Origin of the sequence: Pseudoalteromonas sp. GABNS16E (genome assembly GCF_028598715.1) — a bacterium.
GTDB classification, from domain to species: domain Bacteria; phylum Pseudomonadota; class Gammaproteobacteria; order Enterobacterales; family Alteromonadaceae; genus Pseudoalteromonas; species Pseudoalteromonas atlantica.
Genome location: NZ_JAQREZ010000005.1, coordinates 57,672 through 115,342, shown reverse-complemented (window position 1 = coordinate 115,342; position 57,671 = coordinate 57,672). Strand labels below are relative to the sequence as shown.

The window sequence follows — 57,671 nt, the reverse complement described above, 5'->3', positions numbered from 1 at the left end:
CGATACATAGCGGTCACGATCAAGCGGCTTATACGCTTGCTTACCACGCGCTAATTGCTTTTGTTTACGTGCTTCTAGCTCTTCATCATTTAATGCGAGGGTGATTTCACGTGTTGCGATATCAATGATAATTTTGTCGCCATTTTCAACATACGCAATAGCACCGCCACTTGCCGCCTCTGGCGATACGTGGCCGATTGATAAACCAGAGGTGCCGCCCGAGAAACGACCATCGGTGATCAAGGCACATTTTTCAGCAAGGCCTTTTGATTTTAAGTAGCTCGTTGGATAAAGCATTTCTTGCATACCTGGGCCGCCTTTAGGACCTTCGTAGCGAATAACCACAACATCACCGGCTTTTACTTCGTCGTTTAAAATGCCTTCTACTGAATCATCTTGTGACTCGTACACCACTGCAGTGCCTTCAAAATGCAGCATTTCGTCAACTACACCTGCACTTTTAACAATACAGCCATCAACCGCTAAGTTACCTGAAAGCACAGCTAAGCCACCATCTTGTCTAAAGGCATGCTCAACACTACGGATACAACCATGCTCTCGGTCGTTATCGCCTTCATCCCAACGGCACTCTTGGCTCATTGCTTTTGTAGTACGAATACCGGCAGGGCCTGCACGGTAAAACTTTTGTGCGGCTTCGTTTGTAGGGTCAGTCGCGTCCCACTTTTTAACAAGCTCACCCATCGTCATACCCGCTACGTGGTTTACCGATAAATCAACTAAACCTGCTTTACCTAGCTCACGTACAATTGCCATCATGCCACCAGCGCGATGCACATCTTCAATGTGGTACTCAGGTGTAGCTGGGGCTACTTTACATAAAAATGGGGTTTTACGAGAAAGCTCGTCAATGTGCGACATATCAAAATCTACACCAGCTTCTTGTGCTGCTGCTAATAAATGCAATACGGTATTAGATGAACCACCCATGGCAATATCAACCACCATAGAGTTCATAAAGGCTGTTTTGTTTGCAATTGCACGCGGTAACACGTCGTGGTTGTCTTTTTGGTAGTACTCGCGACACAAGTCAACAATGCGAGCGCCGGCTTCTACATACAGTTGCTTACGATCTTTATGAGTTGCAAGCGTTGTTCCGTTACCCGGTAGTGCAAGGCCAATAGCCTCCAATAAACAGTTCATTGAGTTGGCAGTAAACATACCCGAACACGAGCCACAGGTAGGACACGCCGAGCGCTCTACTTGCTCGGAATCTGCATCACTTACTGTTTCATCAGCGCCTTTTACCATGGCATCAACTAAATCTAGTTTAATATCGATGTTAGCAAGTTTGGTTTTACCCGCTTCCATTGGCCCGCCCGATACAAAAATAACCGGTATATTTAAACGTAGCGCTGCAAGCATCATCCCTGGGGTGATTTTGTCACAGTTAGAAATACAGATCATCGCATCGGCGCAGTGGCCGTTAACCATGTACTCAACAGAGTCTGCAATTAAGTCGCGAGAAGGCAGTGAGTAAAGCATACCACCGTGGCCCATTGCGATGCCGTCATCAATTGCGATGGTGTTAAATTCTTTTGGTACGCCGCCCGCTTGCGTGATTGTTTCCGCCATTAGCTCACTAAGCTGATTAAGGTGTACATGCCCTGGTACAAATTGCGTAAACGAGTTAACTACAGCAATAATAGGTTTACCAAAGTCGGTGTCGGTCATGCCTGTTGCGCGCCATAATGCACGTGCGCCTGCGCGTTTACGTCCTTCAGTTGTTGTTGCACTTCTTAATTTAGCCATAGTTACCTCTGTTTTGCCGCTGTGTAAGCGGGCATTCCTCATTCTAAAAATTGTTGAGTTACTGAAGGTTATATTCAGTAACGCGTAAATGTGTTTCGTTAGCAGTTACACTGCTTGTTGCTGTAAATTTTCTAAGCTGATTTCTTTCACGTCCACCAACTTATTTAGCTGGCTGGTTAATAGATGAATAGGCTTATCGCTATCGACCGTCATTGCTATCGTATATTGGGCTTCATCGGTATTAAGCTGAAAATGCGTAAGGTCAAAACCACGGTGACGCACAACACGTAAAAAGCGCTCCACCGCAATACTTTGGTTTTTCAATGCAATAGTTAAGCTGTGTTTCATTGTGCTTTCTCCGTAATCATTTCGTCATTTGCAGCCCCTGGTGGTACAAGCGGCCATACGTTTTCTTTATCATCTATACAGGCATGTAAAATATAAGGCCCTTCGCTGTTTACCAGTGCAGTGATTGCATCGTCTACTTCGTTGGCTTTAGTAATAGTTTGCCCAGGAATACCAAATACCGCCGCTAACTGAACAAAGTCAGGGTTATCTGAAAGATTGGTTTCAGAGTAACGCCCTTCAAAAAACAGTTCCTGCCATTGACGAACCATACCTAAGCGTTGGTTATCTAATATTAGTATTTTTACTGGTAAATTGTTACGACGTATAGTGGCAAGCTCTTGAATGTTCATCATGATTGAGCCATCACCCGACACCGTTATTACAAAATCGTCTGGGCGTGCTACTTGCGCGCCAATAGCCGCTGGTAAACCAAAGCCCATAGTGCCTGCGCCACCACTACTTAAGTGATTACTTGGGTGGTTAAATTTCATATGTTGCGCCACCCACATTTGGTGCTGGCCTACATCGCAGCACACTACGCCTGTTTTTGGCATACGCTGGCTTAACTGGTTCAATAAATACGGGGCAAATACTTTTTCGCCTGGGTAGTCGTAACGCCATGCGTGTTTTTCGCTCATGAGCTTATTTGTATCGCACCATGCTTTAGGTGTTACAACACACTCAAGTGCGGGTAATGAGGTTTTTAGATCAGCAATTAAGGACGCTTTAGCGGGTTTGCGTTTACCTACTTCGGCCGCATCAATGTCTAAGTGAATGACTTTTGCTTTAGCTGCAAATTTGGCTAAGTTGCCCGTTACGCGGTCATCAAAGCGCGCGCCTATACATACAAGTACATCACACTCTTGTACTGCTATGTTAGCCGCTTGTGTGCCGTGCATACCTAACATTCCTAAGTAGTGCTCGTAATCAGGTAATACACTGCCTAGCGCTTTTAATGTTGATACCGCTGGCATTTGTGTTTTGTTTAAAAACTGCATTAACTCATTTTGCGCATCGGCGGCTTGCACGCCACCACCTACATACGCTACAGGCTGCTTTGCTTCAGTTAATAACTGGTTTGCAATGGCCACTTGGTTTAAATCAAGCTGTGGTAAATATTCATCAGCAGCTAACCAAGGTTTAAAAGGCACTTGCGCCATTTGAATATCTTTTGGAATATCTACAAGCACTGGGCCTGGGCGACCACTTTGAGCTAAATGCATGGCTTCTTGTAATATTTCAGCTAAGTCTTCTGGGCGCTCTACCATGTAGCTATGTTTAGTACACGACAGTGACATACCTAGTACATCGACTTCTTGAAATGCATCTGAGCCAATAGCGGCAGTAGGTACTTGGCCTGTAATTGCTAATAATGGCACTGAGTCCATCATTGCATCGGCAAGAGCTGTTATTAAGTTAGTAGCGCCAGGGCCTGAGGTAGCAAAACAAACGCCTAATTTGCCTGTGCTGCGAGCATAACCCACTGCGGCAAAGCCAGCACCTTGCTCGTGGCGAGTAAGGTAATGCTTTACAGGCGCGCCATACAGCGCATCGTAAATGGGCATAATAGCTCCGCCAGGGTAGCCAAATACTTCATTTACGCCGTGCTTGGCTAATAAATCGATTGTTAGTTCTGCGCCAGTCATTAATTAATCCTCATTCCTCAGTGACAACCCAATTACATACTTACTTAAAAAACTTATAGCTAATACCAATCCGCAATAATACTTAATTATTTTTAGGGGGCTAAAAGTGTCGCTATCTGCGTTAAAAAATTCTCATTTAGAACAACTAAATAGCGAATTTTTTGCCTAGCTATCAACACGTTTATCTATCCTCAAAATAGATCACTTAATTAAGCGAATTGGTATAAAATTTTTAAAACTTTGTGCTTAAAACTAAAAAGCCCTCCGAACGGTTAGGTGCGGAGGGCTTTTTAATGCTTAAGTTTATAGCACTACGAAGCCCTCGCGGGAATAATCACCACGATAATAATCAGGACTAGGTTAAGTGCATTTGTAAGCATGTAATTAATACCAAAATGTGTTCATTTGTTACGAAGTAATACTCTTCGCTCTGTATATGTATTTGTACCGCGCTGAGGCGAGTAAGTCAACACCAAACTTAATTCAACAAAAGAGCAAAAAGCGACTTCAAACGGATTTTAAATTTACAAAAAAAGGCTTAAATGAAAAATCTATACCTTAATTTGCATCAAGTAAATTCACTAGCCACATAATAGCCATATAGGGCTTGATTAATTTTTGATACATTGTAGTACAAATAACAGCGCAGCACGGTAAATAACTTAAAACTTTGCTAATTAGGCAGGTTTACTCCGCAAGCCCTATTACGCACCACTCAATTACATTCACCCTATTTAAATAAGGTGCCCTAGTGCAACTAAACTCATAAGCGCATTTAAAAGTGTTTAATATAACCAAATAGGTTTATTAAAGCGCTTTAATTTAAGCTAGTATTTAGGCAACTCAATTAGATTTAAGGACAAACCATGCAAGCCCTCACTCGAATTAGTCAGCTTTTTACATTGGCACTTTTTATAGCAACTAGTTTTAATAGTGTCGCAGCACCGGCATTATTTAAAGTAGAAAAAAACGGTACTAGCTCTTACTTGTTTGGCACAGTTCACGTAGGCGACGCCAGCATGAAAGGCTTACCAGAAAAAGTAACTAAGGCTATAGATCAAAGCGAGCAAGTTGTTGTTGAAGTAGATATTAGTAAACTCACGCCTTTGCAAATGCAGCAGCGTTCAATGCCCTTTATGATGCTTAAAGATGGCAAAACATTACAAACAGAACTCTCAAAACAAAACTACAATAAGCTTAAAGACTACTTTGCTAAAAAATCGATTGATATAGCTATGTTTAATGGCCTCAAACCTTGGGCTGTAATGGTAACCATGATGCAGATTGAATTTCAAAATGCAGGGTTTTCTGACCAAACAGGCATAGACAAGCAAGTACTTGCTTACGCTAAAAAGCAAAATATCACGATTGGAGAGTTAGAAACGCTAGAGCAGCAACTACAAATGTTTGATGGCATGGCTTTGCTCAGTAATGAAATGATTGAAGAAACGTTTGAACAGCTTGCCGATATTAATACTTATTTTATTAAGTTAGTAAACGCCTGGAAAAATGGTGATATGGATACGCTGACTGAATACTACAACATGAGTTTTGACGAGAGTAACTACGGTGAAATAAGCGAGCAAGTTATGCTAGTTAATCGTAATAATAAATGGGTGGAGCAATTAGTGCCTCGCTTAACTAACGAAAAGCTATTTATTGCTGTAGGCGCGCTGCACTTACCAGAGCAGCATGGTTTAATTAAACAGTTAACTGATGCAGGCTTTACCATTACTCGCCTATAACGTGGCGTTAAAGGTTGGGCATATTCAGCCCAGCCTTTAATTAAAATCTTCCATTTTTAAATAATGCTCAATCCCTTTAATTTTGTCTGCCGCATGGTGATTTACATAAATAACGGTGCTGGTATTTGCGGCACAAATTTTCTCTATTAATATTAGTACTCGCTGTCTATTTGCTTCATCAAGCCCCAAACAAGGTTCATCTAAAATAAGTAACGTGGGGTGTTTTACCATAGCACGTACTATTAATAGCATGCGCTGATCGCCGTATGAAAGTTGCGTAAATGAGCTATTTTGTTTATCGCTTAACCCAATCAGCGCTAACCATTGCTTAGCTGTATTTACCTGTGACTCTGTTGGCTTTTGATATAAGCCAATGCTGTCGTAAAACCCTGAAATAACTGTATTCAATGCCGATATACTTACTCGATAATCCATATGCAGTGCATTTGATATATAGCCAATATGCTGTTTTATATCCCAAATACTTTCACCACTTCCGCGCTTAAAACCAAATACCTGAATATCATTGCTGTAGCATTGAGGGTTATCGCCAGTTATTAAATTTAATAAGCAGGTTTTACCTGAGCCATTTTTACCACTCAATTGCCAGTGTTGATGTTTATTAATTTGCCAATTGAGATTTTTAAATACATTAACCCCAGCGTAGCTAACCTTCGTATTACTAAGCTTAACCAATGTATCGGCGGTATACTCTGCACGGTCTTGGGAGTCATCCGGTTGAGGTATTTCTAAAGCGGTATGGGTTAAATGCAGTAGTTTAAGCAAGTCAGCACGCTGCTCTGCGTTTGGATTATTAAGTACATGCTGCAATTGCCCCTGATTTACATAAGCGTAATGAGTAATAAACGGCGGGATTTCATCAAGCCTATTTAACACAAACACAAAGTTAATTGTTGAGCTAAGTGTTTCTAATAAAGTGTTTAGCACCTCACTCGAATGTTTATCTAAGCCATCATATGGCTCATCTAGTACCACTAAATCAGCATGACTACTTAGCGCATTTATAAGTAGGAGTTTACGGGTTTCGCCGGTAGAGAGATCTCTAAAATGCCTATCTAAAAGGGCGCTGTAATTAAAGACATCTATTAGTTTTGTACGTAACTCATGGTTGTAGCTACTATTTTGAGGGAAGATAAAATCTTTTACTAAGCTGTGATGTTCATGCTCAATTTCATTTTTGATTAACTGCTTTTGCACATCAGATGACACAAGCTGCGTGCTATTAAAGGTACTTTTAAAAGTACCACTTTGCTGCTTAGCTTCACCCGTTAATGCGGCGCTCAATGCCGATTTACCTGCGCCATTAGCGCCTAATAATAGCCAGTGCTCACCAGCATTCACTTGCCAACTTAAGTCATTAATTGTGAAACGGCTTTTACCTTGCCCTTTTAAATAACCACTAAATTGTTCAAATACAATACTTTGCACAATACTGCCTTCACCATAAGCTAAATAAACAACTTAACTTATAGTAAATTGCTTTAGCAAGCGTATTTAATTGCGTATTAATTTATTTCATTAGCTATGCACACATTTACTAATGCATCAGCCACTGCCTGCTTACTTATGGGTTTATGAATATGCTCACTCGCGCCATATTCATAAATTAAGTCCATGTCTTCGGCTGAGGTATTTGCTGTAACAACGATTATGGGCATGGTTTTATTTAGCTCTTTGCGTATTTTTTTAGTCGCTTCAAAGCCATCCATGACCGGCATGTTTAAATCCATAAACACCACATCATAGTCAGCCTTACCTACCTTTTCGCAGGCTTCTAGGCCATTTACAACGTATTCATAGTCCACACCTAACGTTGCCAAAATACGTGTGAGTAACAAGGTGTTTAATTCATTGTCTTCAACCACAAGGCAAAAAAGCTTTTTTTCGACTTCTCTTTCTGTTTGCTGGTTAGTAATTTCAATCGGCAAGTTAAGCGTAACATGAGCGCCACTCGCTGCGTTGTTTTTAAATGAAAGCGAACCATGCAGCGCTTTAACAACATACTGCGCCCGTGTTAATCCCGTTCTTAGGCCTTGAAAGTGGTTAGTTTGTTTAAATGAGTCAAACTCTAGTTCTATTATTTCGCTAGAAAAACCACACCCACTATCATTAACGGTTAATTGTAATTGCGAGTTTTGCATGTTTGCAGCAACTTCAACCTCGCCCTTGTCTGTAAACTTTATTGCATTGCTAATTAGCTCGGTTAATACATGCTGTAAGCGCTGATGATCTAACTTACAAAAACAATTAAGGGACTCATCAAAATGAGTGATTAATGTTAGCCCTTTTTGCTGCGCTGCATACTCATACGCCAACACCACTTTGTTTATGGATTCTAAAAGGTTTTCGTTTTTAAGAGTTGGCGCCCACTTTCCTGTGCTTAGTGCTTGTAGGTCTTGTAGCTCATCAAGCATAGATAGAAGTCTAAGGGCGCAGTAGCTTGCTTGCGTTTTAATATTTTGCTGCTCAGAATCGATGGTTAGCTCATCAATCGACGTAATTAATCCCTGTAACGGTGTTCTAAATTCGTGGCTTGCTCTGGCAATGAAGTGCTCTTTGTTTTGACTCATTTGCGCTACAAAGTCCTTTTGTTTTTGAAGTGCTGTTAAGGTGCGTTCCACCTCTTTTTCCATCGGCATAAACACAAATTTTAGCTCAACGAGCAATAACACCATGGCGACTAACCAGCACAGCAATTCTAAATTAGACACGCGGTTAACTTTTTTCACTGCATGTTGCTCAAATAAAGTAACCGCGCGGTCAAGCTTAGCTAGCAGGTTTTCTACATGTGCTACGTTGAGCACCTGTGTGTCTACCTCGCCTTTTTGGTACAGCAGCCAACTAGCTTGGGCAATAAATTCATTCACTTCGCTATCTAGATTAGCTGGCTCAGCAAAGTATAACTTTACTAATTCTGGCGTTAAATAACGGTAACTACTACCTTGCTTAGTAAGTAATAAATACCTCATGAGCTGTTTTAAATTGTGCGAGAGAGTGTTCGAGGGAATTGGTATGGGTAGCAACATCGATTCGTGATGAAAGAAGTGCATTGCTATGCCAAGCAATTTTTTGCGAGAGCATGCGCTGCTTACCTGCCATATTAATAATTTTAGCATCGTACTTTTGTACAGAAAAGCCATACTGCAGCAACAATGCTGAGCCACTTATTAACAGAGCAATAGCAATAAGCGCCCATCGGTAACGCTGTCTTACATTGGCAATAATTTTAAACATACAAGGCCGCTTTTTTATTTTAAGTGTAGCCTATATATAGAAAACTCAACATCAGCTTTAGTAATTATATAAATAAAAAGCCCAGTAACATGACTGGGCTAAATGTATTAAGTGTGAGGCAAAAAGGGCAATACTTGCGACACTTTTGTAATTACCAGTTAGCGATTTTCTAATCGGTTGTAGTCAAACATACCAAATTCAACGCCACGATACTCTTTAGCTACTTGGTGCATTATGTCGCTGTATTTCCAAAACTCTGGATGTGAGCGACGAATACCAAATTTTACTTTTAATGCAGCATAATCTGCTTCAATTTGCATCATAGGTAATAGCTGTGCAAACTCACCCACTTCATTTTGATCATTTAAGTACCAAATAGCCGCAGGGTAATCACCAATAAAGCCTGGCACTAGGGTGGCGGTATCTTCATCATAAGCGCGCTGCCCATCTTCATTTAATAAGCTGGAAATATTGTAATGCGCGTTGTGATGAATAAGCGTATAAGCTTTATGTGAAGCATCGTCTTGCTTAACCAAAATATACGATAACTGCGGTAATAAATTTATAGCTTTAGCTGGCATATTGTTTAGTGCATTTAATGGCGTGGGTACTTTTGTGTAGTCGTAGTGCTCACTCAGTACTGGCGCTAAAGTTTGCTTAATTAGCCCGTACAGCTCGTGTTGTGGATCATTCGTTTTATATTCAATACCGCTAGGTTGGCTAAACTCTCGGTTGTTTTTAAAAAACTTAGATAAGCTTGGCGGAGACTTTCTATACCAGCTTTTTTTAATTTGATGGCGCTTCGTTTCAGGTAATAACGCCAAAAAGTTTTGCTCACCCTCTAAACGTAAAAAGTCCATGTATAGGCGGGTCACTAATTGGTGGCCGATATTTCCGTATACATCAAAGCCTGCAACAAGTAAGTAATGAATACGCTCAAATAGCGCGTAATCTAATACCCACATAGTTTTGGGCTCTTGACCAATAAAGCCTTTCACTACCGTGGCACTATCAAAATGGCGAAATATTGTAAGCGCTGCATTTTTGTTATGGCCTTCACCTTTCCACAATAGGTCGGTGGTTAAATGCTCTCCGTTTTTAAACATCTCGTTAGCCAGCTCAACTTTGGCTTGTAAGTATTTTTTCTCACGCACTGAGTATTTAACCCAGCTAGAGATAGGCAATGCATTGCTTTCTTCTGCTGCAGGTAATTCAAGGGCTTCTTCGTGCTGAAGCAACATATCTTCCACTGCTGGAGTCGCGACTTTTTCAGGGTCTGCAAAGGCAACCCAAAAATGATCGTTAATCACATTAAGTGCAATTTGGCCGCGGCATACAGGGCCCTTAATAAAGCCCATAATAATTAGCTCAGCTTCATCAAGCATAAATTGATACTTAGAATTAATAGGAATTACTTCAAACGTTTTAAAAGGATTAGATGCCGCCTCGCTCTTATAACTTGGCATTTTATTAACCGTATAATCGGGAGCTATAAATTGCTCATAAATACGTGCAAGCTTTGCATCATCAAGCTTTAGCGGTAAATGTGTTTTTGATAAAACAGTTGAGCGGTCCTGTAGTAAACGGTAATACACACGGCTTACTTTAGGGTCATCGTATGGTCGGCGCGTATTAATTAACTTAATTTCTTCGCCTGGCGGCGTACTTGAACGAACCAGTTTAAAAAAGCTCTGTGGTTTATCAGAACCAAAATAAATATGGGCTAAAAACCAATGCTCGTAAATATAACGTGCGGCTAATTGGTATTTTAAGCTGTCTTGATTTAAAAACGCTTCCCAGTTTTTAACGTTTGTTAGCTCGGCTTTGGTGGGCGGTTTAATATGCGCCATTTTTCCACCGTCTTTAAGCCACTTTTGTAAATGATAAAATTCCTGGCTAGACACGCCCGGTAAACCGTAAGGCATACCGCCATGAGGCTGCTCTGCAGCTAAACGATCGAATTCTCCCATAGTGGCGCATGTTTGAGAGCGGCTAAGTGAAAAGTCAAATTCGTCATCAAGAATTTCATTCTCTGGTAAGGGTGCACTTTGCTTAAGCACTAATGAATTAAATAACACCCCACCGGCAAGGTTTGCTTCTGGGTTTTGGTCACGTTCGTTAAGTACCGGAGTAAAGCCCTTTTTACGCCATTGCTCAGTGCTGGTTGCATCAAATAATAACCGGCTTGGTGTAGTGGCTAATAGCCGTGTACCATCATAAACAAGCTCTTTGCTTAGCCCTCTATCTATCCCTTCAGGGGAAGAAAGCTTTAGCTGACAAGGCGCATCATAACAGCCATGGCATACTACACAGCGTGTATCTAGCACAGGTTTTACTTCTTGCAAAAACTCGGCACCAGCACCTGTATCATGCGGCACTATACGCTGCTGCGTTTGTTCATCACCAAATAAGTCGTTGTAGTGAGCATTGCCTAAATAAGCACACCCGCTGAGGATAATAAGGACGAATGTACTGATCAGAATTTTTTTCATTCTTCATCCTCATCACCCAGGTCGAAGGTTGGCATCATATCCATTTGTGGAGAGACAAAAGTCTGGTTGTCGTGGGTATTTAACACCACACTTAACAGTGGGCCGTGGGTCAGCGTTATTTGTGCATCGTGCTCTTGGTTTAACAACGCATTAAATTCGCTGCTATGCGGCGCAAGCTCATACTCTTTTAAACTAATAGCGATACTGCTATCGGGTGCTGGGTTTTGGCATATCTGCGTCAGTAGCTCATCATCAAGAGCAAATGAAATGTCTAAATCGGGCTTTTCTACATCTCGCTCACTAAGCGACTCATTTAAAATAAATAACGGTAAGGTTAATTTACTATCTTGTTCAAATTCCATTGTGCTCTCTTGCTGACTGACGGTGTAATTACCCGCCATTATAGCAAAAAAGCACATAATTACTGCGCCTAAATAACCACACTAAAGTCTAAAATTTAGCCCTAAGCCCTGTTAAAAACTAAGCTTTAATATCATCCATTGCCGATTCAATAATAGAAAATACAGCCCCTTGAGGGTCGCAAATAACACTAAAACGCCCTACATCAGGAATATCTGTGGCAGGTACACATACTTGCCCTCCAAGAGTCGCCGCTTTTTTTACATAGCTATCGCAGTTATCCACGGCGAAGTAAATCATCCAATGGGGAGGTACGTCTTGTGGCCACTCATCAGTCATTTGTAGCATGCCTGCTACCGGCTTACCTGCAACTAAAAACAAGATGTAATCCATACCTTCCATAGGCTTTGTTTCACTTTTCCACCCCAGTAGTTCACAGTAAAAATGACGGCTTGTTTCACTATCGCGCGTTGCCATTTCATGCCAATAAGGCGTGTTGAGCTCACAAGGACGCTTACATCCTATATGCTCTTTACCTTGCCACAACGCCACCGTAGCACCCGCTGGGTCTTTAAGCATTAACATACGCCCTGCATCCATAACATTATGAGGGCCTGCTATAATTTGCGCACCGAGTTCTTGCGCCTTAATTGCACATGCATCAACATCATCTACGGCAATATAGGTAAGCCAGTAGCTAGGCGTAGAGGCCACTTGCTCTTTAGGCATTTGATACATGGCAGCAATATCGTCACCTTGCTTTTGTAGCATAGTGTAATACTCATCATCGCCAATGGGCTGATCGTCATCTCCCCATTCAAACAACGAGGTATAAAAAGCTTTCCCGTCTTGCCAATAATGAGTACACAGTTCAGCCCAGCAAAATATACCTTGCGGATAATTATTTTTATTATTCATCGCCCATTTCCTGTTGTAAATTTAAGCCATTTTTAGCTTAGGCTAATACCCTGTAAGTGTCGATAGTTATTCACTCAATAAACCCCTTACACACCAGTGACCACTTCTACTCGGGCTTTGTAAAGCCAACCCAAACAACATGATTTACATTAACGCCAAGCAGCTAAAAGCTGATAGCTAAAAACTAATCACTTTTCTTCAGGCAATAAAAAAGGCCACCGAAGTGACCTCTTTTTAGTATTAATTAGCTAGGCTAATTATTACTCATTGAACGTTGCTACATAGCACCTACGCCTAAAGGTAATAGCGCCACCTTCACATGACGTAAATTTCAGGCATTAAAAAACCCGAGGCTAAGCTCGGGTTTTTATAGTATTAATTAACTTAAACGTTAACTATTACTCTACGATAGTTGCTACAACACCAGCACCTACAGTACGGCCACCTTCACGGATAGCGAAACGAAGACCTTCGTCCATCGCGATTGGCGCGATTAGAGTTACTGTCATCTTAACGTTATCACCAGGCATTACCATTTCTACGCCTTCTGGTAACTGTACGTCACCTGTTACGTCAGTTGTACGGAAGTAGAACTGTGGACGGTAACCTTTGAAGAAAGGTGTATGACGACCACCTTCATCTTTAGAAAGTACGTATACTTCTGAAGTGAATGTAGTGTGTGGGTTGATTGAACCAGGCTTAGCTAGTACTTGACCACGTTCAACGTCTTCACGCTTAGTACCACGTAAAAGTGCACCAATGTTCTCACCAGCACGACCTTCGTCAAGAAGCTTACGGAACATTTCAACACCAGTACAAGTAGACTTAGTAGTCTCTTTAATACCAACGATTTCAACTTCGTCGTTCACGTTGATGATACCAGCTTCAACACGACCAGTTACTACTGTACCACGGCCTTGGATTGAGAAAACGTCTTCGATAGGCATGATGAATGGCTTATCGATGTCACGCTCTGGCTCTGGGATGTAAGAATCTAGTGCTTCTGCAAGCTCAACGATCTTGTCTTCCCACTGCTTTTCGCCTTCAAGTGCTTTAAGAGCAGAACCTTGAATTAGTGGTAAGTCATCACCTGGGAAGTCGTACTCAGAAAGAAGTTCACGAACTTCCATTTCTACTAGCTCAAGTAGCTCTTCGTCGTCAACCATGTCACATTTGTTCATGAATACAACGATGTAAGGTACGCCAACCTGACGAGAAAGTAGGATGTGCTCACGCGTTTGTGGCATGGGGCCGTCAGTCGCAGCTACTACTAAGATAGCGCCGTCCATTTGAGCAGCACCAGTGATCATGTTTTTAACATAATCGGCGTGTCCAGGACAATCTACGTGTGCGTAGTGACGAGTTGGTGTATCGTACTCAACGTGAGAAGTTGAGATTGTGATACCACGCTCGCGCTCTTCTGGAGCGTTATCGATTGATGCGAAATCTTTAGCAACACCGCCGTATACTTTTGCAAGTACGTTAGTGATTGCTGCAGTTAGTGTAGTTTTACCGTGGTCAACGTGGCCGATTGTACCAACGTTTACGTGCGGTTTTACGCGTTCAAACTTTTCTTTTGCCATCTTAAAAAATTCCTAATTAAGAAATTAAAGCCTGACTCACTATTGAGCCAGACAAGCTAAAATCATATAACAGCGCGAGCTGAAATTATTGTATCTGCAACATTTTTAGAGGCTTCAGCGTACTTCAAAAACTCCATAGAGTAAGAAGCACGGCCCTGTGTTGCAGATCGTAAAGCAGTTGCATAACCAAACATTTCAGAAAGAGGAACCTGAGCATTAACTTGCTTAAGTCCACCTATTGCATCTTCCATGCCTTCGATTATGCCGCGACGACGGTTTAAGTCGCCAACTACATCACCCATGTTTGAGTCAGGAGTGATTACTTCAACCTTCATCATTGGCTCTAAAAGTACAGGGTCAGCTTTAAGCGCCCCAGCTTTCATTGCCATTGAACCTGCAATTTTAAATGCCATCTCATTCGAGTCTACATCATGGAATGAACCATCATATAAAGTCGCTTTAACGCCAAGTAATGGGTAGCCTGCCAGTACACCTTGAGACATTTGCTCTTGGATACCTTTATCTACCGCAGGGATAAATTCTTTAGGAACCGAACCACCTACAGTTTCGTTAACGAACTCATAAATTGGTGCTTCATCATCCGAAATATCCATCGGTTCAAGTTTAACCCAGACGTGACCATATTGACCACGACCACCTGATTGACGTACAAACTTCCCTTCAACTTCAACAGTTGAACGAATAGCTTCTCGGTATGCAACCTGCGGCTTACCAACGTTACATTCAACACTGAATTCACGTTTCATACGGTCGACAATGATATCAAGGTGAAGTTCACCCATACCAGAGATTATAGTCTGGCCTGATTCTTCGTCAGTTTGTACACGAAAAGAAGGGTCTTCAGCAGCTAGTTTACCTAGTGCAATACCCATCTTATCTTGGTCAGCGATTGTGCGAGGCTCAACCGCAACAGAGATAACTGGCTCTGGGAACTCCATACGCTCTAGCGTAATGATAGAGTTCGGATCACACAGTGTCTCACCTGTTGTTACGTCTTTAAGACCAATAGCTGCCGCAATATCGCCTGCGTAAACTTCTTTGATCTCTTCACGTGAGTTTGAATGCATCTGTACGATACGACCAAATCGCTCACGCTTACTTTTAACTGGGTTATAAACCGCGTCACCCTGTTTAACAGTACCAGAGTAAACACGGAAAAAGGTTAAAGTGCCAACAAACGGGTCTGTTGCAATTTTAAATGCAAGTGCAGCAAACGGCGCTTTATCATCAGCTGGACGTTCTTCCTCAGTTCCATTTTCTAGGATACCTTGGATTTGTTTCACTTGTGTTGGTGCAGGCATGTATTCAACAACGCCATCAAGCACAGCTTGAACGCCTTTGTTTTTAAATGCACTACCACACGTAATGGGAACAATTTCGTTCGCTAATGTGCGTTGACGTAAGGCAGATTTAATCTCTGCTTCACTTAACTCTTCACCTTCTAAGTACTTATCCATTAGTTCTTCAGAGGCTTCAGCTGCACTTTCAACTAAATGAGAGTGCCATTCTTGAGCGAGCTCTTGAAGTTCTGCCGGTATTGCCTCATAAGAGAAAGTCATACCCTGGTCCGCTTCGTTCCAGTTAATGGCTTTCATTTTTATAAGGTCAATAACACCTTTAAACTCGTCTTCAGCGCCAATTGGCAACTGGATTGGAACAGGCGTTGCTCCAAGACGAGATTTCACCTGGTCAACAACCGTTAAGAAGTCAGCGCCTGTGCGATCCATTTTATTTACGAAGATCATTCTTGGAACTTCGTATTTGTTCGCTTGGCGCCAAACTGTCTCAGTTTGCGGCTGTACACCTGATGAAGCACAAAGAACAACTACCGCACCATCAAGTACACGTAAAGAACGCTCTACTTCGATAGTGAAATCTACGTGTCCTGGAGTATCAATAATATTGATACGATGGTCGTCAAATTGCGCGTCCATCCCTTTCCAGAAACACGTTGTTGCAGCAGAAGTGATTGTGATACCACGCTCTTGTTCCTGCTCCATCCAATCCATAGTTGCGGCGCCATCATGTACTTCACCGATCTTATGAGAAAGACCTGTGTAGAACAGAACACGTTCTGTTGTGGTGGTTTTGCCTGCATCTACGTGAGCTACTATGCCGATATTACGGTAGCGCTCAAGTGGAGTTGTACGTGCCATATGATCCTCTTAAAGGTTAAGGACAGATTACCAACGGTAATGTGCGAATGCTTTATTCGCTTCAGCCATACGGTGAACGTCTTCACGTTTCTTAACCGCAGTGCCTTTGTTGTCAGCAGCGTCAACGATTTCTTGAGCTAAACGTAAGCCCATAGATTTTTCGCCACGCTTACGTGCAGCGTCTACTAACCAACGCATACCTAATGCGTTGCGACGTACTGGACGTACTTCAACTGGAACTTGATAAGTTGAACCACCAACACGGCGAGATTTAACCTCTACCTGTGGACGGATGTTATCAAGTGCAGATTCAAAGATTTCTAGGTGCGACTTGCCTGATTTCTCAGCAGCCACGTCTAGCGCACCATAAACAATTTTTTCAGCAGTAGATTTCTTGCCGTCTAACATTACGATGTTAACGAATTTAGCAAGAAGTTCCGATCCGAACTTAGGATCTGGAAGAATTTTACGTTGACCTATTACGCGTCTTCTAGGCATTTTGTATCTCCGGTTTATTCAGGTTTGTCCTTTTGGAACAATCACCCAAAACAATAATTAATAATATTTAGTGCTTGGCCTTACTAACGGAAAACAATTAGCCTTTAGGGCGTTTTGCACCGTATTTAGAACGAGCTTGACGACGGTCGCTAACGCCTGCACAGTCAAGTGCACCACGTACAGTGTGAAAACGCACACCTGGTAAATCTTTAACACGACCACCACGGATTAGGATTACACTGTGCTCTTGAAGGTTATGACCTTCACCACCGATGTATGATGTTACTTCGAAACCGTTAGTTAAACGTACACGAGCTACTTTACGTAACGCTGAGTTTGGTTTCTTAGGTGTAGTTGTATATACGCGAGTACATACACCACGCTTTTGCGGACACGCTTTAAGCGCAGCTGAGTTACTTTTAGTAACCTTGCTACGACGTGGCTTACGCACTAGCTGGTTAATAGTTGCCATTTAAATAGCTCCTGAAATTAAAATTACTACTGAAAAAAATAAAAAAATCCGCCCTTTTTACAAGCTTGTAACATACATGCAAGTAAATGGGTGGCGGAATTTTAATGAGCAAAGTTTAACCTGTCAACCTAAACTCATCGTAAGACAGTAGATAACTGTCTTACGATTTATTAATCTGTTGATTAATAAGAGTTTATTGATTTCCAGATAAATCTGCGTTCAGAGCATCTGTTAGTGCTTGAGTTGCCTCTTCTGCACTTACTGTTTGCTCTTCAACAACTTCACCCTGCTTGCGGCGAGCCATACGGTCTTGGTGATACGCAAAGCCAGTACCGGCTGGGATCAGACGACCCACAATTACGTTTTCTTTCAGACCACGAAGCTCATCGCTCTTACCATTCACTGCGGCATCTGTAAGAACACGTGTTGTTTCTTGGAAAGACGCTGCCGAGATGAAAGATTCGGTTGCTAGTGATGCTTTCGTGATACCCATAAGTTGTATTTCAAACTTCGCTGGGATTTTACCTTGTTTTTCAAGGTCACGATTAGCGATATTAACGCGAGCTACTTCAATTTGCTCACCCGCTAAGAACTCAGTATCACCGCCGTCAAGGATGGTACATTTACGTAGCATCTGACGAATAATTGTTTCAATGTGCTTATCATTGATCTTAACGCCCTGCAAACGGTAAACCTCTTGCACTTCGTTAACAATGTAGTTAGCAACATGAGTCACACCACGTAGGCGTAAGATGTCATGTGGTGATTCAGGGCCATCGGCGATAACTTCACCTTTAGACACTTGCTCACCTTCAAACACGTTAAGTTGACGCCACTTAGGAATCATCTCTTCGTAATGATCGCCTTCAGCTGGTGTAATAACTAAACGTTTCTTACCTTTAGTCTCTTTACCGAAGCTAATAGTACCTGTGATTTCAGCTAAGATAGCTGGATCTTTTGGCTTACGTGCTTCAAATAAGTCGGCTACGCGTGGTAGACCACCCGTGATATCACGAGTTTTCGAACCTTCTTGCGGAATACGTGCAAGTACGTCACCTGGGTTTGCTGTAACGCCATCTGTCACTTCAATCGTAGTGAATGAAGGAAGACGTGTTTCTTGCAAGCCGCGCTCTTCACTTTCGATGATAAGCTTAGGCTCTTTCGCATTTACTTTAGCAAGGTCTTTAACAACTACACGGGTTAAGCCGGTTAGTTCATCAGTTTGTGCTTCAGTATTTGAGTCATCAATATCGCTGAACGAGATTTTTGACTTATGCTCAAGAACGATTGGGTGACTATGCGGGTCCCAAGTAGCAACGATGTCGTTACCTTGAACTTCTGCATTGTCTTGTACTGTTAGTACCGCACCGTAAGGTACTTTATAACGCTCTTTTTCACGACCGAAGCTATCAATGATAGTGATTTCAGTTGAACGTGAAGTAATTACAATCTTACCGTCGGTATTAAGTACATACTTAGCGTTATGTAGTTTTAACGTACCGTCAGTTTTAACTTGTACATTATTTTCAGCTGATGCTCTTGATGCCGCACCACCGATGTGGAATGTACGCATCGTAAGCTGTGTACCCGGCTCACCGATTGATTGTGCCGCGATAACACCTACTGATTCACCCGCGTTGATGATATGACCACGTGCAAGGTCACGACCATAACACTTAGCACATACACCAAAGTCGTTATCACACGTGATAACAGAACGTACGCGAACTTCATCTACTGAGTGCTCTTCTAAAAGGTCACACAGTTTTTCATCAAGCATGATATTACGCTCTACTAATACAGTGTCTGTATTAGGGATAACCACAGGCTCAGCTACAACACGACCTAGTACACGTTCGCGAAGTGCTTCTACAACGTCACCACCTTCAATAAGCGGTTTCATTGTTAAGCCATCTTCTGTGCCACAGTCGTCTTCATTGATCACCAAATCTTGTGCAACGTCTACTAGACGACGCGTTAGGTAACCTGAGTTAGCTGTTTTAAGTGCTGTATCGGCAAGACCTTTACGCGCACCGTGCGTTGAGATGAAGTACTGTAGTACGTTTAGACCTTCACGGAAGTTAGCCGTGATTGGCGTCTCGATGATTGAACCATCTGGACGTGCCATTAGACCACGCATACCTGCTAGCTGACGGATCTGAGCGGCACTACCACGAGCACCTGAGTCGGCCATCATAAACACTGAGTTAAATGACGGTTGCTCTTCTTCTTCACCTTTGGCATTGATAACCGTGTCTTTAGACAAGTTGGCCATCATTTCACGTGATAAGTTTTCATTTACACGTGACCAGATATCGATAACTTTATTGTACTTTTCACCAGCCGTTACAAGACCTGATTGGAATTGTTGGTTGATTTCAGTTACTTCAGCTTCAGCTGATTCAATGATTGATGCTTTAACTGGTGGGATAACTAAGTCATCGATACCAATTGAAACACCTGACTTCATTGCGTAGTGGAAACCGGTGTACATAACTTGGTCAGCAAACACAACAATGTCTTTAAGACCTAGACGACGGTAACACTCGTTTAATAAGCCAGAAATCTGCTTTTTACCTAATGCTTGGTTGATTGACTCAAACGGCATGCCTTTAGGTAAAATTAGAGACAGAATTGCACGACCAACAGTAGTGTCGATAAGCGTTACAGTGTCTTCAACAACACCTGCTTCGTTAGTGATTGACTGACTAATACGCACTTTAACGCGCGCGTGAAGTTCTGCGTTACCACTACGGTATGCTTTTTCTGCTTCTTTAGGATCTTTAAATACAATGCCTTCGCCTTTCGCATTAATGCGATCGCGCGTCATGTAGTAAAGACCTAATACAACATCCTGTGAAGGAACGATGATTGGCTCACCATTCGCTGGAGATAGAATGTTGTTAGTAGACATCATTAGTGCACGAGCTTCTAACTGAGCTTCAAGCGTTAACGGTACGTGTACCGCCATTTGGTCACCATCGAAGTCGGCGTTGTAAGCCGCACATACTAATGGGTGTAAATGGATTGCTTTACCTTCAATTAGTACAGGTTCGAACGCTTGGATACCTAAACGGTGAAGTGTAGGTGCACGGTTAAGTAATACTGGATGTTCACGAATTACTTCGTCTAGTACATCCCATACTTCCGCTACTTCGCGCTCTACCATTTTCTTAGCAGCTTTGATTGTCGTAGCCATGCCGCGACGCTCTAATTTGCCATAGATAAATGGTTTGAATAGCTCAAGTGCCATCTTCTTAGGAAGACCACATTGGTGAAGCTTAAGTGTAGGACCAACCGTGATTACAGAACGGCCAGAGTAATCTACACGCTTACCAAGTAAGTTCTGACGGAAACGACCTTGCTTACCCTTGATCATATCAGCAAGAGATTTAAGCGGACGCTTGTTAGAACCTGTAATTGCACGACCACGACGACCGTTATCAAGTAGCGCATCTACCGCTTCTTGTAACATACGTTTTTCGTTGCGTACGATAATATCTGGTGCAGCTAAATCTAATAGACGCTTAAGACGGTTATTACGGTTAATAACACGACGGTAAAGGTCGTTTAGATCAGATGTCGCAAAACGACCACCGTCTAGTGGTACTAATGGACGTAAGTCAGGTGGCAATACTGGAAGTACTGTCATGATCATCCACTCAGGGTTATTGCCTGATTGGTGGAACGATTCCATTAACTTAAGACGCTTAGTGATCTTTTTACGCTTAGTTTCAGAGTTAATTGTTGGTAACTCTTCACGCATTTCAGCAATTAATTGGCCAAGATCAAGTTCACGAAGCAAGTCTAATACTGCTTCTGCACCCATCTTAGCTTCAAACTCATCACCGTGCTCTTCAAGTGCATCTAGGTATTCTTCTTCACCTAATAGTTGACCACGCTCAAGCGTTGTCATACCAGGCTCAGTTACTACGAATGATTCGAAGTAAAGAACACGTTCAATATCACGAAGTGTCATATCAAGCATTAAGCCAATACGAGACGGTAATGATTTTAAAAACCATATATGTGCTACTGGGCTCGCAAGGTCGATATGACCCATACGATCACGACGCACTTTTGTAAGTGTAACTTCAACGCCACACTTCTCACAGATCACACCACGGTGTTTAAGGCGTTTATATTTACCACATAAACACTCATAATCTTTCACTGGGCCGAAAATACGGGCACAGAATAAGCCATCGCGCTCAGGCTTGAAAGTACGGTAGTTAATAGTCTCAGGTTTCTTTACTTCACCGTATGACCATGAACGAACCATGTCTGGTGAAGCAAGACCAATGCGAATTGCATCGAATTCTTCGGTCTTATTTTGTTGCTTCAGAAACTTAAGTAAGTCTTTCACCTTAGCTCTCCTGTCGGAGTTAATCTTGAGGGCGGATAATCTCGCCCCTACATTCTATTCAGCCGTAACAGATGCTGCAGGGTTAACTGCAGCATCTAATTGGCTTAATTTTCTTCCAACTCGATGTTGATACCCAGTGAGCGGATTTCTTTCAACAATACGTTGAACGATTCTGGCATACCTGGTTCCATTTTATGGTTACCATCAACGATGTTTTTATACATCTTAGTACGACCGTTCACGTCATCCGATTTCACTGTTAGCATTTCTTGTAGAGTGTAAGCAGCACCGTAAGCTTCAAGTGCCCATACTTCCATCTCACCAAAACGCTGGCCACCGAACTGTGCTTTACCACCCAGCGGCTGCTGAGTAACAAGGCTGTAAGAACCAGTAGAACGTGCGTGCATCTTATCGTCAACCAAGTGGTTAAGTTTAAGCATGTACATGTAACCAACAGTTACTTGACGTTCAAACTGATCGCCAGTACGGCCATCATAGAGTGTAACCTGACCACTTCTTGGGTATCCACCAAGCTCTAGCATGTCTTTGATTTCGTCTTCTTTAGCGCCATCAAATGCAGGAGTAGCGATTGGTAAACCACCTTTTAAGTTATCAGCTAAACGACGAATTTCATCATCAGAGAAGCTAGCAATATCTACTTCTTGACGAGATTCACCGATTTCATAAGCTTGCTTGATGAATTCACGTAGCTCATGTAGCTCACGTTGTTCCTTCATCATTTCCTCTAAGCGCTCACCAATACCACGTGCAGCTAGACCCATATGTGTTTCAAGGATCTGACCGATGTTCATTCGTGATGGTACACCTAGTGGATTTAGTACGATATCTACCGTACGACCTTTATCATCGTATGGCATATCTTCTACTGGTACGATAGTCGAGATAACACCTTTGTTACCGTGACGACCCGCCATTTTATCACCCGGTTGGATACGACGTTTAACAGCTAGGTATACTTTAACAATCTTAAGTACACCTGGTGCTAAGTCATCACCTTGAGTAATTTTACGACGTTTGTTTTCAAACTTCTTATCGTATTCAGCTTTAAGCTCATCGTACTGTGCAGCTAGTTGCTCAAGTTCAGCTTGCTTGTCTTCTTGTGCAAGGCTTTGAGTAAGTAGCTTTTCAGCATTTAGTGACGCTAAGTTGTCTTCATCGAAGCCTGCTGCAGCAAGTAGCTTGCGAGCACGGTCTAATACACCAGCTTCTAGAATACGGAACTCTTCGTTGAAGTCTTTCTTCGCTTCGCGAAGCTGCATGTCTTCAACTTCTAACGCACGCTTATCTTTTTCAACACCATCACGGGTGAAAACTTGTACGTCAATTACAGTACCAGTTACAGAGTTTGGTACACGTAAAGAGCTGTCTTTAACGTCAGACGCTTTTTCGCCGAAGATAGCACGCAGTAGCTTCTCTTCAGGTGTTAATTGCGTCTCGCCTTTCGGAGTCACTTTACCTACTAGGATATCGCCGCCTTTAACTTCAGCACCAATATAAACAACGCCTGATTCATCAAGCTTGCCTAGCGCAGACTCACCCACATTAGGGATATCTGCAGTGATCTCTTCAGGACCTAATTTAGTATCACGGGCAACACACTGTAGTTCTTGAATGTGGATAGTCGTTAGACGATCTTCTTCAACTACGCGCTCTGATAGTAAGATTGAATCCTCGAAGTTATAACCGTTCCATGGCATGAATGCCACGCGAAGGTTTTGACCAAGGGCTAAGTCACCTAAGTCAGTCGAAGGACCATCTGCTAACACGTCACCACGAGTAACCGGTTCACCAACCATGCACGTTGGTTTTTGGTTAATACATGTATTTTGGTTTGAACGAGTGTATTTAGTAAGGTTGTAAATGTCGATGCCCGCTTCACCAGGAATACGCTCATCGTCATGTACGTTTACAACGATGCGGCTAGCATCGGCGTACATTACTTCACCACCACGTTTAGCAACAATCGTTACACCAGAATCTTTCGCTAGTGTTAACTCAATACCTGTACCTACTAACGGCTTATCCGCTTTCAATGTTGGTACTGCTTGACGTTGCATGTTTGAACCCATCAATGCACGGTTAGCATCATCGTGTTCTAGGAACGGGATAAGTGCTGCCGCTACAGAGATCACCTGTTGTGGTGATACATCCATATATTGCTGGTCCATGCGACCCATAAAGGTAGATTCACCTTTGTGACGACACGGAATAAGTTCATCAACAAACTCATTGGTTTCGGTTAAGTTTGAGTTCGCCTGTGCGATAACAAACTGACCTTCTTCAATGGCTGATAAATAATCAACTTCATCAGTTACTACACCATCTACCACTTTACGGTAAGGTGTTTCTAAGAAACCGTAATCATTTGTACGTGCGTACGTAGATAACGAGTTAATTAGACCGATGTTTGGACCCTCAGGAGTCTCGATTGGACATACGCGACCATAGTGAGTTACGTGAACGTCACGTACTTCAAAGCCAGCGCGCTCACGCGTTAGACCGCCCGGACCTAATGCAGAAATACGACGCTTATGCGTTACTTCTGATAGCGGGTTATTTTGGTCCATAAACTGTGATAACTGAGACGAGCCGAAGAACTCTTTAACCGCTGCCGAAATAGGCTTAGCGTTAATAAGATCTTGTGGCATTATCGCGTCAAGGTCACCTAAGCTTAAACGCTCACGTACAGCACGTTCTACACGTACTAGACCAACACGGAATTGGTTCTCAGCCATTTCGCCAACACTACGTATACGACGGTTGCCTAAGTGGTCAATATCATCAACATCGCCTTGACCGTTACGAATAGCAATTAATACTTTCATAACAGACACGATGTCTTCTTTGCTTAAGGTGCCAGGGCCTGTGTCTGTATCGTAACCAACACGGCTATTGAACTTCATACGACCTACAGTAGATAAGTCGTAACGTTCTTCAGAGAAGAATAAGTTCTCGAATAAGGCTTCAGCCGCATCTTTCGTCGGTGGCTCGCCTGGGCGCATCATGCGGTAAATTTCTACTAATGCTTCTAAACGGTTGCTAGACGAGTCAATATTTAATGTATTTGACATGTAAGCGCCGCTGTCCACTTCATTGATGTATAAAGTCTCAATTTTAGTGTGACCTGCTTTAACCAATTCAGCCATCAACTCTAGTGATAGCTCGTCATTAGCGTTTGCAATAACTTCACCTGTTGACTCATCAACATAGTTTTTAGCTACAATACGGCCAATGATGTACTCATGTGGTACTTCTAATTGATTAATGCCTTTTTTCTCGATGCTCTTGATGTGGCGTGCCGTAATACGACGACCGCTTTCAACAAGTACTTCACCGTCTTCGCCTTTGATATCAAAAGCGGCAGTTTCACCACGTAAACGTGAAGGCACAAGTTCCATAAGAACTTTACCGTCAGTTACTTCAAACGCGGTAGTATCGAAGAACATATCTAAGATTTCTTCGCTAGAGTACTCAAGTGCACGTAAAATAATAGACGCCGGTAATTTACGACGACGGTCTATACGTACATATAAGTTATCTTTTGCATCAAATTCGAAGTCTAACCATGAACCACGGTAAGGTATAACGCGTGCGTTATATAATACTTTACCCGATGAATGGGTTTTACCGCGGTCGTTATCAAAGAATACACCAGGGCTACGGTGTAGCTGAGAAACGATAACACGCTCTGTACCATTGATTACAAAAGTACCGGTATCAGTCATGAGCGGAATTTCGCCCATGTAAACTTCTTGCTCTTTAATGTCTTTAACTGTGCCTGGAGCTTCTTTGTCCATAACTACAAGACGCAGTTTCACGCGAAGTGGAGCAGAATAAGTCACACCGCGAATTTGACATTCTTTTACATCGAATACTGGCTCACCAATACGATAACTTACGTATTGAAGCTCAGAATTTCCCGAGTAGCTTTTAATAGGGAACACAGAACGGAAGGCTGCTTCCAAACCATGATCGCCATCAGCGTCTGGGACTAAGAATTTTTTAAACGATTCTAACTGTGTCGACAGTAAGAAAGGTATATCCAAAACTTGTGGACGTTTACCAAAATCCTTACGGATACGTTTCTTTTCAGAATAAGAGTAAGCCATGGGGTTCCTCAGCTTGCTGATCTTTGACCCGACCTGTTCTTGTAAGAACAGACTTAACTGGCATCTATGCCAAGATTTACAACATTTAATTGTTGTTCTAATTAACTCCGCCTTAGCAACACTAGCAAACTATAAAGCGTTGAAAGTAAAGAGAAAATCAGATTTTATTTGAGCTACAGGAATACATAACTCTATAGCGCAAAAAGGCCGGTGATTAAATAATCACCAGCCCTTGCCTGATTACTCAGGCAGCGAACCTAGCGTGAGCTAGATTACTTAACCTCAACTTCAGCACCAGCTTCAGTAAGGTCTTTTTGAAGTGCTTCAGCTTCTTCTTTAGATACACCTTCTTTGATAGGTGCAGGAGCAGCTTCAACAAGAGCTTTCGCTTCTTTAAGGCCTAGGCCTGTTGCGCTACGTACAGCTTTGATTGCCGCAACCTTGTTAGCGCCAGCGCCAGTAAGGATTACGTCAAATTCAGTTTTCTCTTCAGCAGCTTCAGCAGCAGGACCTGCTACCATAGCAGCTGCAGCAGTTACGCCGAATTTTTCTTCCATTGCTTCAACAAGAGCAACAACGTCCATTACTGACATTTCAGCAATTGCGTCAAGGATTTGGTCTTTAGTTACAGACATTACAAATTTCCTAATAATTAACGGACTCTAGGTCCAAATAAATTTACACCGAAAGAGAGGTTAAACAGCTTAAAATTAAGCAGCTTGCTCTTCTTTCTGTACACGTACTGCTTCAATTGTTTTACACAATTTGCCAGCAGACGCTTCTTTCATAGCGCTCATTAAGCGTGCAACAGCTTCATCGTATGTAGGTAATGTAGCAAGCATTGCTGCGTCTACGATGTTACCTTCAAAAGCGGCCGTTTTAAGCTCAAATTTCTCATTCTTTTTCGCGAAATCTGAGAAGATACGCGCAGCAGCACCAGGGTGCTCTGATGAGAAAGCGATTAAGCTTGGACCAACTAACGAATCAGATAGACATTCAAATTCAGTACCTTCAACAGCACGTTTTGCTAGAGTGTTACGAACAACTTTCATCCATACACCAGCTTCACGAGCTTCTTTACGAAGGGCTGTAATTGCGCCTACTGCTACACCACGAGAATCTGCAACAACTGCAGAAAGAGCACCATTGGCTGCTTCGTTGACTTCAGCAACAATTGCTTTTTTGCCTTGAAGATTTAAAGCCATGGGTGTTACTCCTGGTTTAATGGGTCACCGACACTCGGCTTCCCTGTTTTACTCTTCCCTATCAACAAACTTGATAGAGATGCTTTTTACGGCGAGAGCCAGAAGAGATTAGGAAAAATCTATCTGGGGATTCACACCGTCTACGTAGGTAATATTAAGGCCGAAGCCGCCTACGGTCTTGGACGGAAGCCCAATTTATCGCATCACTCAAGAGCTTAGCGAAATTATGGACTTCAACCCGAATTCTTTACTTGTTAAATAATAAATTATTCAACAAAATAGCGCAAAATTATAGTACAAATTTCACGCCATGTAAACACCTATTAAGCTACAGAAGTGCTTAAAGTGTTTTGGTCAACAGCAACACCTGCGCCCATTGTTGTAGAGATGGTTACTTTCTTAACGTAAACACCTTTAGCTTGAGAAGGTTTAGCCTTCTTAAGCGCAACGATTAGAGCTTCAAGGTTTTGTTGAAGTTGCTCAGCAGTGAAATCAACCTTACCGATAGTAGTATGGATGATACCATTTTTGTCATTACGGTAACGTACTTGACCTGCTTTCGCATTTTTAACTGCTTCTGCAACGTTAGGTGTTACAGTACCAGTTTTAGGGTTAGGCATAAGACCACGTGGACCTAAGATTTGACCTAGTTGACCAACAACACGCATAGCGTCTGGTGATGCAACAACAACGTCAAAATCCATCTCGCCTTTCTTAACTAGTTCAGCAAGGTCTTCCATGCCTACTAATTCAGCACCGGCTTCTTTTGCAGCTTCTGCATTAGCGCCTTGAGTGAATACAGCAACACGAACATCACGGCCAGTACCGTTAGGTAGTACAGTTGCACCACGAACGTTCTGGTCAGATTTACGAGCGTCAATACCAAGGTTAACAGCAACGTCAACACTTTCTACGAATTTAGCTGTCGCTAACTCTTTTAAAAGAGCAACTGCTTCATTGATTTCGTAATCTTTAGTTACTTCCACTTTTTCGCGGATAGTACGCATACGTTTAGTTAATTTAGCCATTTCTTAGTCCTCTACGTTCAAGCCCATCGCACGCGCAGAACCTGCGATAGTGCGAACCGCAGCGTCCATATCAGCCGCTGTAAGGTCAGCTCGTTTTGTCTCAACGATCTCTTCAAGTTGAGCACGAGTTACTGTGCCTACTTTTTCAGTGTTAGGACGGCCTGAGCCTGATTTGATACCAGCAGCTTTCTTAAGTAAGTAAGCAGCAGGTGGCGTTTTCATATCGAACGTAAATGAACGGTCACCGTAAACAGAGATCACTACAGGAACTGGAGCGCCTTTTTCGATAGACTCTGTACGCGCGTTAAACGCTTTACAGAATTCCATGATGTTTACACCGTGTTGACCTAGTGCAGGACCTACTGGAGGACTAGGATTAGCCATACCAGCGGCAACTTGTAGCTTGATTAAAGCTTCAACTTTTTTAGCCATTATAAATACCTCATTTGGTGGGTCTTAGCCTTGTGCGCGCGAGGACGCGTACTCTAACGGCTTCCCAGTTTAAAAATTGGTTTCGTACTTTTTGCGAGCAAAAATAAATTTTTGCCTTAATACAAAAAGGCCGCTGATCATAAGTTAATCAGCGGCCTTTTTCAAGCTTCGTGCCAAAATTTAAGTAAATAATGGCGAAGCTTTTTTAATCAATTACTTATCTTGTTCAACTTGACCAAATTCAAGTTCAACCGGTGTAGAACGACCAAAAATAAGTACCGACACTTTCACGCGGCTCTTTTCGTAGTCAACTTCTTCAACAACACCGCTAAAGTCAGCAAATGGACCATCAGTAACACGCACAACTTCACCTGGCTCAAATAATGTAGCTGGTTTAGGTGCTTCAGCGTTTTCTTGAAGACGGTTAAGAATGCGTTCTGCTTCTTTAGAACTAATAGGCGCTGGGCGGTCAGAAGTACCACCAATAAAGCCCATTACACGTTCAGTGCTGTTCACTAAGTGCCAGCTTGCATCGTTCATGTCCATTTGTACTAGTACGTAACCTGGGAAGAATTTACGCTCAGATTTACGCTTTTGACCGGCGCGCATCTCAACAACTTCTTCTGTTGGTACTAATATTTCACCAAAGCTCTCTTCAAGACCTTCAATTTTAATGTGCTCTGATAACGTTTGCGCTACACGCTTTTCGTAACCAGAGAATGCTTGTACAACGTACCAGCGTAATTTAATTTCTTTGTTCTCATCCGACATGGGATCAGATCTCCAATCCAGTTAAAAAGCCTACAGCGCGGAATAAAATGCCATCTAATCCCCAAAGGATAAGCGCCATAATCACTGTTGCAACCATTACGATTAATGTCGTGTGGGTAGTTTCTTGACGCGTTGGCCAAACAACTTTACGTACTTCAATGCGTGCTTCTTTAGCAAATGCTAAAAAGTCACGGCCTTTAGCGGTTTGCGAGGCAATACCTAAACCTGCTGCTATAGCAATCACAACGCCAATTGCACGTAGTAATACAGACTGATCTGCAAACATGTGATTACCAACAACTGCGCCTGCAAGTAGCGCGATTGCTACTAACCACTTTACCGACTCCATCGCACTTGATGGTGTTTCTACATTCGTGCTCATAATATTATTACCTTAACTACAGACACAACAACCCTACACAACGGCAGGGTTAATCCATTAAAATCTAAACTTAAAAACAGACTTATTTAAACCGATTTTTAACCCCAGACTTACTCAACTTATGAGTAAAAATGGCAGGGGCGGAGAGATTCGAACTCCCAACCGTCGGTTTTGGAGACCGCTGTTCTACCAATTGGAACTACGCCCCTGCAAAGTGGATGCCTATTATACTTACGCAAATCATTAACACAAGCCTAAAAGATACCCACATAGGAAAATCTAATTAATTAATTCCATTATTGTTTCGCCTGCCAATCATTTACTCTCTTATATAAAGGCGTAGTGCTTAATTTAATGGTTATTTTTCTAATACTTTATATACATCACTTAGTAAGCTTGATGCGCCAAACCTAAATGTAGTGGCCTGTAAGTAGTCATCACCCATAATTGAGCGTGTCAGTGCTAAATACTCCTTTGCATCAGTAACGGTTTTAACTCCGCCTGCGGCTTTAAAACCAACAACCTTACCCGACTCTTTAATAGTGCTGAGCATCACGTTTGTTGCGTCAAGCGTTGCATTTACAGCCACTTTACCTGTGCTGGTTTTTACAAAATCAGCCCCGCCTTGAATAGCTAAGTTTGTAGCTTTAGTGATTAGCTCTGCAGTTTTAAGTTCGCCACTTTCTATAATTACTTTTAATTGCGCTTTTGTACCACAGGCTTTTTTACTTTGAGTTACATACTCCAGCACTTTGCTGTGCTCGCCAGCAATAAGTGCTTTATACGGGATCACTAAATCTATTTCATCCGCGCCGCGCTCAATTGCTATCAGTGTTTCGTTTATCACATCGCTCAGTGGCGCATCACCACTAGGAAAATTTGTAACCGTTGCTACTTTTACATGGTTAAGCTCACGCGCAGCCAGTGCTATTTTTGCATCATCTACAAAATCACTGTAAACGCATACTGCAGCAGGTGTGCCCAATTTAGGGTTAATACTATTTACAAGCTGCTGAATATCACTGGCCGTGTCTGAGGTGTTTAGGCTTGTTAAATCCATAAGCGATACAGCTAAGTGTGCATCGTTGTGTTGTTCAGTCATACGTGATCCCTTTAAGTAGGCGATAAATTAGGTTTAGCGCCATAGTAACAAATTAACGTAATCTCGCTATAGCTCATAACCAAACACTATAAGCACATTATTTTGCGTGTAATGCGCGTTAATCCCCTATAGATTAAGGCTTAAACCTAAAACAACCACCCATTATAACTTTTGGTTATATAAACTTGGTTTTAATTATTTTTTACTTACTAGTGCGCGCTATATTCTGCCACCTGCTCACTAGCGTTTTATTTTAGATTTTACTTAGAGGTGTTAACCACGTGCAGTATTTACCTATCTTTACCAAACTCGACAACAAACCTGTGCTGGTTGTTGGCGGTGGAGAGGTCGCATTACGCAAATGTCGCGCGTTTTTAAAAGCCCGCGCAAATGTAACCTTAGTGGCACCTTGGTTTTGTGATGAACTAAAAGAACATGCACAAAACAATGAAGTAACGCTTATTGATGCCTATTTTGATGAGTCGCACCTTGATGGCAAAATGCTGGTTATAGCAGCCACAGACTTAGACGAAGTAAACAACAATGTATTTGAGCTAGCTAACGCACGCAATGTATTTGTAAATGTGGTTGATGACCAACCTAAATGTACGTTTATATTCCCATCAATTGTAGATCGTGACCCAATAACCATTGCTATTTCAAGTGCAGGCACCGCGCCAGTACTTGCTCGGCGACTACGTGAAAAGCTCGAAACGTTAATCCCACAACACATTGGCCCACTGGCTACTTTAGTTGGCAGTTTTAGAGATAAAGTGAAACAGCGCTTTAAGCACTTTGCCGATCGCCGCCAATTTTGGGAAGGCGTGTTTGATTCATCAGTCGTAAGCAAAGTGCAAACAGGTAATACCGATGCAGCACAAGCACAACTAGAGCAAATGCTTGATGCCAAAGCCGAGCCAGAAGGCGAAGTGTATGTAGTGGGTGCAGGCCCAGGCGACCCTGAGCTTTTAACACTTAAAGCATTGCAGTTAATGCAGCAAGCCGATGTCGTGGTATACGACTATTTAGTGTCTGATGAAATTATAGAATTAGTACGCCGTGATGCCGATTTAGTTTGCGTAGGTAAGCGTATGGGCGATCACAGTGTAGCGCAAGAAGATACCAACCAAATGCTGGTTGATTTTGCCAAGCAAGGCAAAAAAGTATGCCGCATTAAAGGCGGCGACCCTTTTATTTACGGCCGTGGTGGCGAAGAAGTACAAGTACTGGCTGCCAATAACGTTAATTATCAAATAGTACCGGGTATAACTGCCGCCGCTGGTTGTAGCGCGTATGCGGGTATTCCGCTTACTCACCGCGACCACGCACAAGCCATCCAGTTTGTAACAGGGCATTGTAAAAAAGATGGCCAAGAACTCGATTGGCAATCGCTTGCTAAAGCGCATCAAACTTTAGCTATTTATATGGGCGTTATTAAATCGCCACATATACAGGCTCAGCTTTTAAAACATGGCCGCAGCGCTAATACGCCAGTTGCCATAATCGAAAACGGCACGCGTAAAAACCAGCGTGTTGTTACAGGGCAATTAGGTGAGCTTGCAGATTTAATAGAGCGCAACAGTGTGGTATCGCCAGCATTACTTATTATTGGCGAAGTAGCCGCCCTGCACTCGCAGCTTGCATGGTTTGGACAAAACGAGCAAACCAGTAGCTTTGCTCAGCCGCTGACCGGCGTATCAAATACATAATTATATTTTACTTAATCACTTTTAATCATTTTAGTAGGACGACTAACAATGGCTTTAACTCACCTTCAGCAACTTGAAGCTGAAAGTATCAAAATCATGCGCGAAGTCGCCGCTGAGTTTGAGAACCCAGTAATGCTTTACTCAATTGGTAAAGATTCGTCGGTACTTTTGCACTTAGCGCGTAAAGCATTTTACCCTGCAAAAATTCCGTTTCCGTTATTACACGTAGACACCAACTGGAAGTTTCGTGAAATGATTGAGTTTCGCGATCGCCTTGCAAAAGAATACGGTTTTGACCTGCTGGTACACAAAAACCCAGAAGGCATGGCAATGGGTATTAGCCCGTTTGAGCATGGCTCGGGTAAACATACCGACATCATGAAAACCCAAGGCTTAAAGCAAGCGCTAGATAAATACGGCTTTGATGCTGCATTTGGTGGCGCACGCCGCGATGAAGAAAAGTCTCGCGCTAAAGAGCGTGTTTACTCGTTCCGCGATAAACACCACCGTTGGGACCCTAAAAATCAACGCCCAGAACTTTGGAACACCTACAACAGCCAAGTTAACCCAGGTGAGAGCATTCGTGTATTCCCACTGTCTAACTGGACTGAGCTTGATATTTGGCAATACATTTACCAAGAAAACATTGAAATGGTTCCGCTTTATTTAGCGAAAGAGCGCCCAGTAGTAGAGCGCGACGGCACCTTAATTATGGTCGACGATGAGCGCATGCCACTTGCTGAGGGCGAAGTACCACAAATGAAGTCGGTACGTTTTCGTACTTTAGGCTGTTACCCACTTACCGGGGCAGTTGAATCTACAGCCAGTAACCTAACAGAAATTATTGAAGAAATGCTGCTATCTACGTCATCTGAACGTGAAGGCCGTGTAATAGATCACGACTCAGCAGGCTCAATGGAGAAGAAAAAACGTGAGGGGTATTTCTAATGTCTACCAATACTAACGACACCATTAACGAAGTAAAAGAGATTGGCATAGACGCCTACCTAGCACGCCAACAAGATAAAAGCTTATTGCGTATGCTTACCTGTGGCAGCGTAGATGACGGTAAATCAACACTGATTGGCCGCCTACTGCACGACAGCCACCAAATTTATGAAGATCAGCTAGCAGCTCTTCATAAAGATAACGAAAAAGTAGGTAACGCAGGCGAAGAGCTAGACTTAGCGCTACTAGTAGATGGCCTACAAGCTGAGCGCGAGCAAGGCATTACTATTGATGTAGCGTACCGTTATTTTTCAACGGCTAAGCGTAAATTTATTATTGCCGACACCCCAGGGCACGAGCAATACACACGCAACATGGTAACAGGCGCATCAACAAGCGATGTAGCCATTATTTTGGTTGATGCTCGCTACGGTGTGCAAGTACAAACTAAGCGACATAGCTTTATTTGTGACTCGCTAGGTATTAAACAGTTTGTGGTCGCAATTAATAAAATGGATATCGTTGATTTTGACGAAACCGTTTATGAAAAAATCAAAGCCGACTACCTTAAATTTGCTGAGCAACTTAACGTATCAAACATTAAGTTTGTGCCTATGTCGGCGCTTAAAGGCGACAACGTAGTAACCCGCTCTGCTCATACGCCTTATTACACCGACAAGCCATTGCTTGAGCTTTTAGAAGACTCACCAGCGGCAGAAACCGATACCGGCTTTGAAGCACGCTTACCTGTGCAATATGTAGTGCGCCCTAACTTAAACTTCCGTGGTTTTCAGGGCACATTGGCATCAGGTAAATTACAAGTTGGCGATGCAATAAAAGTATTACCGTCGGGTAAAACATCAAGTATTAAAGAAATTGTGACCTTTAATGGCAACCTAGATCACGCAGAGGCCGGCCAAGCAATTACCGTTACCCTCAATAGCGAAATTGATATTAGCCGCGGCGATGTTATTGTGCCGCAAAGCTCAAGTGCAACGGTTACTAACCTTATACAAGCTAAACTTGTGTGGATGCACGAAGAGCCGCTGGTACTAGGTAAAAGCTACAACATTAAACTAGGTAGCAAAAATACATCAGCCGTGGTTAAAAAGATTGACCACACTATTGATGTAAATACCCTAGAGCACGGCACAGCCGATTCACTTCAGCTAAACGAAATTGCCATTGTCACGCTTGAACTAAGCGAAACAATATTAGCTGACGAGTATCACAACAACCACGAAACTGGCTCATTTATCCTTATCGACCGTTTATCTAACTTAACGGTTGCCGCAGGTATGATTGAGCAAGTACTAAAAAGCGAAAAACAAAACAGCGATTTCAGCGACTTTGAAATTGAGTTTAATAGCTTAGTACGCAAGCACTTCCCACATTGGCAAGCGCTTGATATTTCAAAACTGTAAGTATAAAAATGTCTGTTAGGAATATAAAAGCATGGTAGAGCAGCTCGTTTTAACAGGCATTATGTTTACCTTAGTTGGGTGCCTTTTTGGCACCCGCATTAATCCAGCATGGTTATTTGTAAGTGCTATTGGTACGGGTTATTTAACAGGCCTGATTGACCTTGAAAGCATGTTAGTAAACTACGCAAACCCGTCGCTCATTACCCTAGTATTATTAGTGCTGGTTTCAATCGCTATTGAAAAAACCACACTCATACAACAGCTTTCCCAATCGTTATCTAAAGGGAGCTTAGTAAAGTCGGTAACAAAGCTTGGTTTATCAACCGCGTTTTTATCGTCATTTACTAACAATACCGCGGTTGTGGCATCGCTTATCACCGCCATAAAAGACAACCCAAATCATTCACCCTCAAAGCTACTATTACCACTGTCGTACACCGCTATATTAGGTGGCACCATTACACTTATTGGTACATCAACCAATTTAATAGTGAACGGTTTTGCCGTAGACGCAGGTATGGCGCCACTGGGCTTTTTTGATTTTACCTTAGTGGGCATTGGCGCATTAAGTGTGGGCCTCATTACTATTTTAGTGATGCTCAAATACCTGCCCGACAACGGCAAAAACACACAAGAGGTTATTCCCTTTTACTTAGAGGGAAAAGTGCAGGCAGACTCTAAACTTATTGGCCGCACTGTTGAAGAAAACGGCCTACGCGATTTAAAAGATTTATTTCTCGCCGAAATTATTCGTGGCGATGAGCGAATATACGCAGTAACGCCTCAGCAAATTATTAGACAAAACGACGTACTACTGTTTGTCGGCGATATTAAATCGGTACCCTTATTAAGACGCTTTGACGGATTAAAAGTGGTGCACGACAACCACGAAAAAGACATAGAACACTTAGTTGAAGTGGTTGTAAGCCAATCATCAAAGTTTATTTGCAAAACCGTAAAAGAGGCCCGTTTTAGAGAGCAGTTTCATGCCGCTGTTATTGCCATTCGCCGAGGGCACGACCGCTTACAAGGCGGCCTTGGGCAAGTGCAATTGCAAGCCGGCGACTCCTTAATACTCGCCCCAGGTAAAAACTTTTACTCTTTACCTAATTTAAACCGCGAATTTGTGTATATATCGGGGTTTGATTTACAAACACATCTAAAACCTAAACAATCTAATATTGTATTGGCAGGCTTTGCCGCCGTGTTAGGGTTGAGCATTGTAGGTATAGTTCCTTTAGTCAAAGGCCTGCTGGTGTTACTCATTGGCTTATTGCTTAGCGGTACAGTTAAACTGAGCGAAGTAAAACGTCGCTTTCCCATTGAGCTACTCGCCGTTGTAGGCAGTGCCATAGGCCTTGCTAAATTAATGATAGAAACCGGGCTTGCCGGGCAAATATCAGATGCCCTATTTATGGTACTAGGTGATTTTGGCCCTTATGGCGCGTTTATCGCCATATTTTTAATGACCGTATTATTCACCGAGCTTATTACTAATAATGCAGCAGCAGCGCTTTCATTTCCTGTGGCTTACTCGCTAGCAGTGGGTTTTAATGTAGACCCACTCCCCTTTATTATGGCGGTAGCGTTTGGTGCATCTGCCAGTTTTATATCGCCATTTGGGTATCAAACAAACCTTATGGTTTACAGCGCGGGTAACTACCGCTTAAAAGATTACATAACAATGGGCTTGCCCCTTTCTATTATTTATTCAATCACAGTATTAACCTTGATCCCGCTCGTATTTCCTTTTTAATACGGGCGCTTACAGTACAAGAGACACACCACTATGGATGAAAATATTGTTTGGCATAACTACGCAACCACAAAAGCACAGCGTAGTGAGCAAAAAAAGCATAAACCGGCCATTTTATGGTTTACCGGTTTTTCTGGCTCTGGCAAAAGCACCGTAGCCAACGCACTAGAAGCTGCGCTTAACCAGCAAGGTGCGCACACTTACCTGCTTGATGGCGATAACGTACGTCACGGCTTATGTAAAGACCTTGGCTTTAGCGACGAAGACCGCATCGAAAACATACGCCGCGTTGGCGAAACCGCCAAACTAATGACCGATGCCGGCCTATTAGTGCTTACCGCGTTTATCTCGCCATTTAGAGCAGAGCGCGACATGGTGCGCAGCCTAGTCGATGACGGCGAGTTTATTGAAGTATTTATAGATACCCCGCTTGATGTATGCGAAAGCCGCGACCCTAAAGGCTTATACAAAAAAGCCCGCGCAGGTGAGATTAAACACTTTACCGGTATCGACTCAAGCTACGAAGTACCCAACAACCCAGAAATAATTTTAGATACCAGTAAAAACACCCTAGACCAATCGGTTACACAACTGATAACGTATCTAAAACAAAAGCATATTATAGGTTAACCCCAATGAACCAAACCGAGCTACTAGAAGAAACCCTCATCCTTGCCCGCAAAGCAGGCCAAGCCATAATGGGGATTTACGAAAAGGACTTTAACGTTGAATACAAAGCCGATGAAAGCCCAGTAACCGACGCCGACTTAGCAGCTCATAAAGTCATTGTGACAGGGCTAAAACAGCTCACGCCCGACACACCTATACTTAGCGAAGAAAGCGCTGATATAAGCTGGGACATTCGTCAAACATGGAAAAGCTACTGGTTAGTAGACCCAATCGACGGCACTAAAGAGTTTATTAAAAAGAACGGCGAATTTACCGTAAATATAGCCCTAATCGAAAACGGCAAACCTGTGCTTGCTGTCGTTGATGCGCCCGCGCTTGGCGTATCGTACTTAGCCAGTAACGACATTGGCGCGTTTAAAGACAAAGGCGATGAGCGCATTGAGCTTAAAGTAACCACCAAACCTAATAAAGGGTTAATCCGCGTGGTTGGCAGCCGCTCACACCCATCACCCGATTTAGCCGAGTTTGTAAAACGCTTTGACGACGTTGAAATGGTCTCAAAAGGAAGCTCACTAAAATTATGTTTAGTGGCTGAGGGCAGCGCCGATATTTACCCGCGCTTAGGCCCAACCTGTGAGTGGGATACGGGTGCCGGCCATGCTATTGCTGAAATAGCCGGCGCTAAAGTAACTAAGCTCGATGGCAGCCCGCTTATTTATAACACCAAAGATGAGTATTTGAATCCGTATTTTGTAGTGAGTGCGGTGGAAGAATAAAAGCTAAGAGCTTCGAGCTGTTAGCCACGAGCAGCTCAATGTAAACCTAAACACCGTAGGTTGGGTTGAGTGGAACGAAACCCAACTTATTGCACTTCATATCAATTAAAGATTTTTGAATAAGCAAGTTTAAGAAATAAATCCGCCTCTTGGCTTTACCGCTCGAATGACACTATGGGCGTGTTGGGTTTCGCTTCGCTCTACCCAACCTACAACTGTGCTGGTTGAGGTATTTGTTTATTTTTACAGCGCTGTTTCGTATTCATGACACTTTTGGTGCAACGGCGTCTAATTAATTAGTCTACAAAACCCCTCAAAACATGAAAGTTTTAGCTAAAAACTATATTCTTGCGCGCGATTATTATTTAAATAATGGATGAGCACACACATGACACCATCACAAGATGCAACGCTTTCAAATGCATCAACAACAGGTGAACACACACCTACTTCTAAATGGAATCTGCACGATACGCAGTGGACGTTAAGCCTTTTTGGTACCGCCGTTGGCGCGGGTATTTTATTTTTACCTATTAACATTGGTATAGGTGGTTTTTGGCCGCTTATTATTATGGCGTGTTTAGCCTTTCCAATGACCTTTTTAGCACACCGTGGCTTAGCCCGCTTTGTGTTGTCGTCTAAAAATAAAGATTCAGATTTTACTGATGTTGTTGAAGAGCACTTTGGTGTAACAGCGGGCAGGTTAATCTCTTTATTATACTTTTTATCTATATTCCCCATTTTGCTTATTTACGGCGTAGGCTTAACCAATACCGTTGACAGCTTTATGGTTAACCAAATGGGCCTTGAGTCACCTTCTCGCGTGTTACTTTCGGGTGTATTGGTTGCCGGTATGATTAGTCTAATGATGGGCGGCGAGCGCTTAATGCTGCGCGCGTTCGCTATTTTGGTTTACCCATTAGTAGGTATTTTATTTTGCTTATCGCTCTATTTAATCCCTAGCTGGCAAATGCCTGATATGAGCTTTCCTGAGGCGGGCAGCTTTACTAAAACGCTGTGGTTATCTATTCCTATTATTGTGTTTTCGTTTAGCCATGCGGCGGCTATTTCAAGCTTTGTGAACGTGCAGCGTGGGCATTATGGCAATCAGGCCACTAATAAGGCTGAGGCTATTTTAAAGCGCACTAGCTTACTGCTTATTGTATTTGTACTGCTGTTTGTATTTTCGTGCGTGCTTTCGCTTACTAGCGAGCAAATGGCTGCTGCTAAAGCGGCTAACGTATCTATTTTATCTTACCTTGCTAATATCACCAGTAACTCGTATATCGCGACCCTTGGGCCGCTGGTTGCCTTTATTGCGATTACGTCATCGTTTTTAGGGCACTTTTTAGGTGCACGCGAAAGCTTTACCGGTTTGGTGACTAAGCAAACAAGCTTAAGTGCAAAAGTAGCCGACAAAATTGGCGTACTCATTATGTTTTTTGCTATTTGGTTTTGCGCGGTTAAAAACCCAAGCATTTTAGACATGATGGATCAGCTATCTGGCCCTATCATTGCGATGATTTTATTTATTATGCCAATGATTGCCGTATACAAAGTGCCTGCGCTGAGTAAATACCGCAACCGCGTAAGCACATTGTTTGTTCTAGCTGTGGGCTCACTGGCCGTATGCGCGCTTATTTACAGCATGCTTAATTAAGCGAATTGCTATTAATACCCCCATAAAAAATGGCGCTCACTGAGCGCCATTTTTAATACAACTAAATTGCTTTTAAACTAATTTATTCTGCGTCTGGTAGGTTACGACCGTAGAATATTTCCTGCATTTCGCGGGTTAGTTTAGAGCGAATTTCTTCTTCTTCCTCATCCGACAGCTCATCAGTAGATAGGCCGAACAGGTAAGTGTTTAAGTCGGTTTCTTTTAACATCATTTTGGTGTGGAACAGGTTTTCTTGATACACGTTCACGTCCATCATTTGGTACGCTTCTTTGGTATCTTCTGTCATGAAGTTTTGAATCGAGTTAATTGCATGGTCAATGTAGTGTTTAACCCCGTTTACGTCGCGGGTAAAACCACGTACGCGGTAATCAATAGTTACTACGTCTGACTCAAGGCTATGAATTAAGAAGTTTAACGCTTTAAGTGGCGAAATAATGCCACAGGTAGATACTTCAATATCAGCACGGAATGTACAAATACCATCATCAGGGTGCGCTTCTGGGTAGGTATGTACACAAATGTGGCTTTTATCTAGGTGCGCAACAACAGAATCTGGTAATGGGCCTGGCGCTTCGTCAGCATCGTAATTTTGCTGCTCTTCTACCGGCTCTTCCGAAACCAAAATAGTCACACTTGCGCCTTGTGGTTCATAATCTTGGCGCGCCACATTTAAAATGTTAGCACCAATAATATCAACAACATCACCTAGTATGTCGGTTAGTCTATCTGCACTGTACTGCTCGTCGATATATTCAATATATTCTTTACGTTGTTGCTCGGTCTTTGCGTAGCAAATGTCGTAAATACTAAAGCTTAAACTTTTGGTTAAATTATTAAAGCCATGAAGTTTAAGTTTATCGAAGGGTTTGTTCATGATAAACCAACCTATAAATTAGTGAAATCTGCACCTGCAGAATGAAAAGTTCGCGGATTTTATACGAATTTTCCTCACGGAAAAAGCGTTATTTTACCTGTTCTTGCACAACTTCGTGGCTATGGGTAATTTCTACTGTTTTATCAAGCATTAAAGCAACAGAACAATACTTTTCAGCAGAGAGCGAAACCGCACGCGCAAGGTGTTTTTCCGAGACATTATTGCCTGTAACAACAAAGTGTAAATTAATTTTAGTAAATACACGAGGCGCTGTTTCGGCGCGCTCTGAGCTTAGTTGTACTTGCACATCAGAAAAATCTTGTTTGGCTTTTTTTAAAATACTTACAACATCTACCGACGAGCAACAACCTACCGACATAAGTACCATTTCCATTGGACTTGGTGCAGCGCTGTCGCTGCCAGCATCAAAAACCACATTGTGATTAGAATTAGAACGGCCAATAAAGGTGTCACCTTCAACCCATTTTACATTTGCTTGCATGTGTTTATCTCTAAAAAAATTTTGTTGATTGTATAACAATCTGCAACGATACGTGAGCGCTGAGATTAAATTTAGTGGTGTTATTAATAAGGCGAGAAGTAATAGGAGCGCAGTTATTAGGTCATACTGCGCTGTGTTAACGGGTAACGTTAAGAGGTTTGTGTTACCGCGTTATCAAATAAGTTTTTAATAAGCCCAGCAAACTCATCTATAAATGCGTGTTGTTCAACCGTAACAGGTTGTGAGGTTATGCTGCTTAGTACTTCTTGTAAGTCGTAAACAATACCGTCTACCTCGCGCACTATTTGGCTGCGTTGTTCGGTATTAAGATTGGTATGTTGTTCACAAATTAGCATAACGTTATGCGCTATTACGTCTTCTATGAGTTCCATAACGGTAGGGGCACCGGGTTTGATTTCGCCTGGCTTCTCAAATAACGCTAAATTTTGAGTTAGATACATGATCAAGTCATCGTACCCTTGCCTGTCTAAAACCATTGTGATTTTCACCTTTGAATAACTAATTGCATAGATTTAAGCAGAAAGCGCCACTAATTACTAGCTTTGCGCGATACCAATACAAAAAAAGCAGCCTAAGCTGCTTTTCTCATTCTTTATAACTACAAATAGAACAGTAATTAATCTATTTTTAAGCCTGGGCTTAGTGTTGCTGGCATCGTCACTTTTTCAAGTTCTACCGAAGCAACAGGGTATGCACAGTAGTCGGCTGCATAATATGCGCTTGCTCTGTGATTTCCTGATGCGCCAATACCACCAAATGGGGCTGCACTTGACGCGCCTGTAATTGGGCGGTTCCAGTTAACAATACCGGCACGAATACGACGTAAAAAGTGATTGTAGTCGGCTTCGCTGTCGCTTAATAAACCTGCTGATAAACCAAAGCTGGTATCGTTTGCTTTATCAATTGCGTGGTCAAAGTCATCAAAGCGGAACACTTTTAATAATGGGCCAAAGTGCTCTTCATCTGGGAAGTCGCTAATCGCTGAGCACTCAATAATACCCGGTGTTACAAAACCTGTATTGGCTGTGTGCTCAAGCTCTACTAGCACTTCACCGCCAAGCTCAACCAGCTCGTTTTGTGCTTTTACCATGCCTGCTGCAGCCGCAGATGAGATCATAGAGCCCATAAATGGCTGATCTTCATCATCGTAGTTGCCTACTTTAATGGCTTTAGTTGCAGTGATAAGGCGCGCTAAAATATCATCGCCTTGTTCGCCTTTAGGTAAAAATACTTTACGTGCACACGTACAACGTTGGCCGCTTGAAATAAACGCCGATTGAATAATATCATGTACCGCGGCTTTAGTATCTGCCACATTTTTAATAATCAGAGGGTTATTGCCACCCATTTCAAGCGCTAAAATTTTACCCGGCTGACCCGCAAACTGCTCATGTAAAATATGACCAGTACGCGAAGAACCTGTAAAGAATAAACCATCTATGCCTTTATGCGCAGCAAGGGCTTTACCTGTTTCTACTTCACCTTGAACAAGGTTAATTACACCGGCAGGTAAACCGGCTTTTCCCCATAGTTTAAGCGTAAGCTCAGCAACCATTGGCGTAAGCTCTGATGGCTTAAATACCACGGTGTTACCGGCTAAAAGCGCTGGCACAATGTGGCCATTAGGTAAGTGTCCAGGGAAGTTATATGGGCCAAATACGGCAACTACACCATGTGGTTTATGACGGATCATCGCACGCCCTACCGGCATAGCGTTTTCAACGTCGCCAGTGCGCTCTAAAAATGCTTTTTCAGAAATGGCAATTTTACCTACCATTGCGCCCGCTTCTGTACGCGTTTCCCACAGTGGCTTACCGGTTTCTTGGGCAATCGCAACAGCAAGCTCTTCGCTGTGCTCTTTAAGTGTTGCAGCAAAGGTTTTAACTATCTCTAGGCGCTCGTTAAAGCTTTTATCTGCCCAGCTGTAAAATGCTTCGCGCGCCGAATTTACCGCGCTATCTACTTGCTCTGTAGTCGCTGAAGATGCCTGCCAAATAACGTCGTTATTTGCAGGGTTTACTGAATTAAATGCGTTGCCTTGGCCTTGTGACCACTGACCATTAATAAATTGTGCAGGATGAGTCATTATACTTTCTCCTTAATTAAACTGGGGTTGCGCTTACGGTGTCGCCCGATTGTAGCTGTAGGGCATCGGCTATTTGTTGCGATAAAATAAGGCTGCTTGCACGCTCATCAAAGCTAAGCGCTGCAACCGTTGCACGGTAATCTTCTAACTTGCCGTTAGCAAGCAGTACCATGGTATCGCCCGATGCTTCGCCTATTTCTACTTTAAAGTCTTTTGCATTACGAATAGTGGCAATGTTGTCTACTTTTGCTTCTACTGTGGGGCCCGCATCAAAAATATCGACGTAACCGTTGAAGGTAAATCCTTCATTTTTTAATAGCTCAATAGCTGGGCGTGTGTTGTCGTGTACTTTACCAATCACCGCTTGAGCGTCTTTGCTAAGCAAGTTTACGTAAATTGGGTACTTTGGCATTAGTTCAGCAATAAACACTTTTTGGCCTATACCTGTTAGGTAATCGGCGGTAGGAAAGTCCATTGAGAAAAAGTGCTCTTCTAGCCATTGCCAAAACGGGCTGCTGCCGTTTTTGTCAGACACGCCGCGCATTTCTGCTATTACTGTTTGTGCAAAACGCTGCTCATGTTGCTTTATAAACATAAAGCGCGCTTTTGAAAGAAGTTTACCGTTACAGTTTTTACGATAGCCATCTTTCAAAAATAAGGTACATAGTTCTGTCGCGCCGGTGTAGTCGTTACATAGGGTTAAAATATCAACCGCTTTGTATACATCTAACGTGCGTGATGAGTGAATTACTTTACTTAAGTGGTAATGATAAAACGCATCATCAAGCCCTACTGCAGCTTCAATAGCTGAAGTACCGACTACTTCACCGGTTTCGGTATCTTCAAGAACAAACAGGTAGCCTTCGTCACCAGGTTGTGACGTTTGTTTAGCAAATGAACTTACAGAATGGTCAATTTTCTTTTGCAGTAACTCTTCGTTTAACGGCAAAGATGTAAAACCATGGCCCGATTCGTGGGCAATTTTTAATAACGCTGCGTAATCATTTTGCTGGATTGGGCGAAGGATCATCATGAGTCCGCTTGCTCCCTTATCAATAACGGTAAATAGAATATGCAGGGCAAGCAGGCTTGCCCTTAATAAGGTGGTTTAACGCGCTTAAGCGTTTACTACGCTTGCTACTGCTTTTTCAAAACGCGCCATACCTTCGCGAATATCCGCTTCGGTGATTACTAACGATGGCGTAAAGCGTACTACATCAGCACCCGCTACAAGCGACATAAGCCCTTGCTCGGTAGCTGCTACTAAAAACTCTTTAGCACGGCCTTTGTATTGCTCGTTAACGGCTGCACCAATTAATAAACCTTGGCCACGAATTTCGCTAAATACGTTGTATTTTTCGTTTACCGCGTTAAGAAGCTCGTTAAATAATGCTGCTTTTTCTTTTACGCCCGCCAGTACTTCAGGGGTATTTACAGTATCAAATGCAGCTTCAGCTACTGCACACGCCAGTGGGTTACCACCGTAAGTAGAACCATGAGTCCCTACTTTTAAGTGCTGTGCAATTTCAGTAGTAGTTAGCATAGCGCCAATAGGGAAACCGCCGCCAAGTGCTTTAGCTGACGTTAAAATATCAGGCACTACGTTTAAACCTTGGTATGCGTATAGCTCACCAGTACGGCCAACACCTGTTTGTACTTCATCAAAAATAAGCAGTGCATTGTGTTTAGTACATAGCTCACGAACGCCTTGTGCAAATTCGTCAGTTGGCGAAATAATACCGCCCTCACCTTGCAGTGGCTCCATCATTACGGCACATGTTTTGTCGCTAATTAGCGCTTCAAATGCAGCTAGGTCATTGTAATCACAATGTACGATGTCGCCTGGCTTAGGACCAAAACCATCTGAGTATGCAGCTTGCCCGCCTACGGTTACGGTAAAGAACGTACGACCGTGAAAGCCTTTGTTAAATGAGATAATTTGTGATTTTTCAGCACCAAATTTATCAAGTGCAAAACGGCGTGCTAATTTAAGTGCTGCTTCGTTTGCTTCTGCGCCTGAGTTTGCAAAGTAAACTTTTTCAGCAAAGGTCGCATCGACCATTTTTTTAGCTAAACGCAGCGCAGGTTCGTTAGTCATTACGTTTGATAGGTGCCAAATTTTTTCGCCTTGCTCTTTTAATGCACCTACTAATGCAGGATGGCAATGGCCAAGACAGTTAACAGCAATACCACCGGCAAAGTCGATAAATTCTTTACCTTGTTGATCCCATACGCGAGAGCCTTCGCCTCGAACAGGAATAACGCTTGAAGGCGCGTAGTTAGGAACCATTACGTGATCAAATAATTCGCGATTGACTGTCATTTTTTTTCCTCTTAATTGTGAGCAACACAAAACATCAAAATAGGTGTTTGGTTATAAATGTAACCAAGATATTTACGCACTAAATAGCAAAAGGTTGAGCGTAAAACTGCCTTGTGGTTCAATTTTCAGGCGCTCATTATTTCAGATATTTGTGGTGCTGTCTCGTTAAAAACTTTCATGCAGGCCTTTAAAATAAAGGCCTTGGGATATTATTTCATAGATAGTGAATAACTATCTGCATAGAAAATAAATGCCATTTTTTAATACTTATGCGCCTGCGCAGTGAGTCGCGCCTTACATTAAGTGCTTAAAGCGAGGTGTGCTTGGGGAGATGTTAATGAATGAATAGTCGCAAAAAAAATTAACAAAAAATTCAATAGTTAATGAAAATTTGCTGCCACCAGCGACAAATTACCGATATAAGGACCAGCGAGTAAGCTGCTTTTTAGTCAATTTGAATAGCAAGGTTGGTAAAATTGCTTGTTTCGAGGGCTTTTAGCTCACTTTTAGTGAATTGATGATACGAAAACCATGCCTGCACTTCATCTTGTTCAATAAGTTGGTGCTGTTTTAGATTTAAATACTGCGAATAGCATCGCGCTTTAAGCATGACTTCACTCATAGGGAAAACATCACTACTTTGCTCAATGCCGTGAACAAGTTGCGCCATAACATGATTAAACGGCAAAAACTTAAAAGCCATTTTTCGAATAACTTTAGCACTTAACTCAAGCGACTTATTACTTAACAACGTGGTTAAAAATAAGGGATCTGGCTTTAGCTCCATCAATGCCGTGTGTAAATTTTTTTGCTGTGCTTCGCGTGCTATTTGCACTTTGCGTTGCCATACCTGTTCAAAGGTTTTTAAGTACAAGCGTACTAAGGCAATACGCCCAACATCTATAAGCATGCCCAGTGTAAACGCATGTACGGGGTTTACATCGTTAAGCTCTGCAATTTTTTGCGCCGCAATTGCATTGGCCATGGCGGCATCGCGCAAGCGGCGTTTTAATAATGGAAATGGCTCTGTGCTGTGTGGCATCCAATGGCGCATAGCAAAAGTAGGAATTACCAATTGTAAGTTATCAAGGCCAATATAGCGCAGTGCAAGTGCGGGGCTGTCTACTTTAACTGAGGTACTTTTGCTGCGCTGCTTTCGGTAGTAAGGCAGGTTTACCAATGACACTAATTCGCGGCCAAGCCAACTAGAATCATTTACCAATGGCTCTAAACGCCCAACACTTGCCGACTTAACCGCCAGTATATCTAGCATGGTAGCAACGTTATCTTCTATGCCTATGGTGTTTTGAATAACAGCATCCATATCTTCTAATTGCTTAAATATGGCTGTTTCTATTACTTTATGAAGTTGTTTGCTCGCTTGTGCTCGGTACTTATGATGCGCGGTGCTACTTTGCTGGCGTTTATGCTGTGCGGCAACTTCTACTTCTAATAACGTGCGTTGCTTCATTGGTTCGCCATAATCAATTTCCAGCGTATGAATAAAGCCAATTTGTTGATGTGCAAAACTATGGCCAAGCAGCAAGTCGTGAGCACGCTGGTCAAGCATTGAGGCTATTCGCTTTTGCGACGCAAGTTCAGTCATAAAGTCCATTCAGTATAAGTATTACCATTCGGTGGTTACTGTAAGGTTAGAAGCGAGATAAAAAGTTAGCAAGCAATTCGAGCCCTTGAGTTGTTAAAATAGCCTCGGGATGAAATTGCACGCCTTCAAGAGCAAGCTCTGTGTGAAGTAGCCCCATAATTTCGTCAAACTCACCTTGCTCGGTTTGGCTCCATGCGGTAATGGCTAATTCACTCGGTAAACTGTGTTTTTCGACCACCAGCGAGTGATAACGACACACAGTAAGCGGGTTTTCTAAACCGGTAAATACCCCCTTATTATTATGAACAATAGGTGAGGTTTTACCATGCATGACTTGCTTAGCACGTATAACCTTGCCCCCTAGCGCTTGCGCTATAGTTTGATGCCCTAAGCAAATACCCAAAATAGGGTAAATGCCTTTTAGCTGCTCAACGACATTGAGTGACACACCCGCTTCGTTTGGCGTACAAGGACCCGGAGAAATAACAATATGCTTGGGGTTAAGTTGCTTAATTTGCGCAACAGATATTTCGTCATTACGCTTTACCAGCACCTCTTGGTTTAAGCGCTGAAAATATTGTACTAGGTTATAAGTAAACGAATCGTAGTTGTCGATCATCAACAGCATTACACAACGACCTTATTTAATAATGTAGTGCTCTTTGCTCACATGTGCGGCTTGTAAAATGAGCGATAGAAGCTTTTATAAGGCCATTCTATCACTAATAATTACCCAACATACATTAGCAAAACGCCTTAAAAACTTACGCCTTTAGCTAAAAATTCTTCAAATTCGTTTGCTGGTATTGGCCGGCTTAACAAGTACCCTTGAATTAGGTCGCAGTTATACTCTTTTAGTTTTTCAAGTTGGGCATGCTCTTCTACGCCTTCGGCGATAATATCGAGCCCTAAGTTTTTAGCTAATTGGCAAATACTCAGTACTAAAGCCTGATCCCGTGTGTCTGTGGCCATATTGCGCACAAACGACTGATCTATTTTTAATTTATTAACCGGAAAACGCTGTAAGTAACCCAGCGACGAATAGCCCGTACCAAAGTCATCAATTGATAAGCTAATACCCAGTGCACTCAGCGCCTGCAGTACTGAAATACCAAACTCTTCATCGTCCATAATGGCGGTTTCGGTAATTTCTAGCTCAATTAAATGCGCGGGCACATTAAAGTGCGCCAACCGCTGTTTTATGCTTTGCACAAAGTCTTGCTGTGTAAATTGCCTTGCCGATATATTAATAGCCAAGCGGATATTTAAGTTTTGCTGATGCCATTTTTTAGCTTGGGCAAAGGCACTATCGAGTATCCATTCGCCTAATGGCAATATAAACCCGCTGTGCTCGGCAATAGGAATAAACTGCGCAGGAGAGACAAACTTCCCATCATCAAACCACCTAATTAAACATTCGCAGCTGTTTATGGTTTGCGATTTAAGGTGCATTTTAGGCTGAAAATAAAGCTCAAACTGCTGCTTTTCAATCGCGGTATCAAGGCGCCGAGCAATATGCAGCTGCTGTGCGTGCTTAACTCCGCTTTCGGTATCAAAATAAGCGTAGGGAATATTACGTTTTACCGCCTCTTCTAAGGCAATATTGGCGTGCAGTAGAAGCGTTTTATAGTTATTACTGGTTGGGTAGCGTGTTACACCGCAGTTAAAGCTCATACGCATTTCACCGTACGGTGTGCTAATAGCTTGGCTTAAACGGCTTTGTACGCCTTTGAGTAAGTCATCTAGGGTTGTTGAGCAATCTTGCTCGGTATAAATAACCACAAAGTTAGCATCGGCAATGTGATAAAAGGTCAGTTTGTTTTTGCTTTTTAACTGCTGAGAAAATTTATTAGCACTGCGCGATAAGTGCATAGCAAAGGCATTTATACACTCGTTAGCCCCCGATAAACCATATTGCTCAAGCAATAGCTTAAAGTGGCTTACATCAATCAGCATTAAACTAAAAGGCTGCTCAAGCGAAATTAGCTCATTGGTGTATGTTTCTAAACTGGCTTGGTTAGGCAACTTTGAATACGGGTGGTGAAAGGCTAAATACTCTAATGAGCGCTCTGCCTCAAATTGCTCTGTTACATCGCGTATGTGTATATCAAAGGCATCTATTTCTTGCAGCCAATGTATTTGGTAAGTGAGGTAATGGTTATCTAGCTGTGTATAAAAACGCTCAACATGACTAGCCGACTGCTTAGTGTCTATTAGTTGCTGCTTTATATTAGGGCTTAGTAATGCAATGGGCGTGCTGTGTTTATCGCTTACATACGCTTTATGCATAGCAATAGCGGCAGGGTTACAGTAGTTAAGCTCAAGGTTGGCGCTTAAACTCACAATTGGGTTAGGGTTGCGCGTTGGAAATAGCGCTAAACGTTCGTTACGGGCACTAAGCTTTATAAATTTAGATGCGTAACGCCCTGTATAAATGCTTACCAGCACTATGGCAAACGTAAACAAAAACACAATATTGACTGTGGTGTGCAGGTTGCTTTCGGTGTCTTTGTAGCCGCTATCAACCGCATTTGAAATAACCGTTTCTGCATTTGTTAAGTGCCCCATCACTTGGGCTTGCAGTTCGGTGAGTTGCTCTAGTTGTGCTCTGGCTAAATCCCAACTAGTGCTGCTGCTTGATAAGTTTTCGTGTAATTTAAGTGCTAAGTCTAAACCACTTTTAAACTCATCACTTAAGCTGCTTTCTAGCGCTAATGTGCTGTGGTTTTGATCTAGGTTTTTTATTAGCGCAAGTATACGTACATGGTTTTCTAAAAAGTCGATTAAATAAAGTTCACGCTTACTCGTTGCGTAATACTCATATAATAAGCGCTCTTGCTTTACTAGGTAGGTTTCGATTAATCGAATATCGCGCAGCGCCGGAATTTGTTGTTCCATTAAGGTCGATGAGGTGCGCTTAATGGTTTCTGCCTGATAATAAACCATAGCAGACAGTACACAGCCTACCAGCACAATACCGATATAAAACTGCTTAGCTTTACTGGCAAATTTATTAGTGAATATTTTCATATAAACGCTTGATCTGACTCTAAAATATTAACAACTCATTTTAAAACATAATTATATACGATTAATAAAAGCACTATTGTTTATATTTGGTTATAAAAAAGGGTGTACAAACGTTAATCAGGCGGGCATAAAAAAGAAAGAGGCCGGCGAGGAGGCCGGCCGTAATGATACCAATCCGCAATAATACTTAATCATTTTCAGGGGCTAAACGTGTCGCTATCTACGTTAAAAAATTCTCATTTAGAGCAACTAAATAGCGAATTTTTTGCCTTGCTATCAACACGCTTTTCCATCCTCAAAATAGATCACTTAATTATGCGGATTGGTATAATTTATTGTACAGAAATAACAACTTTACCCATAGCTTGGCCACTTGCTAAGCGGTCATGCGCTTTAGCTGCTTCTTCTAAACTAAAGTCTTGCTCATCAAGTACTGGGCGCATACCGCCTGCTTCAACAATTTGTGCAAGTTTAGTCAATTTGTCGCCGTGGTCTTGACGGTTAAAGTCGTGGATCATTGGAATAAGCATAAAGATTACGTTTAACGATAACCCTTTAAAATGTACTGGGCTTAAATCTACTTCTAATAAAGAAAGCGTTGTAGATACCTGTGCATTTAGCTTTGCTGCAGCAAATGAGTTAGTCAGGTTACCACCACCCACAGTGTCAAATACCATGTCAAAACCAACGTTGCTTGTGTGTTTTTCAACGTACTGCTCTACGGTTTCGTCTTTAAAGTTTATGCCTGTAGCGCCAAAGCTTTCTATTAGTGCTAGTTGCTCTGCGTTACCGCCAGTTGAGTAAACATCAGCGCCAAAATGCTTGGCTAGTTGTACTGCTAAATGGCCTACACCACCTGCGCCGCCGTGTACTAATACTTTTTGGCCTGCACTTACACTTGCACGTGTTAAGCCTTCAAGTGCTGTAATACCTACAAGTGGAATAGCGGCTGCTTCTTTCATGCTTAGATTTTTAGGTTTGTGAGCAATTAAGCGCTTATCAGCAAGAATAAACTCAGCAAGTGCACCTGGTAAATCGCCTAAGCCACCAGCACAACCATATACTTCATCACCTACTGCAAAGTCTGTTACGCCTTCGCCAACAGCTTCAACGGTGCCTGCAAAGTCCATCCCTAAAATGCCCGGTAGCTTTGGAGCAAAGGGTAAGTCAGCACCCATTTGACGAATCATCATATCAATTGTATTTACGCTTGTTGCAGCAATACGAACTAACACATTACCTGCTGTTACTTGTGGTTTTGCAACCTCAGCTGCTACAAACTCTTCAGTGCCACCAAAATTATTAATTGTCATTGCTTTCATGGGTATTGCCTCTGTTATCTGTTGATAAGTAATTATGTAATGAAGCTTCATTGTAGACACACCCTTCACAAATGATAATAAGGCTAAACATACAATCAGTTTCAAAATAATATTTATAATAGAGTTTAAAAATCACTCCATTACTGTTTAAAAGTAGGCGTTAAACAAAATGCTACCCAGTCGCTACGCTATATCAATTTAAGCTAGCTATGGTTGATTTATTATTGTCTAAGCCCCAGAGTAATATATGAAAAGGTAGTAATTCACTTAAGTAACTCATTTATCCTACTAAGGAGCGAATATGTTAGGCGAAGACCACTCACTTACCAATGACTTTCCACAGTACCTAAACACCATTGCAGAGCTAAATAAAAGCGACACAGAATTTGCCAAAAAGGCAGATAAATACGACAAGCTAGATAAAGAGATTCGTGTTTTAGAGCTTAAAGATGCGCCCATTAGCGATGAGCAAATGAATCAACTAAAACATGAGCGTTCAGAATTAAAAGATTGGTTGTACGAGCGTTTACAACAAGAGTAATGTTGCACGCAAAAAAAAGAGTTCACCGTTAGGTGAACTCTTTGACGATCAACAAAGGGTAAAACATTTAAAGCACATATCGGCTTTATAAAAAACAACTAGGCTTTATAAGGCATGTGTGAAATCTTTTCGCGTTAATTTGCTACTAGCTATCAGCATCCAGCTGAGCAAGCAGGCTATCTAACGTATCAACTAACTGCTGATTTTTAGCAGGGTTGAGCGCATCTGGATGTGGCGGTGCAAAGCGCTCTGCATCGTTATCGAAATAAAGGCCAGTGGCATCTTTAAATTCGTCACTTAATGCGGCGCGGCAAAAAATATCAGCGCCTAGTTTTAAGTCGCCACCAGCAAGCCCGTAGGCATCTTTTACCATTTTACTACCTAGTAACGACTTAGGGTTTACCGCAACAACTAACGGCCCGTTACCTTTAAGTGCTAAACCTAAGTGACGCGACCACATAGTAATAGCCAATTTGCTTTGCGCGTAGGCTGCGCTATCTGATAGTGGCTTGTTGCCCACTAACGAGTCAAAGTTAACGCTAGTTTGTGCAGCCGATGACACGTTAACCACACGTGATTGCGTGTTCATTACAGGCAGTAACGCTTTAGTAAGTAAATAAGGCGCTAACGTATTAACTGCAAAACGTGCATCTAGCCCATTTACAGTAGTAATATTTGCCAATTTATAAACACCGGCGTTATTAATAACTACATCAAGTATTTTATTCGCGTTTTGTAAGTCGGCTAACACTGACTGAGCTAAGGTGTTTACTTGCGCCATATCGCTTAAATCGGCAATGTAGGTGGCTGTGCTTGCTTGCGGGTAATCAGCATTTAAGCTTGCTTGTACGGTATTTAACTTGTCTTGGTTGCGCCCGTGTAATAATACAGTGTGCCCTTGCGCTAACAACATTTTAGCGGTCTCTAGGCCAATACCGTCGGTGGCACCAGTTAATAAAATTGTTTTTTTCATGTTGAACGTTCCTTTTTGTATTAAGACTTTGGCCATTGCATTAACGACAAATTACACACGCATTAGCTCACTGCTATTTACTAATAGTACCACCACTTTTAGCGACTAATAATTAGTGGCTCAGTAGAATCAGTTTATAGAATTAATTGATAAACCTATGCGCCCTTATTAAGTAGGTATAGCCATTGTGCCTTTGCTTGGGTAAATTTTAAGCTTTTATTTGAAATAACGGGCAATCATAACTATTGTTTTTAAATTACCTTAATAGTAGTATTTATCATATAAATACACTTTTCGAGAAAACACATGAAAGTTTTAGTTACAGGCGGTATGGGTTATATAGGTAGCCACACATGTATTGCCCTTCATGAGGCAGGCATTACCCCAGTTATTTACGACAACTTATCTAACGCAAGCCCCCGTGTGCTTGATCAACTCGAAAAAATTACCGGCACCCGTTTTGAGTTTATTTTAGGTGACATTCAAGACGAGCAGCAGTTTAAACTTGCCCTTAAACACAGCCAAGCTGAGGCTGTATTTCACTTTGCAGCACTTAAAGCGGTAGGTGAATCAACCGAGCAACCACTGCGTTATTACCAAAACAATGTGTCGGGCACATTAAGCATGCTACAAAACATGCAAGAGGTAGGCGTTAACCATATTATATTTAGCTCATCGGCCACTGTGTACGGCGAGCCAGACTACCTACCTATTGATGAAAAACACCCTATACGCGCTACTAACCCTTACGGTTGGACAAAAGTTATGGTTGAACAAGCCATGCAAGACGTATGTAATGCCAACAGCCAATTTATGGGCATTGCTCTTCGCTACTTTAACCCTGTTGGTGCGCACCCAAGCGGCTTATTAGGCGAAAGCCCAAATGGTATCCCAAATAACTTAATGCCATTTATTGCTCAAACTGCGGTAGGTAAACGCGAAGTGGTTAATATTTTTGGTGACGACTACGACACCAAAGATGGCACCGGCGTGCGCGACTATATTCACGTTTTAGATTTAGCTAAGGGCCATGTAGCGGCCTTTATGCAACATAAAACAGATACTGCCTTTCATGCATACAACCTAGGCACCGGCCAAGGGTATTCGGTGCTTGATATGATCAAAGCATTTAGCGCATCAGCCAATAAAGATATTCCGTATAAAAGTGCACCGCGCCGAGCAGGCGATATTGCCTGTAATTACGCCGATGCCACAAAAGCGCAAACCACCCTTAACTGGCACGCAGAACTAACACTGAGCGACATGACCAACGACACATGGCGCTGGCAAACTAATTACCCTAGTGGGTTGGAGAGTTAACATGGCTTTATTAGAAAGTACTCACAGACGTAAAAACCCGCTAACGGGACGCTGGGTATTAGTATCACCACATCGTAATAACCGCCCGTGGTTAGGTGCTACAGAAGCAGTAAACGAAAGCGTACTACCAAAACACGATGAAAGCTGCCCACTTTGCCCAGGCAACACCCGTGCAAATGGCGACAGCAACCCAGATTACAAATACACCCATGTATTTAGAAATGACTTTGGCGCACTTACCCCTAATGAGAGCAAGCAATCGCAAAGCTTAGACTCAGACAGCGATTTATTTATTGCTGATGAAGCAAGCGGCGAATGCCGTGTAATTTGTTTTTCGCCAGAGCATAACAAAACACTGCCAGAGCTTGAGCACGATGCCCTACACGAAGTAGTAAAAACCTGGAAAGACAACTACACAGAACTTGCACAACACTATGAGTGTGTTCAGGTATTTGAAAATAAAGGCGAGATCATGGGTTGCTCGCAACCTCATCCACATGGCCAAGTATGGGCACATTCGCACTTATCAACTGAAATAGAAGCCGAAGATACCCAGCAGCTTGCTTATTATAAAAAGCATGGCAGTGCGATGCTTGCCGATTATGTGCAAAAAGAGCAAACGGATAAAACCCGCGTCGTATTTGAAAACGAGCACTGGCTTGTAGTGGTGCCATTTTGGGCAGCATGGCCGTTTGAAACACTGCTTGTAACTAAAGATAACATTCAAAACTTTAGCCAGCTAAACGATGCGCAAACAGACGCCCTAGCACAAGCGCTTAAAGTATTAACCACTAAATACGACAACGTATTTAATTGTAGCTTCCCGTATTCTATGGGATGGCACAATGCACCGGCTAATCGTGACTCAGATGAGCAACATTGGCGCTTACATGCCCATTTTTACCCGCCGCTACTTCGCTCTGCCACCGTTAAAAAACACATGGTTGGCTACGAAATGCTAGGTGAAAGCCAGCGCGATTTAAGCGCAGAAACAGCTGCCTCTATTTTACAAGCAGCTAGTACCACACACTACAAAAAAACAGCAGGACACACAGATGACGCTTAACGATTTTCAACAACAATTTTTATCACTGTACGGTGCGCCTGCTCAAGGTATTGCTGCAGCACCTGGGCGTGTAAACCTAATTGGCGAATTTACCGATTACAACGACGGCTTTGTATTTCCGTGCTCGTTAGAGTTTCGTACTCAAGTTATGTTTAAAGAGCGCGACGACAACATCATTACCGTGCATTCGTTAAATTACCCAGGCGAAAAAGACAGCTTTAGTGTTGATGAAGACATCAGCGAAGGGCAATCGCAATGGGGTAACTATATCCGTGCCGTGTCATTTGTTTTAAAGCGCGCGGGCCATACTTTGCGCGGCGCCGATTTACTTATTGACAGTAACTTACCGCAAGGCAGTGGCTTATCGTCATCGGCGGCATTAGAAGTGGCCATTGGTGGTATGTTTAACCATATTGCACAGCTAGGTTTAAGCGAAGAAAAAATTGCCTTACTTGGCCAAGAAGCCGAAAACGACTTTATGCATTGCCAATCGGGCATTATGGATCAGCTTATTTCGGCAAAAGGCGAAAACGGCCATGCGCTTTTAATTGACTGTGAAAACCTAGCGACTGAATCAGTAAAAGTACCCGATGATTTAAACATTGTTATTGTTAACTCTAACTACCCACGCAAATTGGTAGATAGCGAGTACAACCAACGTCGTGTTGACTGTGAGCAAGCAGCTGCAAAAATGAATGTAGCCACGCTTCGTAAAGCCACCATGGACACGCTTGAAGCAACTAAAGATGCACTAAGCGAAAACGAATACAAACGTGCACACCATGTAATTAGCGAAAACGAGCGTGTAATTGCAGCAACTAAAGCGCTGCAAAATAACGACATTGATACGCTACGCGAGCTAATGGCGGCATCGCACCAATCGCTTAAGCATTACTTTGAAGTAACCGTACCAGCGACCGACGGCCTAGTAGAAATTTGTAAAGAAGCGATGGGCGAACGCGGTGCAGTACGTATGACCGGCGGCGGTTTTGGCGGTGCTATTGTGTGTTTATGCCGTGATGCAGAAGTACCACTTATTAAAGCAGCGGTTGAGCAGCACTACTTTGAACGTTTTAATTTAAATGCCGACATTTACGTATGTTCAGCAGGTTCAGGATTACAAATTACGTCTTTTTAAACATCATTAAGGAATAAGCATGGCAAAGGTTAATTGGGGTATTATTGGGTGTGGCAATATTGCTCACACCTTTGCTAAAAGCATTGCGCATTGCGCTAATGCACAGCTTATTGGCGCTGCATCGACCAGCGAGCAACGCGCAAAAGAATTTGCCACACACTATTCAGTTAAAGGCTATGAGAACTACCAAGCCCTTATGCAATGCCCACACATTGACGCCATTTATATTGCTAATACCCACGAGCAACACTTTAAAACTATTGCGCAATGCTTAGTGCACGATAAGCATGTACTCAGCGAAAAGCCCATTACTGTTAATGCACAGCAACTCACAACCCTTAGCCAGTTAGCCGAACAACAAAACTGCTTTTTAATGGAAGGTGTATGGATGCGCTTTTTATCTGCCATAGTAAAACTGCAGCAGCTATTAAGCGAGGGCGTAATAGGCAAAGTACACAGTGTGAATGCCAACTTTAGCCTAGCGGGCAACTTTGCTGACTCACACCGTTTAATGAACCCAGCGACCGCAGGTGGCGCATTACTTGATTTAGGTATTTACCCTATATCAATTGCCGATGTGGTATTTAATAAAGCCCCTGAACAAATTAAATCATTAGTACACAAAAGCACGACCGGCGTAGATGAGCGCAGTGTAACCCTTATAAATTACGGCCAAGGGCAATTTGCGCAGCTTAGTAGCGCGTTACAACAAAATGGCCCTACCGAAGCCTGTATTTTAGGGGAGCACGGGTATATTCGCATTGCTGAATTTGTTGGTGCACAGTCGCTAGAGCTTCATTTAAACGCACAACAAGTACAGCAGTTTGACTTTAGTTTTAATGACGATGAAAACTTTAAATTTGAAATTGCTCACGTTAGCAAATGTATTTTACAACAACAAACACAAAGCAATGTATTACCGCTCAGCACAAGCCTGCGGGTAATGCACATAATGGATACGCTTCGGGCGCAGTGGCAGCTTAAATACAGCGATAGCGTTGAAGCCCATGAGCTAGATTAATAATAAAAAATACACACAACAAGGATACACAATGACAACCACACACACGTTAAAGGCGTTTTCAAAAGCCTTGCTGCTAGCAACGGGCTGCTTAACTGCAAGTACTGTTTTTGCAGATCAAAAAACGCCAGAGCAACTCTACCCACCTTTAACCAGCGAAGTACTTCCTGAGCTTGCTGCTAAAGGTAGTTACAGCGTTGGCGTACAAACGCTTGATTTAATAAATCCCGCGCAGTTTGACCCT

At 42.5% G+C, this 57,671-nt stretch carries 45 protein-coding genes, 1 tRNA gene and 1 pseudogene (2 of these 47 cut by a window edge); 14 read left to right on the top strand and 33 right to left on the bottom strand.

Annotation, left to right across the window (positions count from 1 at the left end):
- From ilvD to ilvG, 3 genes are all read right to left on the bottom strand, one after another.
- Window positions 1-1,770: the 5' portion of a dihydroxy-acid dehydratase gene (gene ilvD / locus PSI06_RS03880; RefSeq protein ID WP_273603009.1), read on the bottom strand. The gene continues 87 nt to the left of window position 1, outside the view; 1,770 of the gene's 1,857 nt are visible here — the first part of the coding sequence; its start codon is at window positions 1,768-1,770; its stop codon lies off the left edge, out of view.
- Between the two features lie 105 nt (window positions 1,771-1,875).
- Complete coding sequence (ilvM, locus tag PSI06_RS03875; protein ID WP_004589295.1) at window positions 1,876-2,118, bottom strand: acetolactate synthase 2 small subunit; 243 nt, start codon at window positions 2,116-2,118, stop codon at window positions 1,876-1,878.
- On the bottom strand, window positions 2,115-3,764 hold the full coding sequence (gene ilvG / locus PSI06_RS03870) for an acetolactate synthase 2 catalytic subunit (protein ID WP_004589294.1): 1,650 nt from the start codon (window positions 3,762-3,764) through the stop codon (window positions 2,115-2,117). The genes ilvM and ilvG overlap by 4 nt, the downstream gene beginning before the upstream one ends.
- Before the next feature lie 866 nt (window positions 3,765-4,630).
- Between ilvG and PSI06_RS03865 the strand changes: the two genes are divergently transcribed.
- Window positions 4,631-5,509, top strand: coding sequence for a TraB/GumN family protein (locus tag PSI06_RS03865; RefSeq protein WP_273603008.1), 879 nt, complete (start codon window positions 4,631-4,633; stop codon window positions 5,507-5,509).
- Window positions 5,510-5,545: 36 nt separating this feature from the next.
- Here the strand turns inward: PSI06_RS03865 and PSI06_RS03860 are convergent, their stop codons facing one another.
- The 19 genes and pseudogenes from PSI06_RS03860 to deoC all read right to left on the bottom strand — a co-directional run bounded on the left by PSI06_RS03860 (window position 5,546) and on the right by deoC (window position 30,680).
- Window positions 5,546-6,958, bottom strand: a complete 1,413-nt coding sequence (locus tag PSI06_RS03860; RefSeq protein ID WP_273603007.1) for an ATP-binding cassette domain-containing protein — start codon at window positions 6,956-6,958, stop codon at window positions 5,546-5,548.
- Window positions 6,959-7,035: 77 nt separating this feature from the next.
- Window positions 7,036-8,764: pseudogene (locus tag PSI06_RS03855) on the bottom strand (response regulator).
- A 158-nt stretch (window positions 8,765-8,922) separates the two neighbouring features.
- On the bottom strand, window positions 8,923-11,256 hold the full coding sequence (locus PSI06_RS03850) for a fatty acid cis/trans isomerase (RefSeq protein ID WP_273603006.1): 2,334 nt from the start codon (window positions 11,254-11,256) through the stop codon (window positions 8,923-8,925).
- Entirely contained in the window at window positions 11,253-11,618 is a 366-nt protein-coding gene (locus PSI06_RS03845; RefSeq protein ID WP_029774302.1) for a hypothetical protein, read from the bottom strand. Before PSI06_RS03845 ends, PSI06_RS03850 begins: the two co-directional genes overlap by 4 nt.
- A gap of 118 nt (window positions 11,619-11,736) precedes the next feature.
- On the bottom strand, window positions 11,737-12,534 hold the full coding sequence (locus PSI06_RS03840) for a VOC family protein (protein ID WP_273603005.1): 798 nt from the start codon (window positions 12,532-12,534) through the stop codon (window positions 11,737-11,739).
- Window positions 12,535-12,932: 398 nt separating this feature from the next.
- Entirely contained in the window at window positions 12,933-14,117 is a 1,185-nt protein-coding gene (gene tuf / locus PSI06_RS03835) for an elongation factor Tu (RefSeq protein WP_004589660.1), read from the bottom strand.
- Window positions 14,118-14,179: 62 nt separating this feature from the next.
- Window positions 14,180-16,294: an elongation factor G gene (fusA, locus tag PSI06_RS03830; RefSeq protein WP_273603004.1), complete on the bottom strand. Its 2,115-nt coding sequence runs from the start codon at window positions 16,292-16,294 to the stop codon at window positions 14,180-14,182.
- A gap of 27 nt (window positions 16,295-16,321) precedes the next feature.
- On the bottom strand, window positions 16,322-16,792 hold the full coding sequence (rpsG, locus tag PSI06_RS03825) for a 30S ribosomal protein S7 (RefSeq protein ID WP_004588211.1): 471 nt from the start codon (window positions 16,790-16,792) through the stop codon (window positions 16,322-16,324).
- A gap of 97 nt (window positions 16,793-16,889) precedes the next feature.
- Complete coding sequence (gene rpsL, locus PSI06_RS03820) at window positions 16,890-17,264, bottom strand: 30S ribosomal protein S12 (RefSeq protein ID WP_002958885.1); 375 nt, start codon at window positions 17,262-17,264, stop codon at window positions 16,890-16,892.
- A gap of 193 nt (window positions 17,265-17,457) precedes the next feature.
- Window positions 17,458-21,630 (bottom strand): DNA-directed RNA polymerase subunit beta', encoded by a 4,173-nt coding sequence (gene rpoC / locus PSI06_RS03815; protein ID WP_273604983.1) that lies wholly within the window; start codon window positions 21,628-21,630, stop codon window positions 17,458-17,460.
- A 104-nt stretch (window positions 21,631-21,734) separates the two neighbouring features.
- The gene (gene rpoB, locus PSI06_RS03810) at window positions 21,735-25,760 is read right to left on the bottom strand and encodes a DNA-directed RNA polymerase subunit beta (RefSeq protein ID WP_004588209.1); all 4,026 of its coding nucleotides are present in this window, start codon (window positions 25,758-25,760) and stop codon (window positions 21,735-21,737) included.
- Between the two features lie 272 nt (window positions 25,761-26,032).
- Window positions 26,033-26,395 (bottom strand): 50S ribosomal protein L7/L12, encoded by a 363-nt coding sequence (gene rplL, locus PSI06_RS03805; protein ID WP_004588208.1) that lies wholly within the window; start codon window positions 26,393-26,395, stop codon window positions 26,033-26,035.
- 75 nt (window positions 26,396-26,470) lie between these two features.
- Window positions 26,471-26,965 (bottom strand): 50S ribosomal protein L10, encoded by a 495-nt coding sequence (gene rplJ, locus PSI06_RS03800; protein ID WP_004588207.1) that lies wholly within the window; start codon window positions 26,963-26,965, stop codon window positions 26,471-26,473.
- 323 nt (window positions 26,966-27,288) lie between these two features.
- Window positions 27,289-27,993 (bottom strand): 50S ribosomal protein L1, encoded by a 705-nt coding sequence (gene rplA / locus PSI06_RS03795; protein WP_004588206.1) that lies wholly within the window; start codon window positions 27,991-27,993, stop codon window positions 27,289-27,291.
- Window positions 27,994-27,996: 3 nt separating this feature from the next.
- A complete protein-coding gene (gene rplK, locus PSI06_RS03790; RefSeq protein ID WP_004588205.1) occupies window positions 27,997-28,425 on the bottom strand; it encodes a 50S ribosomal protein L11 in 429 nt (142 codons plus the stop codon).
- A gap of 213 nt (window positions 28,426-28,638) precedes the next feature.
- Window positions 28,639-29,196, bottom strand: coding sequence for a transcription termination/antitermination protein NusG (nusG, locus tag PSI06_RS03785; RefSeq protein ID WP_024032045.1), 558 nt, complete (start codon window positions 29,194-29,196; stop codon window positions 28,639-28,641).
- Between the two features lie 4 nt (window positions 29,197-29,200).
- Window positions 29,201-29,578, bottom strand: coding sequence for a preprotein translocase subunit SecE (gene secE, locus PSI06_RS03780; protein WP_273603003.1), 378 nt, complete (start codon window positions 29,576-29,578; stop codon window positions 29,201-29,203).
- 132 nt (window positions 29,579-29,710) lie between these two features.
- Window positions 29,711-29,787: transfer RNA gene (locus PSI06_RS03775), tRNA-Trp, on the bottom strand.
- Between the two features lie 149 nt (window positions 29,788-29,936).
- Window positions 29,937-30,680, bottom strand: a complete 744-nt coding sequence (gene deoC / locus PSI06_RS03770) for a deoxyribose-phosphate aldolase (RefSeq protein ID WP_273603002.1) — start codon at window positions 30,678-30,680, stop codon at window positions 29,937-29,939.
- 281 nt (window positions 30,681-30,961) lie between these two features.
- On the opposite strand from deoC, the gene cysG reads away from it, so the two are divergent.
- From cysG to PSI06_RS03735, 7 genes are all read left to right on the top strand, one after another.
- Window positions 30,962-32,389 carry a siroheme synthase CysG gene (gene cysG / locus PSI06_RS03765; protein ID WP_273603001.1) on the top strand — a complete coding sequence of 476 codons (1,428 nt, stop codon included), beginning with the start codon at window positions 30,962-30,964 and terminating at the stop codon, window positions 32,387-32,389.
- A 48-nt stretch (window positions 32,390-32,437) separates the two neighbouring features.
- Entirely contained in the window at window positions 32,438-33,337 is a 900-nt protein-coding gene (gene cysD / locus PSI06_RS03760; RefSeq protein WP_004588199.1) for a sulfate adenylyltransferase subunit CysD, read from the top strand.
- Entirely contained in the window at window positions 33,337-34,761 is a 1,425-nt protein-coding gene (gene cysN / locus PSI06_RS03755) for a sulfate adenylyltransferase subunit CysN (RefSeq protein ID WP_024032042.1), read from the top strand. Before cysD ends, cysN begins: the two co-directional genes overlap by 1 nt.
- Window positions 34,762-34,792: 31 nt before the next feature.
- Window positions 34,793-36,517, top strand: a complete 1,725-nt coding sequence (locus tag PSI06_RS03750) for an SLC13 family permease (RefSeq protein WP_273603000.1) — start codon at window positions 34,793-34,795, stop codon at window positions 36,515-36,517.
- 33 nt (window positions 36,518-36,550) lie between these two features.
- Window positions 36,551-37,147: an adenylyl-sulfate kinase gene (gene cysC, locus PSI06_RS03745; RefSeq protein WP_024032040.1), complete on the top strand. Its 597-nt coding sequence runs from the start codon at window positions 36,551-36,553 to the stop codon at window positions 37,145-37,147.
- 5 nt (window positions 37,148-37,152) lie between these two features.
- Window positions 37,153-37,923 carry a 3'(2'),5'-bisphosphate nucleotidase CysQ gene (cysQ, locus tag PSI06_RS03740; RefSeq protein ID WP_024032039.1) on the top strand — a complete coding sequence of 257 codons (771 nt, stop codon included), beginning with the start codon at window positions 37,153-37,155 and terminating at the stop codon, window positions 37,921-37,923.
- 388 nt (window positions 37,924-38,311) lie between these two features.
- Entirely contained in the window at window positions 38,312-39,583 is a 1,272-nt protein-coding gene (locus PSI06_RS03735; RefSeq protein WP_273604982.1) for an aromatic amino acid transport family protein, read from the top strand.
- An 82-nt stretch (window positions 39,584-39,665) separates the two neighbouring features.
- Here the strand turns inward: PSI06_RS03735 and speD are convergent, their stop codons facing one another.
- From speD to PSI06_RS03685, 10 genes are all read right to left on the bottom strand, one after another.
- On the bottom strand, window positions 39,666-40,478 hold the full coding sequence (speD, locus tag PSI06_RS03730) for an adenosylmethionine decarboxylase (RefSeq protein WP_004588193.1): 813 nt from the start codon (window positions 40,476-40,478) through the stop codon (window positions 39,666-39,668).
- 88 nt (window positions 40,479-40,566) lie between these two features.
- Complete coding sequence (locus PSI06_RS03725; protein ID WP_004588192.1) at window positions 40,567-40,980, bottom strand: OsmC family protein; 414 nt, start codon at window positions 40,978-40,980, stop codon at window positions 40,567-40,569.
- A gap of 149 nt (window positions 40,981-41,129) precedes the next feature.
- Window positions 41,130-41,477, bottom strand: coding sequence for a DUF3802 family protein (locus PSI06_RS03720; RefSeq protein WP_004588191.1), 348 nt, complete (start codon window positions 41,475-41,477; stop codon window positions 41,130-41,132).
- 140 nt (window positions 41,478-41,617) lie between these two features.
- Entirely contained in the window at window positions 41,618-43,087 is a 1,470-nt protein-coding gene (gene astD / locus PSI06_RS03715; RefSeq protein WP_273604981.1) for a succinylglutamate-semialdehyde dehydrogenase, read from the bottom strand.
- A 16-nt stretch (window positions 43,088-43,103) separates the two neighbouring features.
- Window positions 43,104-44,120 carry an arginine N-succinyltransferase gene (gene astA, locus PSI06_RS03710; protein ID WP_273602997.1) on the bottom strand — a complete coding sequence of 339 codons (1,017 nt, stop codon included), beginning with the start codon at window positions 44,118-44,120 and terminating at the stop codon, window positions 43,104-43,106.
- An 84-nt stretch (window positions 44,121-44,204) separates the two neighbouring features.
- Window positions 44,205-45,410 carry an aspartate aminotransferase family protein gene (locus PSI06_RS03705; protein WP_004588188.1) on the bottom strand — a complete coding sequence of 402 codons (1,206 nt, stop codon included), beginning with the start codon at window positions 45,408-45,410 and terminating at the stop codon, window positions 44,205-44,207.
- A 445-nt stretch (window positions 45,411-45,855) separates the two neighbouring features.
- The gene (locus PSI06_RS03700; RefSeq protein ID WP_273602996.1) at window positions 45,856-47,016 is read right to left on the bottom strand and encodes an HDOD domain-containing protein; all 1,161 of its coding nucleotides are present in this window, start codon (window positions 47,014-47,016) and stop codon (window positions 45,856-45,858) included.
- A 46-nt stretch (window positions 47,017-47,062) separates the two neighbouring features.
- Window positions 47,063-47,644, bottom strand: a complete 582-nt coding sequence (locus PSI06_RS03695; RefSeq protein WP_004588186.1) for an anthranilate synthase component II — start codon at window positions 47,642-47,644, stop codon at window positions 47,063-47,065.
- A 128-nt stretch (window positions 47,645-47,772) separates the two neighbouring features.
- Window positions 47,773-50,046, bottom strand: coding sequence for a putative bifunctional diguanylate cyclase/phosphodiesterase (locus tag PSI06_RS03690; RefSeq protein WP_273604980.1), 2,274 nt, complete (start codon window positions 50,044-50,046; stop codon window positions 47,773-47,775).
- Between the two features lie 332 nt (window positions 50,047-50,378).
- A complete protein-coding gene (locus tag PSI06_RS03685; protein ID WP_054983394.1) occupies window positions 50,379-51,368 on the bottom strand; it encodes a zinc-dependent alcohol dehydrogenase family protein in 990 nt (329 codons plus the stop codon).
- 301 nt (window positions 51,369-51,669) lie between these two features.
- Here PSI06_RS03685 and PSI06_RS03680 point away from each other — a divergent pair, with 301 nt between their 5' ends.
- Window positions 51,670-51,909, top strand: coding sequence for a YdcH family protein (locus PSI06_RS03680; RefSeq protein WP_004588182.1), 240 nt, complete (start codon window positions 51,670-51,672; stop codon window positions 51,907-51,909).
- A gap of 145 nt (window positions 51,910-52,054) precedes the next feature.
- Here the strand turns inward: PSI06_RS03680 and PSI06_RS03675 are convergent, their stop codons facing one another.
- Window positions 52,055-52,882: an SDR family NAD(P)-dependent oxidoreductase gene (locus PSI06_RS03675; protein WP_273602994.1), complete on the bottom strand. Its 828-nt coding sequence runs from the start codon at window positions 52,880-52,882 to the stop codon at window positions 52,055-52,057.
- Between the two features lie 306 nt (window positions 52,883-53,188).
- On the opposite strand from PSI06_RS03675, the gene galE reads away from it, so the two are divergent.
- The 5 genes in view from galE to PSI06_RS03650 are tightly spaced (at most 31 nt apart) and all read left to right on the top strand, a layout consistent with a single transcriptional unit that may run on beyond the window.
- The gene (gene galE, locus PSI06_RS03670; RefSeq protein WP_004588180.1) at window positions 53,189-54,202 is read left to right on the top strand and encodes a UDP-glucose 4-epimerase GalE; all 1,014 of its coding nucleotides are present in this window, start codon (window positions 53,189-53,191) and stop codon (window positions 54,200-54,202) included.
- Between the two features lies 1 nt (window position 54,203).
- On the top strand, window positions 54,204-55,268 hold the full coding sequence (locus PSI06_RS03665; protein WP_273602993.1) for a UDP-glucose--hexose-1-phosphate uridylyltransferase: 1,065 nt from the start codon (window positions 54,204-54,206) through the stop codon (window positions 55,266-55,268).
- Window positions 55,258-56,406 (top strand): galactokinase, encoded by a 1,149-nt coding sequence (gene galK / locus PSI06_RS03660; RefSeq protein ID WP_024032028.1) that lies wholly within the window; start codon window positions 55,258-55,260, stop codon window positions 56,404-56,406. Before PSI06_RS03665 ends, galK begins: the two co-directional genes overlap by 11 nt.
- A gap of 19 nt (window positions 56,407-56,425) precedes the next feature.
- On the top strand, window positions 56,426-57,427 hold the full coding sequence (locus tag PSI06_RS03655; RefSeq protein WP_273602992.1) for a Gfo/Idh/MocA family protein: 1,002 nt from the start codon (window positions 56,426-56,428) through the stop codon (window positions 57,425-57,427).
- A 31-nt stretch (window positions 57,428-57,458) separates the two neighbouring features.
- Window positions 57,459-57,671, top strand: the 5' end (the start) of a protein-coding gene (locus PSI06_RS03650; protein ID WP_273602991.1) for an alpha/beta hydrolase family protein. It continues 1,116 nt past the right edge of the window; only the first 213 of its 1,329 coding nucleotides appear in the window; its start codon is at window positions 57,459-57,461; the stop codon falls past the right edge of the window.

Excerpts from the sequence above, each read along its gene's own strand:
- ilvM (WP_004589295.1), bottom strand. The coding sequence starts at position 2,118 with ATGAAACACAGCTTAACTATTGCATTGAAAAACCAAAGTATTGCGGTG.
- ilvG (WP_004589294.1), bottom strand. The coding sequence starts at position 3,764 with ATGACTGGCGCAGAACTAACAATCGATTTATTAGCCAAGCACGGCGTA.
- PSI06_RS03865 (WP_273603008.1), top strand. The coding sequence starts at position 4,631 with ATGCAAGCCCTCACTCGAATTAGTCAGCTTTTTACATTGGCACTTTTT.
- PSI06_RS03850 (WP_273603006.1), bottom strand. The coding sequence starts at position 11,256 with ATGAAAAAAATTCTGATCAGTACATTCGTCCTTATTATCCTCAGCGGG.
- PSI06_RS03845 (WP_029774302.1), bottom strand. The coding sequence starts at position 11,618 with ATGGAATTTGAACAAGATAGTAAATTAACCTTACCGTTATTTATTTTA.
- PSI06_RS03840 (WP_273603005.1), bottom strand. The coding sequence starts at position 12,534 with ATGAATAATAAAAATAATTATCCGCAAGGTATATTTTGCTGGGCTGAA.
- tuf (WP_004589660.1), bottom strand. The coding sequence starts at position 14,117 with ATGGCAAAAGAAAAGTTTGAACGCGTAAAACCGCACGTAAACGTTGGT.
- fusA (WP_273603004.1), bottom strand. The coding sequence starts at position 16,294 with ATGGCACGTACAACTCCACTTGAGCGCTACCGTAATATCGGCATAGTA.
- rpsG (WP_004588211.1), bottom strand. The coding sequence starts at position 16,792 with ATGCCTAGAAGACGCGTAATAGGTCAACGTAAAATTCTTCCAGATCCT.
- rpsL (WP_002958885.1), bottom strand. The coding sequence starts at position 17,264 with ATGGCAACTATTAACCAGCTAGTGCGTAAGCCACGTCGTAGCAAGGTT.
- rpoB (WP_004588209.1), bottom strand. The coding sequence starts at position 25,760 with ATGGCTTACTCTTATTCTGAAAAGAAACGTATCCGTAAGGATTTTGGT.
- rplL (WP_004588208.1), bottom strand. The coding sequence starts at position 26,395 with ATGTCTGTAACTAAAGACCAAATCCTTGACGCAATTGCTGAAATGTCA.
- rplJ (WP_004588207.1), bottom strand. The coding sequence starts at position 26,965 with ATGGCTTTAAATCTTCAAGGCAAAAAAGCAATTGTTGCTGAAGTCAAC.
- rplA (WP_004588206.1), bottom strand. The coding sequence starts at position 27,993 with ATGGCTAAATTAACTAAACGTATGCGTACTATCCGCGAAAAAGTGGAA.
- rplK (WP_004588205.1), bottom strand. The coding sequence starts at position 28,425 with ATGGCTAAAAAAGTTGAAGCTTTAATCAAGCTACAAGTTGCCGCTGGT.
- nusG (WP_024032045.1), bottom strand. The coding sequence starts at position 29,196 with ATGTCGGATGAGAACAAAGAAATTAAATTACGCTGGTACGTTGTACAA.
- secE (WP_273603003.1), bottom strand. The coding sequence starts at position 29,578 with ATGAGCACGAATGTAGAAACACCATCAAGTGCGATGGAGTCGGTAAAG.
- deoC (WP_273603002.1), bottom strand. The coding sequence starts at position 30,680 with ATGACTGAACAACACAACGATGCACACTTAGCTGTATCGCTTATGGAT.
- cysD (WP_004588199.1), top strand. The coding sequence starts at position 32,438 with ATGGCTTTAACTCACCTTCAGCAACTTGAAGCTGAAAGTATCAAAATC.
- cysN (WP_024032042.1), top strand. The coding sequence starts at position 33,337 with ATGTCTACCAATACTAACGACACCATTAACGAAGTAAAAGAGATTGGC.
- PSI06_RS03750 (WP_273603000.1), top strand. The coding sequence starts at position 34,793 with ATGGTAGAGCAGCTCGTTTTAACAGGCATTATGTTTACCTTAGTTGGG.
- cysC (WP_024032040.1), top strand. The coding sequence starts at position 36,551 with ATGGATGAAAATATTGTTTGGCATAACTACGCAACCACAAAAGCACAG.
- cysQ (WP_024032039.1), top strand. The coding sequence starts at position 37,153 with ATGAACCAAACCGAGCTACTAGAAGAAACCCTCATCCTTGCCCGCAAA.
- PSI06_RS03735 (WP_273604982.1), top strand. The coding sequence starts at position 38,312 with ATGACACCATCACAAGATGCAACGCTTTCAAATGCATCAACAACAGGT.
- speD (WP_004588193.1), bottom strand. The coding sequence starts at position 40,478 with ATGAACAAACCCTTCGATAAACTTAAACTTCATGGCTTTAATAATTTA.
- PSI06_RS03725 (WP_004588192.1), bottom strand. The coding sequence starts at position 40,980 with ATGCAAGCAAATGTAAAATGGGTTGAAGGTGACACCTTTATTGGCCGT.
- PSI06_RS03720 (WP_004588191.1), bottom strand. The coding sequence starts at position 41,477 with ATGGTTTTAGACAGGCAAGGGTACGATGACTTGATCATGTATCTAACT.
- astD (WP_273604981.1), bottom strand. The coding sequence starts at position 43,087 with ATGACTCATCCTGCACAATTTATTAATGGTCAGTGGTCACAAGGCCAA.
- astA (WP_273602997.1), bottom strand. The coding sequence starts at position 44,120 with ATGATGATCCTTCGCCCAATCCAGCAAAATGATTACGCAGCGTTATTA.
- PSI06_RS03705 (WP_004588188.1), bottom strand. The coding sequence starts at position 45,410 with ATGACAGTCAATCGCGAATTATTTGATCACGTAATGGTTCCTAACTAC.
- PSI06_RS03700 (WP_273602996.1), bottom strand. The coding sequence starts at position 47,016 with ATGACTGAACTTGCGTCGCAAAAGCGAATAGCCTCAATGCTTGACCAG.
- PSI06_RS03695 (WP_004588186.1), bottom strand. The coding sequence starts at position 47,644 with ATGCTGTTGATGATCGACAACTACGATTCGTTTACTTATAACCTAGTA.
- PSI06_RS03690 (WP_273604980.1), bottom strand. The coding sequence starts at position 50,046 with ATGAAAATATTCACTAATAAATTTGCCAGTAAAGCTAAGCAGTTTTAT.
- PSI06_RS03685 (WP_054983394.1), bottom strand. The coding sequence starts at position 51,368 with ATGAAAGCAATGACAATTAATAATTTTGGTGGCACTGAAGAGTTTGTA.
- PSI06_RS03680 (WP_004588182.1), top strand. The coding sequence starts at position 51,670 with ATGTTAGGCGAAGACCACTCACTTACCAATGACTTTCCACAGTACCTA.
- PSI06_RS03675 (WP_273602994.1), bottom strand. The coding sequence starts at position 52,882 with ATGAAAAAAACAATTTTATTAACTGGTGCCACCGACGGTATTGGCCTA.
- galE (WP_004588180.1), top strand. The coding sequence starts at position 53,189 with ATGAAAGTTTTAGTTACAGGCGGTATGGGTTATATAGGTAGCCACACA.
- PSI06_RS03665 (WP_273602993.1), top strand. The coding sequence starts at position 54,204 with ATGGCTTTATTAGAAAGTACTCACAGACGTAAAAACCCGCTAACGGGA.
- galK (WP_024032028.1), top strand. The coding sequence starts at position 55,258 with ATGACGCTTAACGATTTTCAACAACAATTTTTATCACTGTACGGTGCG.
- PSI06_RS03655 (WP_273602992.1), top strand. The coding sequence starts at position 56,426 with ATGGCAAAGGTTAATTGGGGTATTATTGGGTGTGGCAATATTGCTCAC.